52 protein-coding genes (2 of these 52 only partly in view) are annotated in these 57,671 nt (G+C 62.7%); 4 read left to right on the forward strand and 48 right to left on the reverse strand.

Going from position 1 to position 57,671, the window contains the following annotated elements:
- The 6 genes in view from APH30_RS00265 to ccmA are tightly spaced (at most 46 nt apart) and all read right to left on the reverse strand, a layout consistent with a single transcriptional unit that may run on beyond the window.
- Positions 1 to 1,563: the 5' portion of a heme lyase CcmF/NrfE family subunit gene (locus APH30_RS00265; RefSeq protein ID WP_177333700.1), read on the reverse strand. 411 nt of this gene lie to the left of the window's left edge; only the first 1,563 of its 1,974 coding nucleotides appear in the window; the start codon lies at positions 1,561 to 1,563; its stop codon lies beyond the left edge, outside the window.
- A gap of 11 nt (positions 1,564 to 1,574) precedes the next feature.
- The gene (gene ccmE, locus APH30_RS00270) at positions 1,575 to 2,030 is read right to left on the reverse strand and encodes a cytochrome c maturation protein CcmE (RefSeq protein ID WP_009681934.1); all 456 of its coding nucleotides are present in this window, start codon (positions 2,028 to 2,030) and stop codon (positions 1,575 to 1,577) included.
- On the reverse strand, positions 2,027 to 2,203 hold the full coding sequence (gene ccmD, locus APH30_RS00275; protein WP_009681933.1) for a heme exporter protein CcmD: 177 nt from the start codon (positions 2,201 to 2,203) through the stop codon (positions 2,027 to 2,029). Before ccmD ends, ccmE begins: the two co-directional genes overlap by 4 nt.
- Positions 2,200 to 2,967 carry a heme ABC transporter permease gene (locus APH30_RS00280; RefSeq protein WP_054890110.1) on the reverse strand — a complete coding sequence of 256 codons (768 nt, stop codon included), beginning with the start codon at positions 2,965 to 2,967 and terminating at the stop codon, positions 2,200 to 2,202. The genes ccmD and APH30_RS00280 overlap by 4 nt, the downstream gene beginning before the upstream one ends.
- Before the next feature lie 46 nt (positions 2,968 to 3,013).
- Positions 3,014 to 3,691 carry a heme exporter protein CcmB gene (gene ccmB, locus APH30_RS00285; RefSeq protein WP_009681931.1) on the reverse strand — a complete coding sequence of 226 codons (678 nt, stop codon included), beginning with the start codon at positions 3,689 to 3,691 and terminating at the stop codon, positions 3,014 to 3,016.
- On the reverse strand, positions 3,679 to 4,311 hold the full coding sequence (gene ccmA / locus APH30_RS00290) for a cytochrome c biogenesis heme-transporting ATPase CcmA (protein ID WP_054904662.1): 633 nt from the start codon (positions 4,309 to 4,311) through the stop codon (positions 3,679 to 3,681). Before ccmA ends, ccmB begins: the two co-directional genes overlap by 13 nt.
- A gap of 183 nt (positions 4,312 to 4,494) precedes the next feature.
- Here ccmA and APH30_RS00295 point away from each other — a divergent pair, with 183 nt between their 5' ends.
- The 4 genes from APH30_RS00295 to APH30_RS00310 all read left to right on the forward strand — a co-directional run bounded on the left by APH30_RS00295 (position 4,495) and on the right by APH30_RS00310 (position 12,047).
- A complete protein-coding gene (locus APH30_RS00295; RefSeq protein WP_054911367.1) occupies positions 4,495 to 6,051 on the forward strand; it encodes a flagellar hook-length control protein FliK in 1,557 nt (518 codons plus the stop codon).
- A complete protein-coding gene (locus APH30_RS00300) occupies positions 6,048 to 6,401 on the forward strand; it encodes an EscU/YscU/HrcU family type III secretion system export apparatus switch protein (RefSeq protein ID WP_054911368.1) in 354 nt (117 codons plus the stop codon). Before APH30_RS00295 ends, APH30_RS00300 begins: the two co-directional genes overlap by 4 nt.
- A gap of 60 nt (positions 6,402 to 6,461) precedes the next feature.
- On the forward strand, positions 6,462 to 9,197 hold the full coding sequence (locus tag APH30_RS00305) for a dermonecrotic toxin domain-containing protein (protein ID WP_054911369.1): 2,736 nt from the start codon (positions 6,462 to 6,464) through the stop codon (positions 9,195 to 9,197).
- Positions 9,198 to 9,287: 90 nt separating this feature from the next.
- Entirely contained in the window at positions 9,288 to 12,047 is a 2,760-nt protein-coding gene (locus tag APH30_RS00310) for a dermonecrotic toxin domain-containing protein (protein WP_054911370.1), read from the forward strand.
- 44 nt (positions 12,048 to 12,091) lie between these two features.
- Here APH30_RS00310 and APH30_RS00315 read toward each other — a convergent pair whose 3' ends face one another.
- From APH30_RS00315 to APH30_RS00520, 42 genes are all read right to left on the reverse strand, one after another.
- Positions 12,092 to 12,487: a DUF2802 domain-containing protein gene (locus APH30_RS00315; protein WP_054911371.1), complete on the reverse strand. Its 396-nt coding sequence runs from the start codon at positions 12,485 to 12,487 to the stop codon at positions 12,092 to 12,094.
- A 1-nt stretch (position 12,488) separates the two neighbouring features.
- The gene (locus tag APH30_RS00320; protein WP_003254393.1) at positions 12,489 to 12,968 is read right to left on the reverse strand and encodes a chemotaxis protein CheW; all 480 of its coding nucleotides are present in this window, start codon (positions 12,966 to 12,968) and stop codon (positions 12,489 to 12,491) included.
- 12 nt (positions 12,969 to 12,980) lie between these two features.
- Positions 12,981 to 13,907, reverse strand: a complete 927-nt coding sequence (locus tag APH30_RS00325; protein ID WP_054911372.1) for a CheW domain-containing protein — start codon at positions 13,905 to 13,907, stop codon at positions 12,981 to 12,983.
- On the reverse strand, positions 13,907 to 14,695 hold the full coding sequence (locus tag APH30_RS00330) for a ParA family protein (protein WP_009681922.1): 789 nt from the start codon (positions 14,693 to 14,695) through the stop codon (positions 13,907 to 13,909). Before APH30_RS00330 ends, APH30_RS00325 begins: the two co-directional genes overlap by 1 nt.
- 182 nt (positions 14,696 to 14,877) lie before the next feature.
- Positions 14,878 to 15,735, reverse strand: coding sequence for a flagellar motor protein MotD (gene motD, locus APH30_RS00335; protein ID WP_009681921.1), 858 nt, complete (start codon positions 15,733 to 15,735; stop codon positions 14,878 to 14,880).
- A 3-nt stretch (positions 15,736 to 15,738) separates the two neighbouring features.
- The gene (locus APH30_RS00340) at positions 15,739 to 16,479 is read right to left on the reverse strand and encodes a flagellar motor protein (RefSeq protein WP_009681920.1); all 741 of its coding nucleotides are present in this window, start codon (positions 16,477 to 16,479) and stop codon (positions 15,739 to 15,741) included.
- Positions 16,479 to 17,603: a chemotaxis response regulator protein-glutamate methylesterase gene (locus APH30_RS00345; RefSeq protein WP_054911373.1), complete on the reverse strand. Its 1,125-nt coding sequence runs from the start codon at positions 17,601 to 17,603 to the stop codon at positions 16,479 to 16,481. The genes APH30_RS00340 and APH30_RS00345 overlap by 1 nt, the downstream gene beginning before the upstream one ends.
- 46 nt (positions 17,604 to 17,649) lie before the next feature.
- Positions 17,650 to 19,917, reverse strand: a complete 2,268-nt coding sequence (locus APH30_RS00350) for a chemotaxis protein CheA (RefSeq protein WP_054911374.1) — start codon at positions 19,915 to 19,917, stop codon at positions 17,650 to 17,652.
- 12 nt (positions 19,918 to 19,929) lie between these two features.
- Positions 19,930 to 20,718, reverse strand: coding sequence for a protein phosphatase CheZ (locus tag APH30_RS00355; protein ID WP_009683229.1), 789 nt, complete (start codon positions 20,716 to 20,718; stop codon positions 19,930 to 19,932).
- A 20-nt stretch (positions 20,719 to 20,738) separates the two neighbouring features.
- Positions 20,739 to 21,113, reverse strand: a complete 375-nt coding sequence (locus APH30_RS00360; RefSeq protein ID WP_166524971.1) for a chemotaxis response regulator CheY — start codon at positions 21,111 to 21,113, stop codon at positions 20,739 to 20,741.
- Positions 21,114 to 21,229: 116 nt separating this feature from the next.
- Complete coding sequence (fliA, locus tag APH30_RS00365) at positions 21,230 to 21,970, reverse strand: RNA polymerase sigma factor FliA (RefSeq protein ID WP_009683227.1); 741 nt, start codon at positions 21,968 to 21,970, stop codon at positions 21,230 to 21,232.
- Complete coding sequence (fleN, locus tag APH30_RS00370) at positions 21,967 to 22,809, reverse strand: flagellar synthesis regulator FleN (protein ID WP_172828404.1); 843 nt, start codon at positions 22,807 to 22,809, stop codon at positions 21,967 to 21,969. Before fleN ends, fliA begins: the two co-directional genes overlap by 4 nt.
- An 84-nt stretch (positions 22,810 to 22,893) precedes the next feature.
- Positions 22,894 to 24,201 (reverse strand): flagellar biosynthesis protein FlhF, encoded by a 1,308-nt coding sequence (gene flhF, locus APH30_RS00375; protein ID WP_054911375.1) that lies wholly within the window; start codon positions 24,199 to 24,201, stop codon positions 22,894 to 22,896.
- Between the two features lie 11 nt (positions 24,202 to 24,212).
- A complete protein-coding gene (flhA, locus tag APH30_RS00380) occupies positions 24,213 to 26,342 on the reverse strand; it encodes a flagellar biosynthesis protein FlhA (RefSeq protein ID WP_054881281.1) in 2,130 nt (709 codons plus the stop codon).
- A gap of 327 nt (positions 26,343 to 26,669) precedes the next feature.
- Positions 26,670 to 27,812, reverse strand: coding sequence for a flagellar biosynthesis protein FlhB (gene flhB / locus APH30_RS00385; RefSeq protein ID WP_054911376.1), 1,143 nt, complete (start codon positions 27,810 to 27,812; stop codon positions 26,670 to 26,672).
- A gap of 2 nt (positions 27,813 to 27,814) precedes the next feature.
- Complete coding sequence (gene fliR, locus APH30_RS00390) at positions 27,815 to 28,591, reverse strand: flagellar biosynthetic protein FliR (protein WP_054881280.1); 777 nt, start codon at positions 28,589 to 28,591, stop codon at positions 27,815 to 27,817.
- A gap of 7 nt (positions 28,592 to 28,598) precedes the next feature.
- Positions 28,599 to 28,868, reverse strand: a complete 270-nt coding sequence (gene fliQ, locus APH30_RS00395) for a flagellar biosynthesis protein FliQ (RefSeq protein WP_012273497.1) — start codon at positions 28,866 to 28,868, stop codon at positions 28,599 to 28,601.
- 21 nt (positions 28,869 to 28,889) lie between these two features.
- Positions 28,890 to 29,657 (reverse strand): flagellar type III secretion system pore protein FliP, encoded by a 768-nt coding sequence (gene fliP, locus APH30_RS00400; RefSeq protein WP_054881279.1) that lies wholly within the window; start codon positions 29,655 to 29,657, stop codon positions 28,890 to 28,892.
- Positions 29,657 to 30,103 carry a flagellar biosynthetic protein FliO gene (gene fliO, locus APH30_RS00405; protein WP_054911377.1) on the reverse strand — a complete coding sequence of 149 codons (447 nt, stop codon included), beginning with the start codon at positions 30,101 to 30,103 and terminating at the stop codon, positions 29,657 to 29,659. The genes fliP and fliO overlap by 1 nt, the downstream gene beginning before the upstream one ends.
- Positions 30,104 to 30,571: a flagellar motor switch protein FliN gene (gene fliN / locus APH30_RS00410; protein ID WP_029885654.1), complete on the reverse strand. Its 468-nt coding sequence runs from the start codon at positions 30,569 to 30,571 to the stop codon at positions 30,104 to 30,106. It abuts the gene before it with no gap.
- Between the two features lie 47 nt (positions 30,572 to 30,618).
- Positions 30,619 to 31,587: a flagellar motor switch protein FliM gene (gene fliM / locus APH30_RS00415; protein WP_009683214.1), complete on the reverse strand. Its 969-nt coding sequence runs from the start codon at positions 31,585 to 31,587 to the stop codon at positions 30,619 to 30,621.
- A gap of 9 nt (positions 31,588 to 31,596) precedes the next feature.
- Entirely contained in the window at positions 31,597 to 32,094 is a 498-nt protein-coding gene (fliL, locus tag APH30_RS00420) for a flagellar basal body-associated protein FliL (protein WP_054911378.1), read from the reverse strand.
- A 218-nt stretch (positions 32,095 to 32,312) separates the two neighbouring features.
- Positions 32,313 to 33,575 (reverse strand): flagellar hook-length control protein FliK, encoded by a 1,263-nt coding sequence (locus tag APH30_RS00425; protein WP_054911379.1) that lies wholly within the window; start codon positions 33,573 to 33,575, stop codon positions 32,313 to 32,315.
- A 70-nt stretch (positions 33,576 to 33,645) separates the two neighbouring features.
- On the reverse strand, positions 33,646 to 33,993 hold the full coding sequence (locus APH30_RS00430; RefSeq protein WP_054911380.1) for an Hpt domain-containing protein: 348 nt from the start codon (positions 33,991 to 33,993) through the stop codon (positions 33,646 to 33,648).
- Positions 33,994 to 34,040: 47 nt separating this feature from the next.
- The gene (locus tag APH30_RS00435; RefSeq protein WP_054911381.1) at positions 34,041 to 35,732 is read right to left on the reverse strand and encodes a fused response regulator/phosphatase; all 1,692 of its coding nucleotides are present in this window, start codon (positions 35,730 to 35,732) and stop codon (positions 34,041 to 34,043) included.
- Between the two features lie 8 nt (positions 35,733 to 35,740).
- The gene (locus APH30_RS00440) at positions 35,741 to 36,043 is read right to left on the reverse strand and encodes an STAS domain-containing protein (protein ID WP_054911382.1); all 303 of its coding nucleotides are present in this window, start codon (positions 36,041 to 36,043) and stop codon (positions 35,741 to 35,743) included.
- Positions 36,044 to 36,156: 113 nt separating this feature from the next.
- Positions 36,157 to 36,609, reverse strand: coding sequence for a flagellar export protein FliJ (gene fliJ / locus APH30_RS00445; RefSeq protein WP_054911383.1), 453 nt, complete (start codon positions 36,607 to 36,609; stop codon positions 36,157 to 36,159).
- Positions 36,610 to 36,615: 6 nt separating this feature from the next.
- Complete coding sequence (gene fliI / locus APH30_RS00450; protein ID WP_054904676.1) at positions 36,616 to 37,971, reverse strand: flagellar protein export ATPase FliI; 1,356 nt, start codon at positions 37,969 to 37,971, stop codon at positions 36,616 to 36,618.
- Positions 37,961 to 38,749, reverse strand: coding sequence for a flagellar assembly protein FliH (gene fliH / locus APH30_RS00455; RefSeq protein ID WP_054911384.1), 789 nt, complete (start codon positions 38,747 to 38,749; stop codon positions 37,961 to 37,963). Before fliH ends, fliI begins: the two co-directional genes overlap by 11 nt.
- Positions 38,750 to 38,858: 109 nt before the next feature.
- Positions 38,859 to 39,878, reverse strand: coding sequence for a flagellar motor switch protein FliG (fliG, locus tag APH30_RS00460; protein WP_003254434.1), 1,020 nt, complete (start codon positions 39,876 to 39,878; stop codon positions 38,859 to 38,861).
- Positions 39,871 to 41,649, reverse strand: a complete 1,779-nt coding sequence (fliF, locus tag APH30_RS00465) for a flagellar basal-body MS-ring/collar protein FliF (protein WP_054904678.1) — start codon at positions 41,647 to 41,649, stop codon at positions 39,871 to 39,873. The genes fliG and fliF overlap by 8 nt, the downstream gene beginning before the upstream one ends.
- A gap of 15 nt (positions 41,650 to 41,664) precedes the next feature.
- Complete coding sequence (gene fliE / locus APH30_RS00470; RefSeq protein ID WP_003254438.1) at positions 41,665 to 41,997, reverse strand: flagellar hook-basal body complex protein FliE; 333 nt, start codon at positions 41,995 to 41,997, stop codon at positions 41,665 to 41,667.
- Between the two features lie 223 nt (positions 41,998 to 42,220).
- Positions 42,221 to 43,576: a sigma-54 dependent transcriptional regulator gene (locus tag APH30_RS00475; protein WP_054911385.1), complete on the reverse strand. Its 1,356-nt coding sequence runs from the start codon at positions 43,574 to 43,576 to the stop codon at positions 42,221 to 42,223.
- Entirely contained in the window at positions 43,576 to 44,793 is a 1,218-nt protein-coding gene (locus tag APH30_RS00480; protein WP_054911386.1) for a PAS domain-containing sensor histidine kinase, read from the reverse strand. The genes APH30_RS00475 and APH30_RS00480 overlap by 1 nt, the downstream gene beginning before the upstream one ends.
- Positions 44,794 to 45,005: 212 nt before the next feature.
- Positions 45,006 to 46,481 (reverse strand): transcriptional regulator FleQ, encoded by a 1,476-nt coding sequence (gene fleQ / locus APH30_RS00485; protein ID WP_054911387.1) that lies wholly within the window; start codon positions 46,479 to 46,481, stop codon positions 45,006 to 45,008.
- Positions 46,482 to 46,652: 171 nt separating this feature from the next.
- Positions 46,653 to 46,949: a flagellar protein FliT gene (fliT, locus tag APH30_RS00490; RefSeq protein ID WP_054911388.1), complete on the reverse strand. Its 297-nt coding sequence runs from the start codon at positions 46,947 to 46,949 to the stop codon at positions 46,653 to 46,655.
- A gap of 14 nt (positions 46,950 to 46,963) precedes the next feature.
- On the reverse strand, positions 46,964 to 47,359 hold the full coding sequence (gene fliS, locus APH30_RS00495; protein WP_054911389.1) for a flagellar export chaperone FliS: 396 nt from the start codon (positions 47,357 to 47,359) through the stop codon (positions 46,964 to 46,966).
- A 132-nt stretch (positions 47,360 to 47,491) separates the two neighbouring features.
- Positions 47,492 to 48,889: a flagellar filament capping protein FliD gene (gene fliD, locus APH30_RS00500; protein ID WP_054911390.1), complete on the reverse strand. Its 1,398-nt coding sequence runs from the start codon at positions 48,887 to 48,889 to the stop codon at positions 47,492 to 47,494.
- 74 nt (positions 48,890 to 48,963) lie between these two features.
- Positions 48,964 to 49,329 (reverse strand): flagellar protein FlaG, encoded by a 366-nt coding sequence (locus APH30_RS00505; RefSeq protein ID WP_054911391.1) that lies wholly within the window; start codon positions 49,327 to 49,329, stop codon positions 48,964 to 48,966.
- Between the two features lie 72 nt (positions 49,330 to 49,401).
- Positions 49,402 to 50,250: a flagellin domain-containing protein gene (locus tag APH30_RS00510; protein WP_054911392.1), complete on the reverse strand. Its 849-nt coding sequence runs from the start codon at positions 50,248 to 50,250 to the stop codon at positions 49,402 to 49,404.
- 308 nt (positions 50,251 to 50,558) lie between these two features.
- Positions 50,559 to 51,494: a ketoacyl-ACP synthase III gene (locus tag APH30_RS00515; protein WP_054911393.1), complete on the reverse strand. Its 936-nt coding sequence runs from the start codon at positions 51,492 to 51,494 to the stop codon at positions 50,559 to 50,561.
- Between the two features lie 232 nt (positions 51,495 to 51,726).
- A protein-coding gene (locus tag APH30_RS00520) for a glycosyltransferase (RefSeq protein ID WP_082416088.1) crosses the window boundary here: on the reverse strand, positions 51,727 to 57,671 show its 3' portion. The gene runs 55 nt beyond the window's last position; 5,945 of the gene's 6,000 nt are visible here — the last part of the coding sequence; its start codon lies beyond the right edge, outside the window; it ends in the stop codon at positions 51,727 to 51,729.

Consider the following 57,671-nt stretch of genomic DNA (forward strand, 5'->3'; position numbering starts at 1 on the left):
CGCCATGCGCAGGTCGCGTTCGGCGCTGTTGTTGCTCGACAACACCACGCCCAGCGCGCACACCGCCAGGCCCAGGTGCGCCAGCTGCATGCCCCAGTAACTGCGGCCCAGCCCCGGCAGGCCCTTGACCAGCCCCTTGTGGCGCGTCTTGTCGAGGATGTCACGCAGCCCGCCGAGCACCACCCAGGCAGCCAGGGCGAAGGCAGTCAGCGTCGGCCAGTCGAAGTCATCGACGATCAGGCCGGCCAGCGGTGCAAGGATGGCGCTGCCCACCAGCACCGGGCTCATCATGCTCACCAGCCATTTGCCCGGGGTGTCCTTCCAGCGCACCACCACGCCAATGCTCAACACCACCATCAGCAGCGCCATCAACGGCAGGAACAACGCATTGAAATACGGTGGGCCCACCGACAACTTGGCCCCGGTAAGGGCATCGAGCACCAGGGGGTAAAGGGTGCCGAGCAGGATCATGGATGCCGCCACCACCAGCACCAGGTTGTTGGCCAGCAGCAGTGTTTCCCGCGACCACAGGGCAAAGCCTACCTGGCTTTTGACCACCGGCGCGCGCAGGGCGAACAAGGTCAGCGACCCCCCGACCACGAACAGCAGGAAGATCAGGATGAAAATGCCCCGCGACGGGTCTGCGGCAAACGCGTGCACCGAGGTCAGCACGCCGGAACGCACCAGGAAGGTGCCCAGCAGGCTCAGCGAGAACGCGGCAATCGCCAGGAGCACGGTCCAGCTCTTGAACACCCCGCGCTTTTCGGTCACCGCCAGCGAGTGGATCAGCGCAGTGCCCACCAGCCAGGGCATGAACGAGGCGTTTTCCACCGGGTCCCAGAACCACCAGCCACCCCAGCCCAGTTCATAGTAGGCCCACCATGAGCCCAGGGTAATGCCCACCCCCAGAAACGCCCAGGCGACGATGGTCCATGGCCGCGACCAGCGCGCCCAGGCGGCATCCAGGCGGCCACCGAGCAAGGCGGCGATGGCGAAGGCAAAGGCCACCGAGAAGCCCACGTAGCCCATGTACAGCATGGGCGGGTGCACGATCAGGCCGAAGTCCTGCAGCAGCGGGTTGAGGTCGCGGCCGTCGGTCGGCACCTGCGGCAGCATGCGCTGGAACGGGTTGGAGGTGATGATCAGAAAGCTCAGGAAACCTACGCTGATCATGCCCATCACTGCCAGCACGCGGGCCAGCATCACCTGCGGCAACTGCCGCGAGAACACCGACACGGCAAAGGTCCAGCCACCGAGAATCAGCGCCCACAACAGCAAAGAGCCTTCGTGGGCGCCCCACACGGCGCTGAATTTGTAGTACCACGGCAAGGCGCTGTTGGAGTTGCTGGCCACGTAGGCCACCGAAAAGTTGTCGGTCATGAAGGCGTGGGTCAGGCAGGCGAAGGCGAACGCCAGGAACGCGAACTGCCCCCAGGCCGCAGGCCGTGCCAGGCTCATCCACAGGCTGTCGCCGCGCCAGGCGCCAAGCAGCGGCACGCTGGCCTGCACAGCTGCAAAGCAGATGGCCAGGATCATCGCCAGCTGGCCCAGTTCAGGTATCACCAGTGCGGCGTTCATGGCTTGCTCCCCCCGCCAGCGGCTGCCTGGCCGCTTTCCTTGAGGGCCTTGGTAACCTCGGGCGGCATGTATTTCTCGTCATGCTTGGCCAGCACTTCATCGGCTACCACCACGCCCTGATCATTGAGCTTGCCCAGGGCGACGATGCCCTGCCCTTCGCGGAACAGGTCGGGCAGAATGCCGCGGTAGGTGATTGGCACCGATTTGTTGAAATCGGTGACCACGAAGCGTACGTCCAGCGAGTCGGACGAGCGTTGCACCGAGCCTTTCTCGACCATGCCGCCCGCGCGGATACGGGTGTCCAGCGGCGCTTCGCCATTGGCAATTTGAGTGGGGGTATAGAACAGGTTGATGTTCTGCTGCAGTGCGCTCAAGGCAAAGCCGACGGCAACCCCGACGCCGACCAACAGGCCGGCGATGAGCAACAGGCGTTTCTTGCGCTGCGGATTCACTGGTTGTTCTCCCGGCGCAAACGGCGCGCCTCTTCTTGCAGGTAGCGACGGCGAGCCAGCAGCGGCGCGGCGACATTCAGCGCCAGCACCACTAGGCAGATGCCATAGGCCGACCACACGTACAGGCCGTGGTGGCCCATGGCAAGGAATTCGCCGAAGGTGGCAAAGCTCATGGTGCGGCCCTCCGCCCAAGGCTGTTCAAGACTTCGTCCTTGACCCAACTGGCGCGCGCCTCGCGCTTTAGCACTTCCAGGCGCATGCGCAGCAGCAGCACAGCGCCGAAGAAGCAGTAGAAACCCAGCGCCGTGCACAGCAGCGGCAGCCACATTTCTGCCGGCATCGCCGGTTTTTCGGTGAGGGTGAAGGTGGCGCCCTGGTGCAGCGTGTTCCACCACTCCACCGAGTACTTGATGATCGGGATGTTCACCACGCCGACGATCGCCAGCACCGCACAGGCTTTGGCTGCGCTGTCACGATTACTGATCGCCTGGCCCAGCGCAATAATGCCGAAGTACAGGAACAGCAGGATAAGCATGGACGTAAGTCGGGCATCCCACACCCACCAACTGCCCCAGGTCGGCTTGCCCCAGATGGCACCGGTGACCAGCGCCACCGCGGTCATCCAGGCGCCGATCGGGGCGGCACATTGCAGGGCGACATCGGCCAGCTTCATCTTCCACACCAGCCCCACCACCCCGGCCACGGCCAGCAGCACATAGCAGGACTGCGCCAGCATCGCCGCCGGCACGTGGATATAGATGATGCGGAAGCTGTTGCCTTGCTGGTAGTCCTGGGGGGCGAAGGCCAGGCCCCAGGTGATGCCGACCAGCAGCAGAAGCACGGCGGCAGTGGCCAGCCATGGCAGCATGCGGCCGCTGATGGCATAGAACCATTTCGGGGAGCCCAGCTTGTGGAACCACGTCCAGCTTATTTTCATCAGGGTACATCCAGGGTATTTGCCGGGCTTGAGAGCCCGGGACTCGTTATTCGCCGACGCTGATCTTCAGCCCGGCCGCTATCGCAAAGGGTGCCAGGGTCACGGCCAGGGCGGTGAGGCTGGCGAGCCAGAGCAAATGGCCGGTTGCCGGCATATTCTGCAACGCCGCTTGCAACGCACCACTGCCCAGGATCAATACAGGGATATACAACGGCAAAATCAGCAACGCCAGTAACAAACCACCGCGCTTGAGGCCAACGGTCAGCGCCGCGCCTACCGCACCCAGCAAGCTCAGCACTGGCGTACCCAGCAGCAGTGAAGCAAGCAGCACCGGCAGGCAGTGGCCGGGCAAGCCCAGCATCAAGGCCAGCAGCGGCGCCAACAATACCAGCGCCAGCCCGGAAAAGATCCAGTGCGCCAGCACCTTGGCCAGCACCAGCAGCGCCAGCGGGTGCGGCGACAGCACCCACTGCTCCAGCGAGCCGTCCTCGAAATCACTGCGGAACAGGCCGTCCAGGGACAGCAGCACCGCCAGCAACGCGGCCACCCACACCAGGCCCGGCGACAAGGTTTGCAACAATTGGCTCTCGGGGCCAACCGCCAGCGGGAACAGGGCCACGACGATGGCGAAGAACACCAGCGGGTTGGCCAATTCGGCCGGGCGCCGGAACAACAGGCGCGCTTCACGGCGCAGCAACAGGATGAATACGCTCATGCCGCCCATTGCCCCAGGTTCAGTTCACGGTAACCGCCTGGCTTGCGCGTCAGCGTATGGTGGGTGGTCAGCACGACGGTGCCGCCTTGCTCGCAGTGCGCCGCCAGGTGTGCTTCCAGTTGCGCCACGCCTTGCTTGTCGAGGGCGGTGAACGGCTCATCGAGAATCCACAGCGGCGGCCCGGCCAGGTGCAAGCGGGCCAGGGCCACGCGGCGCTGCTGGCCGGCCGACAGGGTGTGGCAAGGCACGTCTTCGAACCCGCGCAGGCCCACCGCCGCCAGCGCTGCCCAGATAGCGTCGCGGCTGGCCGGTTGATGCAGGGCGCACAGCCAGGTGAGGTTTTCCTCGGCGGTCAGCAGGTCCTTGATGCCGGCGGCATGGCCAATCCATAGCAGGAGGCTGGCCATGGCATGACGCTGCTCAGCCAACGGCTTGCCCCCCAGCAGGATCTGCCCGGCGGTTGGCTGCATCAGCCCGGCCAACAGGCGCAGCAGGCTGGTCTTGCCACTGCCGTTGGGCCCACTGATCTGCAGCATGTCGCCCGCGCCCAGCTCGAAATCGAGTTGCTCGAACAGCAGGCGCCAGTCGCGCTCGCAGGCCAGGCCTGCGGCTTGGAGGTGGAAGGTCACGGTTTCGCCTTATGTGTAGAGGGCCTCAGGTCGGTGTTGCCTGTTTGGCAGGCGAGCCAACCTGAAGCCCGTGTCTCAAGTCGCCCGGTGCGCTGCCGTTATACTGGCAACCACGGGCGGTCGGCATTATTGCACGCGCCGCTGCGCTGCCAAGAGGCCGGGTCCGACAGGTTGTATACAATCATGACTGAAATCAATAGTCTCGGCGCACAAACTGCGCTTGGCAACCAAGCCACCAAGGCGGCCATGACCGGCGAGGTCCTGCGCCTGGTCCAGCCCCAGCCCGGTTTGCTGGCGCCCGGCGAAACCGCGCAAGCCCAAGTGCTGGCGTTGCGTCAGAGCGGCCAGGAGTTCCGGCTGCTCCTGCGGCTGGTCCAGGCCAACGGCGCACAGACCCAGCTGCAGGCCAGCGCCGGCCAACCCCTGGCCCCAGGTAGCCAGGTTACCGTCAGCCAGACCGAAGGCAATCGCCTGGCCATTTTATTGCAGCAGGCCACTGCCAGCCAGGTCGCCACCCTGACCCGCCTGGATACCCGCGAGGTACCTGTCGGCACGCTCCTGCAAGGCAAGGTCCTGACCAACCAGGCATTGGCCCAGGCGCCTGGGCAGGCGCCGGTCTATCGGGCACTGATCAGTTTGCTCAACAGCGCCCAGGCCGGCGCCACCCTGAGCGTCGACAGCCCGCGCCCGCTGGCCGTTGGCAGCCTGCTCAGCGCGCTGGTACAAGGTGATCAGTCACTGCGCTTCGTGCCACTGAGTGGCAGGCAGGACCAACTGAGCATCGCTCAGCAGCTAATGACCCAACAGAACCGCCAGGCCTCGCTGCCCAGCCTGCTCGACGCGCTGCAGCAGCTCACCCGCAGCGCCGATGCCCCTGGCGACCTGCGCGCCAGCGCCGAACGCCTGCTGGCCGGCCTGCCGGACGTACGGCAACTGGCGGACGCCAAAGGCGTGGCACAAGCCCTGAGCAACAGCGGCGCCTTCCTTGAAGCAAAATTGCTGGGGGGCTACCCAGCCGCTGTCGCCACCGACCTCAAGGCCCACCTGCTGCGGCTGGTGGCGCAGGCACCGAACCTGCCGCCCGGCACGCCAAGCCTGGCTCCGGACAGCCTAGCCGTGACCATGCCCGCCGTGGCACGCGGAGCCCTGGGCCTGCTCGAACGGGTCAGCCCCAAGCCACAGCCTGGGGCATTCCCGCTGCCGTCGCGGTTGCTGAACGCGCTGGAAGACGAAGGCGACCTGCAACAGCTGCTGCGCCTGGCCGCAGCGGCCATTTCCCGCCTGCAGAGCCACGCCATGAGCAGCCTGCAACAAAGCGGCACACTGGAAAACGGTAACCTGCAGACCACGTGGCAAACCGAAGTGCCGATTCGCCACGGCCAGGAGTTCATTCCCCTGCAGGTCAAACTGCAGCGCGAAGAAACGCCACGCCAGCAGGCCGATCGTGAACATGAAGCAGCAGACTCGCTGCGAGCCCTTTGGCGTATCGACCTGGCTTTCGACCTGCCCCCGCTGGGCCCCATGCAGGTCCAGGCCCAGTTGAATCAAGGGCAGCTGTCGGGCCAGCTGTGGGCCGAGCGCGAGCCGACCGCGCGCCTGATCGACAGCCAGCTGGGCAGCCTGCGCGAACGCTTGCTTGCCCGCGGCCTGGAGGTCGGCGACCTGGAATGCCGCGCGGGCATCCCACCGCAAGGGCCCCGTACCCGAGTAGAACAACGCTGGGTGGACGAAAACGCATGAACGACCGACAACCCCGCCAGGCCATTGCCTTGAGCTACGATGGCCAGCAGGCGCCGAGCCTGACGGCCAAAGGTGACGACAGCGTAGCCGAGGCCATACTGGCCCTGGCCCGCGAGCACGACGTTCCGATCTATGAAAACGCCGAGCTCGTACGCTTGCTGGCGCGCCTGGAACTGGGCGAGCAGATCCCCGAGGCGCTGTACCTGACCATCGCCGAAATCATCGCCTTTGCCTGGCAACTGCGTGGCAAGGTGCCCGTGGGCTTCGACGACGAACCGCCGGGCGAGCGCGACATTACCCCTGCGCCTTCGCCGATGAACGTGCTGCCAGGGGATGACAGCATTAATTAGCACTTGACCGGTGTGCCCGCTGGCTACCCTGCAACGCCCGATAGCCACGGACACCCAACGATGAACTTCCCACAACCCATGAAGCAGCGCCTGTTGCACAGTGCGCTGGCCCAGATGCCGCGCCCCGATACATTGGCCGACAAGCTATTGCGCGACTGGCTTGCGCCACGCGGTGTGTCCCTGTCACCCGCTGACATAGACGTCGTCACCTTCCACTACCAGGACGCGGAGCGCGAAGAGGGCCAACCTTGGCGACCTCCGCAGGCCAAGGTGATTCAACGCACCAGCCTGACCGATGCCCTGCTGGCCAACTGGCAAGGTGAACCGAGTACAGGCAGCGGGGGGCTTCACATTGGCGATTGGGCGGGTATTGCCCCGCTGCATGCGGTGACATTTGTCGACCGTATGCGGCCACCTCCCCTGCTTTCCAACGCGATGTCCTACCTGGTCTTCAACGGCCTGTACCGACGTACCGCGAATCAGGAGCTCAGCCCGGCGACACTGCTGCCCATCCGTGCCGAAGTTTTTCAGGACTATGTGTGGGGCTTGCACCTGCACGAACGGCTGAAGGCCCAACTGGACAGCTACTGGCAGCAAAGTCGGAAAGAATACGCACGCGCACTGGAAATGGCCTTCATCACCGCCTGCAACAAGCAGGTCAACGAGGGCAGCCTCAGTGTCCCTGCCTGGCGCCTTGCCTGGCAGGCCGCCGGCCTGTTGCCCCTGGATACACGGGCGATAACCACCCGCCTGCTGAATGTGTACGGTTATCACAGTACATCGATCATCTACATCAAGGCCGACGACAGCAGCACCGTCGTCCTTTATATGCCGGGCAACGCGTCGCCCCTGCACGAATTCCCGGACCTGTCTGCGCTCAAGCACTGGTTTGCCGAGCAATGCAAAGACCCAGAACGCCGCGAGTGGCTACAACAATGTTTCTCACCCGCGGACTGGAAGGACGGGCTGGAATTCAGCGGCCTCATCACGGCCTTGAAAGGGCTGGGCTGCTATCCCGCCGCGCATACCCTGCCCGACGATCATCCCGGCTTTGCCACCAGTGGTACATGGGCCCCTGAAGATACCATCGAGTTTGGCTCGCCAACCACCAGCTTACCTATCACAGGTAACCTGTTCGATCACTTGGCCAATCGCCAGAAGCAGCGCAGCTACGACGACCTGGATTACCGCGTCATCACCAACCGCCAGGTCGTCAAGACGCATTGGGGCAGCTACCTGAACGTTGCCCAGTGCTTGCTGGCACCTTTATGCGTGGTGGTGCCCGAGCTCCTTGCGGTGATGGTGCTGGGCGGCGTGGCACAGTTCAGCCTGGGCATGGACCAGGTGATCAACGGCCACTCGCTGGACGAGAAAGTCGAAGGGGTCGAGAACCAGGTCTTCGGCCTGTTCAATGCCTTGCCCTTGCCTATCGGCATCGCCCGCGCCAGCCAGGCGTTTCACTACCGTTTGCCAGGTTTGCTACGGCCGTCCCAGTTGGCGGATGTGCTGGGCGAAGCGGCCAATGTAACCGTGCCGACGGATGCGTTGCAGTTGATACCGGCACAAGCAGCGTTTCGTGAAACGGTACAGATTCCGACAGGCTCACAAAGGGTGTTAGTGACGCACGTCGGGGATGATATGGGCCACTATTTCGAGGGTGCATTCCAGTCGTCTCAAGGGATCAAAATGCAGCCTGTGGTGTACGATTTGCACACCAACAGTTTTATCAAACTCTCTGAATACAAGCAGGCAACGCCTGAGCGCTGGAAGATTGACACCGGCGAACCAGCGGGGCTAGTGCGCGTTGCCAATGCCCAGCGGGTCGTCACCGACGCACAGCGCATGTTCACCCTCCGGCAGTTGGGCATCGAACTGGATCTACCCATCGACTACACGTACTTCAACACCCTGGAACGTACGCCGATTCCGCGCATCGTTTCCAGCATTTGGGTGGGTGACAAGGCCATTTCCCCTGTTTTCCTGGAGGCGCTCGTACACAATGCCCAAGCGCTGGAAAACAGTGATTACCAGTACCAACTGTTCCTCTCGCGGCAAAGCCCCAGGGCCTATGACGCCAACCTTACGCTGCTCAGGAGCAGGACACTTCACATGAGCGTCCTGACGCTCGAGGATCAACCGTTCTACCAAGAGTTCACGCGGTCGCCCTATTTCGCCCAGTACCAGGCAGCACTTGGAATTACCAACCCAGGCATCACCAATTACAGCTCGGCCAGCGACATTCTGCGCTACCGCATGCTCAAGCACATCGGTGGTTTCTATCTGGATGCCGACGACCGCGTGCTCAACGCCGCTTCGGGGCCAGGCACCTCGCCGCTGACCAACCAGACCTTGCGAACGACCACCAATGGCTTGCTCCTGTACCCCCCGGTTTCCAATGATCAACTGGGTTTCTACGTCAAGTACAACAACAGCATGATCGGCAGCCACCCCGGCAACCCCACACTGGACGCCATTTCCGAGGCAATCCTGCAACGGTTCCAGCTAGACCCCACGTTTTACACTGAACGGCCCGATCGGGTATTCAACCCTGTAGGCTTCAACGCTTATGCTCGCCGCCTCTGCCGCCTGACCGGGCCTGGGGTGCTCAATGATGTGATCGACGCGCAGCTGCCCTGGCTTAGGCAGTTACGCGGCATGTGCAGACTGCTGATTTCGCCTCTCTACGACCTGCACGGCACCCTCGACACGAGCCAGTTGACCCAACTGATTCGTGAGCATGTGCCGCTGGACCGGTTCTTCGAGGCAGGTCGGGCGCATAGCTGGGAACACAACTGAAGGGCCATAGCAGGCGTATGTAGTTATCTACCACTGGCGTGCAGCAGCATCCTGCAACCTTGCAGCTCCCACTCACGCAAGGTAACCACGATGCGCACTACCGGGATCAACGCCACTGGCGTGCACTATGTCCGCGATCATTTGAACCATGTCCCTCGGCCCGATCGCCAGGCCAGCCAGGCCGTGAAGCAATGGTTCGCCGAGCAGGGCCATGACCTCGACCCCGACCGGGTCGATGTGGTGACCCTGCACTACCGTTCCGACCGCAAAGGCGGCAGCCTGGCAGAGGTCAGGCAATGCATCAGCCTAAGCCAGGCCGTGCTCAGCAACTGGCAGGGCGAAAGCAATAACGACCTGTTCGGCGCCTTGTTCCGTGCGCCCTGGGCCGGCACTTTGCCAGAAGGCCCGGTGCGGATCGTCAACGCCCTGCCCGCCCGGGGTTTCAACCACTATGGCGCCGAATTTTCGGTCTTCAATGGGCTGTTCCTGCGTACCGAACCACCGCGCTATGACGCCACTACCCATGTGCCGGTAGCCGCCGAAAGTTTCCAGCAATTCATCGAGAACCTGGACTTCCAGGCACCCTTCGAGAACACCCTGCACACCTACTGGCGCGAGCACATGAGCGCACACCGCCTGGCGTGCAAGCTCAATTTCATTGCCGCCTGCAACAAGCAGGTCAGCGAAGGCAGCCTCAGCGAAGCCGCACGGAAGTTGCTGTGGCAAGCCGCCGAGTTGATGCCGCGGGTCGACAAGCTGCGCATGAGCACCCTGAGCATCTATGGCTACGCCGCCACCGACCTGCTTTACCTGTGCAACCCAAGCACGGACCTGACAGTGCTCTACATACCCGGCAACAGCTCACCCTTGCTGGAGTTCGCCAGCGAAAATGCGCTGAAGGACTGGGTCGGCGAGCAGTGCAAAGACCCACTCAAGCGTGAAGCCCTGAAACAGCATTTCCGGCTAGCGGACAGGCCACAGGGCGTGGATTTCAGCGGGCTGGATACCGCACTCGACGGGCTGGCCGAGTACCCCCGGCGCCACGTGTTGCCGCCGGAACACGGCATGTTCAACGATGATGGCATCTGGCCGCCGCGCACCTACGTCAACTACCGGCCAAGCCGCTACAACCCGAGGATCACCGGCGACTTGTTCCAGGCGCTGGCCGAGCGCCAACGCCAACGCAGCTTCGATGACGCCGACTTCATCATCACCAGCGACAGCCAGGTCAGCAAAGCCAAGTGGCGGGGCTACCTGCTCACCACCCTCAACTTGCTGGCACCGCTGTGCCTGGTGGTGCCCGGCCTGGCGCCGGTGTTGGCGCTCGGCGGCATTGCGCAGTTGGGCCTTGGCCTGGATGAGGCGATCAATGGCAAGACCCTGCAGGCACGGCAGGACGGTGTCGCCAACATCACCTGGGGGCTGTTCAATGCTGTGCCATTGCTGTTGACTGGGGCGTCCAAAGCCTCGGCACTGTTCGCGTTCAAAAGCGAAGGCTTCGTGCCGCCGATTCGGCTCAACGACCAGATCGGTTACCCAATGAGCCCGGTGCGCGCCCCCGTACTGCTGGCCCCGGCGCCCGAAGGTGCGCCCTACTTCCATATCTGCGAACCGATCCCGCCGCTGCCGCAAGCAGACCCGCTCACCGCCGAGGCCGTGATCCGCAGGCCGAGGTACAACGGCATGCCGGACACCCTGGAATCGGTGATCGACGACTACATCAAGGAGGTGGTGTATGACCTTGAACGGGATGCCTTCATCCTGGACGAGGACATCAACGACGTTGAGCCCGTTGGCTACGTGGCAAGCCCTGATGCTCGCGGCCTGGTACCCGAGCCCCGCGAGCGCGTAGTCACCGATGCGATGCGCACTGCCACCCTGCGCGCGCTGGGTATCGACCTGGTGCTGCCAAGCGAAATACCACGCGCACCCGCCAACAGCATGCCCATCCCCAAGCGGATTTCCTGTCTCTGGGTAGGTGACAAGACCTTGCGCCCGGCCTTGCTGAGCAACCTTGCCCACAATGTCGCGGCGCTGGAAAACAGTGATTACAGCCTGCGCCTGTTCCTGTCCACGGCCAACCCTGGCGCCTACGAAGAAAACCTGCGCCTGCTGGCCGAACAGACGCCGGGGCTGCAGGTGCTACCCCTGGAAGAACAGGCGTTCTTCAGGGCATTCCAGCAGACCAAGTACTATGCCCAGTACGACGCGGCGCTGGACGGCAATGGTGGCGTGGCCACCAACTATGCGTCGGCGAGCGATGTGCTGCGCTACCCGCTGCTGCACCATGAAGGGGGGTTGTACATGGACGTCGACGACACGCTACGGGTGCCAGGCAAGGCCAGGCAACCAGAGCACGGCGAACCACCTGCAACGCCCACCGAAGCGATCAATGAGGTGGACCTGTGCATCCCGCCCAACGGCTTGCTGCTGGCGCCGCCGATGGCCAACGAGAAACTGAGCATGAACTGCCTGTACAACACCAGCCAGATCGGTAGCCACCCTGGCAACCCGACCCTGGAGGCGATCAGCGAGGAAATGCACGCACGCTTCCGCATCCATTCGGACTTCTATGACCACAGACCTAGCCTGGCCGAAGACCCACTGAACTTCTACCGGTATGCCAGCCGCCTGAGCTACCTGACCGGCCCCCGCCTGCTCAGCGACGTGATCGACCAGCAATTGCCCAACCTGGCGACTTTGCGCCAGATGGTCAACCTGTACAACATCCCGCGTATCAATACCGCCACCTTCATCAACGGCAGCGCGTTGAGGGAGGCCGTGCACCAGCAATTGCCGCTCAACCGCATTGCCACGGTCGGCGGCAATCACTCCTGGGTCCAGACCTGAGCCTGGGCGCAGGCCTGAGCGGGCCTTGAAGCGGCCCGCCAGGCTCAGTGGCTACGGTGCAGCTTGCTCATCAGCTCTGCCTCGGCCTGGGTCAGGCCGCAGCTCTCGGTCAGCTCGGCGATGCTGGCGCCCATGCCGACCAGCTTGGCTGCCTGGGAGAACGTCACGTTATGAGGGTCGCGTTGCTCCAGTTGCTGGATCCGGTCCGGCAAGGGGGCAACCGCCACTTTCAGCTCGTGCAGCGCGTCCCCCATGCGCACCGTGACGTTCTGGTAGTCATCCAGGCGTTTGGCGAGGTCCTTGATGCGCTGGTCGCGCAAGGCATCGCCCACGGCCTGCTGCGCGGCCACTTCACGCTGGCGTTTGCTGTAGTTGAGGAAGAACCAGAGGCTCAAGGCCCACAGCAACGCCAGAAAGATTACCGCAACCTCGAAGATCAACTCAGATGTTCTCCAGCTCGGACCACTCTTCCTCAGTCATCATCTTGTCCAGTTCGACCAGGATCAGCAGCTCGCCGTTCTTGTTGCACACGCCCTGGATGAACTTGGCCGACTCCTCGTTACCCACGTTCGGCGCGGTTTCGATTTCCGACTGGCGCAGGTAGACCACCTCGGCCACGCTGTCGACCAGGATACCGACCACTTGCTTGTCGGCCTCGATGATGACGATACGGGTGTTGTCGGTGACTTCGGTCGGCATCAGGCCAAAGCGCTGGCGGGTATCGATCACCGTTACCACGTTGCCTCGCAGGTTGATGATGCCCAGCACATAGCTTGGCGCACCCGGTACCGGCGCGATCTCGGTGTAACGCAGCACTTCCTGCACCTGCATCACGTTGATGCCGTAGGACTCGTTGTCCAGCCGGAAGGTAACCCACTGCAGGATTGGATCTTCAGAACCTTGTGCAGACGACTTTTTCATTCCCCTAGCCCTCTAAATCCGCTTACTGGCGGTTGTGTTCGGTGTCATTTGTTTGTCGTGCAGCTGCTTGACCGCGCCGCTGGCGATCAGCTCGGCCAGTGCGGCAACGTCGAGCAATGCACACATGTGTTCAATAACCGTGCCGGCCAACCACGGGCGCTGGCCACGCTGGCTGCGCCACTTGATTTCCGACGGGTCCAGGCGCAACGAACGGCTGACCTGGTGCACGGCCAGCCCCCATTCGTAGCCCTGCACCGAAATCACGTACTGCAGGCCCTGGCGGAAATCGTCGCGGTAGCGGTCGGGCATCACCCAGCGCGCCGTATCCAGGACCTTGAGGTTGCCCGCCTGGCAGGTGAGGATGCCAAGGAACCATTCGGGCTGACCGAACAGCGGTGTCAGCTCCTGGCCGGCCAGGGTGTAGATCGAGCCCAGGCACACCAGCGGTACCGCCAGGGTCAGGCCGGCGACATCGAACAACAGGCACTCGAAGGGTTCGGCGGCCCAGGCCGGGCGGCCGTCGACAGTGGCCGGTGGCACGGGCGGCGCTGGCAGGTGCACGTCGACCAGTGGCAGCGCCGGTTCCAGCGCAGGCGCTTCGACCAGCACTGGAATGGCCGCCTCGGCCACCACCTCCTGCTCCACCACCGTCACCACCGGCGGGTCGACCGGCATCACGCTGGGCAACACCGCCAGGCGGGGTTCGGCGAAAGGCCGAGGCGCAGGGCGGGCAACGGCCACGAGCGGTTCGGCAGGTTGCGGCTGGCGGGCATCGCGGGCCTGCTCCTCGCGCACGGCTTCAGCGAACTCATCGGCTGCAGCGGGCTCCACCGGGGGCTGCAACAGCGCCTCGTCTTCGGTGGCCTCCTGCAGCAGGCCATCCAGATACGATTGCAAGGCCATCTGTGGCCGGGTGCCGGTGTACCGGGTCTGGGTCATCAGGCCACCTGCGCTGCGGGTTTGTAGGTCAACAGGTGCTTGAGCAGTGCCCGGTAGGCGACCAGCCCACGGCTCTTGGCGTCGAACTGCGAGGGCGTCACGCCCTTGCGGCTGGCGTCGCGTAGGCGCGTATCGACCGGGATGTAGCCCTGCCATACATGCTGGCCGTAGGTGTCACGCAGCAGCTTGAGGGTGCCCAGCGAGGCCTGGGTGCGGCGGTCGAACAGCGTCGGCACGATCTGGTACGGCAGCGCCTGCTTGCGTGACCGGTTGACCATGGCCAGGGTCGCGACCATGCGCTCAAGCCCCTTCACCGCAAGAAACTCGGTTTGCACCGGGATCACCAACTGCTGGCTGGCGGCCAGGGCATTGACCATCAGCACGCCGAGCAAGGGTGGGCTGTCGATCAAGGCAAAGTCGAAATCCTGCCACAACTGCGCCAGACTCTTGGCGATCACCAGGCCCAGGCCATTCTGCCCCGGCGACTGGCGCTCCAGCACGGCCAGCGCGGTGCTCGACGGCAACAGCGAAATCCGCTCGTCGCTGGTGGGCAGCAGCAGTTGCCCCGGCAAGCCCTCAGGCACGCTGCCTTTGTGCAGGAACAGGTCGTAGCAACTGTGCTCGAGGGCATCAGGGTTGTGGCCGAAGTAACTGGTCATCGAACCGTGCGGGTCCAGGTCGACGACGACCACGCGCTTGCCGGCCTCGGCCAGCAGGCCGGCCAAAGCGATGGTCGTGGTGGTCTTGCCGACGCCACCTTTTTGATTGGCTACTGCCCAGACTCTCATCAAGCAAACTCTATGTATTGATTTGAAAGCGCGTGCGATCGATGTGGCAGCGGGCGAGCCCGCGAACACCGGCGAAGCCGGTGCCAATCACCGCGTCGCCTGCTTCGCGGGCTCGCCCGCTCCCACAGGGAACGGCGTCACAGTCAAAATTGTGCTTGTAGCAGTGCCAGAGAATTGACGAATCACTGCCCCGCCACCGTTGCTGGCGTAGCCGGTGCACTTTGTGTGCCAGCCCGGCGCAGGGCAGCATCCGGTGTTGCATTGGCGCTACCCGAGCCCGTCAGGCTGCGGCGCACTTCCAGGTTACGGGAAATCACCAACACCACCCGCCGGTTGCGCGCGCGGCCATCGGCGGTGTCATTGCTGGCCACCGGCTGGTACTCGCCATAGCCGACCGAAGCCATGCGGGCCGGGTTTACCCCCTCCATGGCCAGCAGGCGCACAATGCTCGCCGCCCGCGCCGACGACAGCTCCCAGTTGGTCGGGTACTGCGCGGTGCGGATCGGCAGGTTGTCGGTGAAACCCTCGACATGCACCGGGTTGGCGAACGGCTTGAGAATATCGGCCACCTTCTCGATGATGGCGAACGCCTTGTCGCTGGGCATGGCATCGCCACTGCCGAACAACAGCGATGAATTGAGCTCGATCTCGATCCACAGTTCGTTGCCGCGCACGGTCATCTGGTTGCTTTTGATCAGGTCGCCAAAGGCATCGCGCACGTCATCGCTGATGGTCTTCAGCGGGTCGGTATTGGTTGCCGCAAGGCCCGCTTCGGTCTGCTCGCTGTCGTTGACCAGCGGCTCGGCCGGGCGCACGGTCAATGGCTTTTCCTCGCCCACGGGGATGGGCTTCATGCTGCGCTCAGGGTCGTTGAACACCCCGAGCAGCGCCTGGGAAATGACCTTGTACTTGCCCTCGTTGATCGACGAAATCGAGTACATCACCACAAAAAATGCGAACAGCAAGGTAATGAAGTCGGCGTATGACACCAGCCAGCGTTCGTGGTTTTCGTGTTCCTCGGTATGACGGCGGCGGCGCATGGGTTACTCCATGAAGCCTTGCAGCTTCAGCTCGATGGAGCGCGGGTTTTCACCCTCGGCAATCGACAGCAGACCTTCGAGCAGCATTTCGCGGTAGCGCGACTGGCGCATGACCACGGCCTTGAGCTTGTTGGCGATCGGCAGCAGCACCAGGTTGGCGCTGGCCACACCGTAGATGGTGGCGACGAAGGCCACGGCGATGCCATTGCCCAGTTGCGACGGGTCGGCCAGGTTGCCCATCACGTGGATCAGGCCCATGACCGCACCGATGATGCCGATGGTAGGCGCGTAACCGCCCATGCTCTCGAACACCTTGGCCGCCTGGATATCGCGGCTTTCCTGGGTCAGGAAATCGACTTCGAGGATACTGCGAATGGCTTCTGGCTCGGCGCCATCGACCAGCAGCTGCAAGCCTTTGCGCGCATACGGGTCGGGCTCGCTGTCGGCCACCCCTTCCAGGCCCAGCAAGCCTTCCTTGCGCGCGGTCAGGCTCCAGTTCACCACCCGGTCGATGCCACCCGCCAGGTCGACCCTGGGCGGGAACAGGATCCAGCGCAGAATCTGCAGGGCCCGCTTGAACGAGGCCAGCGGTGACTGCAGCAGTGCTGCCGCCAAGGTGCCGCCCAGCACGATCAATGCCGCCGGCCCATTGACCAGGGCACCGACATGGCCACCCTCGAGGAAGTTGCCACCGACAATGGCAACGAAGGCGAGGATCAGGCCGATCAGGCTCAGCACGTCCATCAGACGCAGGCCTCTACCAGGTGCTTGCCGATCTCGTCCAGGCTATACACCGCGTCGGCCAGGTTGGCCTTGACGATGGCCATGGGCATGCCATAGATCACACAGCTGGCTTCATCCTGGGCCCACACCGTACTGCCGCCCTGCTTGAGCAGGCGCGCACCTTCACGGCCATCGGCACCCATGCCGGTCAGCACCACCGACAGCACCTTGTCGCCATATGACTTGGCCGCCGAGCCGAAGGTGATGTCCACACACGGCTTGTAGTTCAGGCGCTCATCGCCCGGCAGGATCTTCACCGTGCCACGGCCATCGACCATCATCTGCTTGCCACCCGGGGCCAGCAGAGCCAGCCCTGGGCGCAGCATGTCACCGTCCTCGGCTTCCTTGACGCTGATGCGGCACAGTTTGTCCAGGCGTTCGGCAAACGCCTTGGTGAACGCAGCCGGCATGTGCTGGATCAGCACGATCGGTGCAGGGAAGTTGGCCGGCAGTTGGGTCAACACCCGCTGCAGGGCCACTGGGCCGCCGGTGGAGGTACCGATGGCCACCAGTTTGTACGGCTTGCGTTTAGGCGCCGCAGCCGCAGCGGGCGCGGCGGCCGGGGCGCGGGCCGGCAGCGCACTGCGCGCCGCTGCCGGGCTGCCCACGCCCGCCGCCGGCACATGGCTGCTGGCAGGTGCCGGCGTTGCGGCCGGCGCAGGGCTGGCGTAACTGCCAAACCGGCGGTTGCTGCGCGCCAGCGTATGCACTTTCTCGCACAGCAGTTGCTTGACCTTGTCGGGGTTGCGCGAAATGTCCTCGAAGTTCTTCGGCAGGTAGTCCACCGCCCCCGCGTCCAGCGCATCGAGGGTGACCCGGGCGCCCTCATGGGTCAGCGAGGAAAACATCAACACCGGCGTCGGGCAGCGCTGCATGATGTGCCGCACCGCAGTGATGCCATCCATCATGGGCATTTCGTAGTCCATGGTGATGACATCGGGCTCGAGCGCCAGCGCCTGGTCAATCGCTTCCTTGCCGTTGGTCGCGGTACCTACTACCTGGATCGTCGGATCCGCCGAGAGGATCTCCGAGACGCGGCGGCGGAAGAAACCGGAATCATCCACCACCAGGACCTTGACTGCCATAAACACTCCATTAGGCGGCGCGACCTGCCAAGGTGCGCCACCGAAATCAAATACGCCGCGCGGCGTAACGCTTGAGCATGCTCGGGACGTCGAGAATCAACGCAATACGACCGTCACCGGTAATGGTGGCCCCGGACATGCCCGGGGTACCTTGCAGCATCTTGCCCAGCGGCTTGATTACCACTTCTTCCTGGCCTACCAGTTGATCGACGACAAAGCCAATGCGCTGGGTGCCGACCGACAGGATTACCACGTGGCCCTCGTGCTGCTCTTCATGCACCTGGCCTTGCACCAGCCAGCGCTTGAGGTAGAACAACGGCAGTGCCTTGTCGCGCACGATCACCACTTCCTGGCCATCGACCACATTGGTACGCGACAGGTCGAGGTGGAAGATCTCGTTGACGTTGACCAGCGGGAAGGCGAATGCCTGGTTGCCCAGCATCACCATCAGGGTGGGCATGATCGCCAGGGTCAGCGGCACCTTGATGACGATCTTCGAGCCCTGGCCCTTGGCCGAGAAGATGTTGATCGAACCGTTGAGCTGGGAGATCTTGGTCTTCACCACGTCCATGCCCACGCCACGCCCGGACACGTCGGAAATCTCGGTCTTGGTCGAGAACCCCGGGGCGAAGATCAGGTTGTAGCAGTCCGACTCGCTCAGACGCTCGGCGGCGTCCTTGTCCATCAGGCCCTTCTCCACCGCCTTGGCCCGCAGGATGTTCGGGTCCATACCCTTACCGTCGTCGGAAATCGACAACAGGATGTGGTCGCCCTCCTGCTCCGCCGACAGCACCACGCGGCCCGTGCGCGGCTTGCCTGCGGCATCGCGCTCATCGGGCATCTCGATACCATGGTCGACGGCGTTGCGCACCAAGTGCACCAACGGGTCGGCCAGGGCCTCGACCAGGTTCTTGTCGAGGTCGGTTTCTTCGCCGACCAGCTCAAGGTTGATCTCTTTCTTCAACTGGCGCGCCAGGTCGCGAACCAGGCGCGGGAAGCGGCCGAAGACTTTCTTGATCGGCTGCATGCGGGTTTTCATCACCGCGGTCTGCAGGTCGGCGGTGACCACGTCGAGGTTGGACACGGCCTTGGACATGGCCTCGTCGCCGCTGTTCAGGCCCAGGCGCACCAGGCGGTTACGCACCAGCACCAGCTCGCCGACCATGTTCATGATCTCGTCCAGGCGCGCCGTGTCGACGCGTACGGTGGTTTCCGCTTCGCTGACCGCATGCTTGTCGGCGACCGGGGCCGGCGTGCGCGCAGCTGCAGCAGGTTTGCTCGCAGCCGCGGGCGCTGGCGCAGGTGCAGGAGCCGCAGCTGGCTTGGCGGCCGCCGGGCTTTGCGGCTTGGCCGCTGCCGGCGCCTTGGCCGCAGGCGGTGCCTGGACTGCAGCGACGTCACCGCCGAATTTGCCCTTGCCATGCAACTGGTCCAGCAGCGCTTCGAATTCATGCTCGCTGATTTCGTCGCTGGTGGCGCTGGCGGTGCTGTCAGGCGCCACCTCGGCAGGTGCCGCCTTGGCGGCAGGCAGGGCATCGGCCTGGAAGGTGCCTTTGCCATGCAGCTGGTCGAGCAGCGACTCGAATTCGGCATCGGTGATTTCGTCACTGGCCGCTTCGTGGCTGACGGCAGCAGCCGGCGCTGCAACTTCGGCAGTGAACTGGCCTTTGCCATGCAACTGGTCGAGCAGCGATTCGAACTCGGCATCGGTGATTTCATCACCGCCACCACTCACGCTCTCGCCTTGCAGCTGTTCCTCGGCCGCAGCTTGTGCCTTGACCGCATCGAGCGAATCGAGCAACTGCTCGAACTCGCTGTCGGTGATGTCCTGGTGCTGCTCCTGGTCCACCACCGGTGCCGCGGCAGGCGCTTGCGCCGCAGTCTCCGGCACCACCGCTTCTTCGCCACCCTGCGGCTGCGCTGCGCCCGGCTCGGCAAGGCGCGCCAAGGCCGCCAGCAGCTCGGGGGTTGCCGGCGTGACTTCAGCGCGCTCGCGCACCTGGCCAAACATGCTGTTGACCGTGTCCAGTGCCTCGAGCACTACGTCCATCAGCTCCGCGTCAACCCGACGCTCACCTTTGCGCAGCACGTCGAACACGTTCTCGGCGATATGGCAGCACTCCACCAGCTCGTTCAGCTGGAGGAAGCCGGCGCCCCCTTTTACAGTGTGGAAACCGCGAAAGATCGCATTGAGCAGGTCAGCATCGTCGGGCCGGCTTTCCAGCTCGACCAATTGCTCGGACAGTTGCTCAAGAATTTCGCCGGCTTCTACCAGGAAATCCTGGAGGATTTCTTCATCGGCGCCGAAGCTCATCAAAGGTGCTCCTTAAAAACCCAGGCTGGACAGCAGATCATCGACGTCGTCCTGGCCGGACACGACGTCTTCACGCTTATCGGCATGAATCTGCGGACCTTCACCCCGAGTCGGATGTTTTTCTCGATCTTTTTCTGCGCGCAATTGATCGTGGTCATGCTGAATGCCCGCAAAGCGGTCGACCTGACTGGCCATCAGCACCAACTTGAGCAGGTTGCTTTCCACTTCGGTCACCAGGTTGGTGACGCGCTTGATCACCTGCCCGGTCAGGTCCTGATAGTCCTGGGCCAGCAGAATGTCATTGAGGTGGCCGGCGACCTTGCGGTTGCCTTCGGCGCTGTGCGTGAGGAAACTGTCGACCCGCTTGACCAGGTCGCGGAATTCTTCCGCCGCCACTTCGCGGCGCATGAAGCGCTGCCAGTCGGTGCTCAGGGCCTTGGCCTCGCTGGCCAGGTCGTTGAGCACCGGGGTGCTTGCCTCGACCAGGTCCATGGTGCGGTTGGCCGCGCCTTCCGTGAGCTTGACCACATAGGACAGGCGCTCGGTGGCATCGGTAATCTGCGACACCTCTTCGGCCTGCGGTATGGTCGGGTCGATCTGGAAACTGACGATGGCACTGTGCAGCTCGCGGGTCAGCTTGCCGACTTCCTGGTACAGGCCGCGGTCGCGGGTCTGGTTCAGCTCGTGAATCAGCTGCACCGCCTCGCCGAAACGGCCCCGCTCCAGGCTTTCGACCAACTCCTGGGCATGTTTCTTCAGGGTCGATTCGAACTCGCCCAAAGAGTTATGTGATGAATCCATGGCGCGCCCCCTGACGTGACTCAGCCGTTGACGCGTTCGAAGATCTTCTCGATCTTTTCTTTGAGCACCTGTGCCGTGAACGGCTTGACCACGTAACCATTGACGCCGGCCTGGGCCGCTTCAATGATCTGGTCGCGCTTGGCTTCGGCAGTCACCATCAGCACGGGCATGGTTTTCAGCCGGTCGTGGGCACGCACCTTGCGCAGCAGGTCGATGCCGGACATGCCAGGCATGTTCCAGTCGGTCACCAGGAAGTCGTAATGGCCGTTTTCCAGCATCGGCAGCGCCGTGGTGCCATCGTCGGCCTCATCGGTGTTGGTGAAGCCCAGGTCACGCAACAGGTTCTTGATGATCCGCCGCATCGTCGAAAAGTCGTCAACGATGAGGATTTTCATGTCTTTGTTCAAGTAGACCTCCAAGCAGTCTCAAACGCGCTCGGCCCCGAGCGCGCATTCAATCAATTCGGTACAACGTGGAAAACCGCGTGGAAACAGCCGCAACCCCGGCAGGCTCAGCGCGCCCGCCATTCCCCCAGGCGGCTACGCAGACGCGCGGCACACTGGCTGTGCAACTGGCTGACCCGCGACTCGCTGACCCCCAGCACCTCACCGATCTCCTTGAGGTTGAGCTCTTCGTCGTAGTACAGCGCCAGCACCAGGCGTTCACGCTCGGGCAGGTTGGCGATGGCCTCGGTCAGGGCTAGCTGGAAGCGCTCCTCCTCGAGGCCCCGGGCAGGTTCGACCTGGCCGCTGGCGCCGTCTTCATGCAGCCCTTCGTGCTCACCGTCCTGCAGCAGGTCATCGAAGCTGAACAAACGGCTGCCCAAGGTATCGTTGAGGATCGCGTAGTAATCGTCGAGGCTCAATTGGAGTTCGGCAGCAACTTCATGATCTTTAGCGTCACGGCCGGTTCTGGCCTCCACGGCGCGCATCGCGTCGCTGACCATACGGGTGTTGCGGTGCACCGAACGGGGTGCCCAGTCGCCTTTGCGCACTTCGTCGAGCATGGCGCCGCGGATACGAATGCCGGCATAGGTTTCGAAGCTGGCGCCCTTGCTGGCGTCGTACTTGTTGGCCACTTCCAGCAAGCCGATCATGCCGGCCTGGATCAGGTCCTCGACCTGCACGTTGGCCGGCAAGCGCGCCAACAGGTGGTAGGCGATGCGCTTGACCAGGGGGGCGTAGCGTTCGATCAACTCGTACTGGGCGTCTTTCGCCGCCCGGCTGTACATCTTGAACCCGCTGGCGTTCATAGCACCGGTCCCGCGCTTGTCGGCTGCACCAGGCGCTCGACGAAGAACTCCAGGTGGCCACGTGGGTTGGCCGGCAGCGGCCAGCTGTCGACCTTCTGGGCAATCGCCTTGAAGGCCAGCGCGCACTTGGAGCGTGGGAAGGCTTCGTAAACGGCACGCTGCTTCTGCACCGCCTTGCGCACGCACTCGTCGTAGGGCACGGCGCCTACGTACTGCAGGGCGACATCCAGGAAACGGTCGGTAACCTTGGTCAGCTTGGCAAACAGGTTGCGCCCTTCCTGAGGGCTCTGGGCCATGTTGGCCAGCACGCGGAAGCGGTTCATGCCGTAGTCACGGTTGAGCAGCTTGATCAGCGCGTAGGCATCGGTGATCGAGGTCGGCTCGTCGCACACCACCAGCAGCACTTCCTGGGCGGCACGGACAAAGCTGACGACCGACTCACCGATACCCGCAGCGGTATCGATGACCAGTACATCGAGGTTGTCGCCGACTTCGCTGAACGCCTGGATCAGCCCGGCATGCTGTGCAGGCGCCAGGTGGACCATGCTCTGCGTACCGGAGGCAGCCGGTACGATGCGCACACCACCAGGGCCCTGCAGTATCACGTCACGCAGCTCGCAGCGCCCTTCGATGACATCGGCCAGGGTCCGTTTGGGCGTCAGGCCCAGCAACACGTCGACATTGGCCAGGCCCAAGTCGGCATCCAGCAACATGACCCTGCGGCCGAGTTCGGCCAACGCCAGGGACAGGTTCACTGAAACGTTAGTCTTGCCGACGCCACCTTTGCCACCGGTCACGGCGATCACCTGTACGGGATGCATGCTACCCATGTTTGTAATTTACCTTGTATCGCTGGGACCCAGGCCACACGTAGGGCAATTCTGCGTACCCCTTGGCATAGCTACTTTGCACACGTTTCATACTCAACCCGCTCGCCGTGGGTTGTGGTAGAGATCAGCGAACATGTCGGCCATTGCCTCTTCGCTGGGCTCCTCCTGCTGCTGCACATTGACCGCGCGGGACACCAGCTGGTGCCCCCGCGGCAGGTGCAGGTCGTCAGGAATGCGCGGGCCGTCGGTAAGATAGGCCACAGGCAAATCATGACTGATGGCAAGGCTCAGCACATCGCCAAGGCTTGCCGTTTCATCGAGCTTGGTCAGGATGCAGCCGGCCAGGCCACAGCGCTTGTAGCTGTGGTAGGCGGCGGTCAGCACCTGCTTCTGGCTGGTGGTGGCCAGTACCAGGTAATTCTTGGCGGCGATGCCACGGCCGGCCAGGGTTTCCAGCTGCATGCGCAGGGCCGGGTCGCTGGCCTGCAGGCCGGCGGTGTCGATCAGCACCACACGCTTGCGCAGCAGCGGCTCCAGCGCTGCCGCCAGCGACTGGCCTGGGTCGACATAGGTGACCGGGACATTGAGGATGCGGCCAAGGGTCTTGAGCTGCTCCTGGGCACCGATGCGGAAGCTGTCCATGCTCACCAGCGCCATGTTCTGCGCGCCGTACTTGAGCACGTAGCGCGCCGCCAGCTTGGCCAGGGTGGTGGTCTTGCCCATGCCGGCCGGGCCGACCATGGCGATCACACCGCCTTCTTCGATCGGCTCTACCTCGGGAATTTCGATCATGCGCGCCAAGTGCGCCAGCAACATGCGCCAGGCATGGCGTGGCTCTTCGATTTCGGCGGTCAGCTCCAGCAACTCGCGGGCAATCGGCCCGGACAGGCCAATGCGCTGCAGGCGCCGCCAGATGTTGGCCTGTTGTGGCTTGCTGCCCTGCAGCTGGGTCCAGGCCAGCGAGCCGAGCTGCACTTCCAGCAGTTCGCGCAGGCCCGACAGTTCGGAGCGCATGGCATCGAACAGGCGCGGGTCAACGGGCGCCGGCGCCGTGGCGGCCGCCGCCTGTGGGGCCTCGACATGGGGCTCGACCAGAGGCTCGGCAGCGGTCAGCGACTGCCCGGCGAACAATTGGCGGTTGTTATCGCTGCTGTCCTGGCGGTGGCCCAGCTCGGCCTGGGCGGTGGCAATGCGCGTGTGGGTCTTGCGCAGCTCTTCTTCCAGCTCGGCATTGGGCACACGCGGGGCCAGGGCGGACAGCTTGTAGTCCAGCGCGGCCGTCAGCTCGACACCACCGGCAATGCGACGGTTGCCAATGATCGCGGCATCGGCGCCCAGCTCATCACGGACCAGTTTCATGGCCTGACGCATATCGGCGGCGAAAAATCGCTTAACTTGCATTATCCACTACCTCAGCCGTTAGGGCCCACGGTGGCAACGATGGTGACTTGCTTGTTGTCCGGTATTTCCTGATACGCCAGCACATGCAAATTCGGTACAGCCAGGCGACCGAAACGCGACAGCATGGCGCGGATCGGGCCGGCGACCAGCAGAATGGCCGGCTGGCCCTGCATTTCCTGGCGCTGGGCCGCTTCGATCAGCGAACGTTGCAGCTTTTCGGCCATGCTCGGTTCCAGAAGAACACCGTCTTCCTGGCCTTGCCCGGCGCGTTGCAGACTATTCAGCAAAATCTGTTCCAACCTTGGCTCCAGGGTGATCACCGGGAGCTCCGACTCAACGCCGACAATGCTTTGCACGATGGCGCGACACAATCCGACGCGCACCGCCGCAACCAGCGCGGCGGTATCTTGACTCTTGCCAGCGTTGTTCGCGATTGCTTCGGCAATACTGCGAATATCGCGCACGGGTACCTGTTCCGACAACAGGGCCTGCAAGACCTTGAGCAGCCCCGACAAGGAAATGACACCCGGCACCAGTTCTTCTGCAAGTTTAGGCGAAGCCTTGGCCAACACCTGCAACAGTTGCTGGACCTCTTCGTGGCCAATCAGTTCATGGCAGTGCTTCTGCAGGATCTGGTTGAGGTGGGTGGCCACTACCGTACTGGCATCGACCACGGTGTAGCCCAGCGACTGCGCCTGCGAGCGCTGGCCCACGTCGATCCACACCGCCTCCAGGCCAAACGCCGGGTCACGTGCGGCAATGCCGTTGAGAGTGCCGAACACCTGCCCCGGGTTGATCGCCAGCTCGCGGTCCGGGTAGATCTCGGCCTCCGCCAGGATCACCCCCATCAGCGTCAGGCGATAGGCGCTGGGTTGCAGGTCGAGGTTGTCGCGGATATGCACCGTGGGCATGAGGAAGCCCAGGTCCTGCGACAGCTTCTTGCGCACGCCCTTGATTCGCGCCAGCAACTGACCACCCTGGTTGCGGTCCACCAAGGGGATCAGCCGGTAGCCGACTTCCAGGCCGATCATGTCGATCGGTGTCACATCGTCCCAGCCCAGCTCCTTGGTTTCCAGCGCCCGCTGCGGCGAAGGCAGCAGGTCTTGCTGGCGCTGCGCCTCCTGCAAGGCCTGGGCCTTGGCCTTCTGTTGTTTCTTCCATACGAGATAAGCCCCGCCACCGGCCAGCAGACCCAGGCCGATGAAGGCGACGTGCGGCATGCCCGGCACCAGCCCCATGACAATCATCAACCCCGCCGACACCGCCAACGCCTTGGGCGAGTCGAACATCTGCCGGTTGATCAGTTTGCCCATGTCCTCCGAGCCCGAGGCGCGGGTGACCATGATCGCCGCAGCGGTCGACAACAGCAGTGATGGCAATTGCGCCACCAAACCGTCACCGATGGTCAGCAGGGCGTACACCTTGCCGGCATCGCCGAAGCTCATGCCATGCTGCAGCATGCCGATCAGCATGCCACCGATCAGGTTGATGAACAGGATCAGCAAGCCGGCGATGGCGTCACCGCGCACGAACTTGCTGGCACCGTCCATCGAACCGTAGAACTCGGCCTCCTGGGCCACCTCGGCACGACGGTGCTTGGCCTGGGCCTGGTCGATGAGGCCGGCATTGAGGTCGGCGTCGATCGCCATCTGCTTGCCGGGCATGGCGTCGAGGGTGAAGCGCGCGCTCACTTCCGAGATACGCCCGGCGCCCTTGGTCACCACCACGAAGTTGATGATCATGAGGATGGCGAAGACCACCGCACCGACCACGTAGTTACCGCCGATCACCACCTCGCCGAAGGCCTGGATCACCTTGCCGGCGGCGCCGTGGCCTTCCTGGCCGTGCAGCATGACCACCCGCGTGGAGGCCACGTTCAGCGCCAGGCGCAGCAGCGTGGCCACCAGCAGGATGGTGGGGAATGCAGCGAAGTCGAGCGGGCGCAGGGCGTAGACGCAGACCAGCAGCACCACGATCGACAAGGCGATGTTGAAGGTGAAGAACACGTCGAGCAGGAACGGTGGTATCGGCAACATCATCATTGCCAACATCACCAGCAGCAGCAGCGGTACACCCAGGTTGCCCCGACCGAGCCCGGCCAGGTTATGACGGGCGTTGCTGATTAACTGAGTGCGATCCACCGCGAGTCCTCTTGATGCAAAACTTTGACGCCCAAGGGGCATCTGCGGCTGGCATTGCAAGAACCCTTCCAACTTTGCGCGACAGGAGATTTATGTTGTGGGTCGGCCTGTGGGAGCGGGGGGCCCGCGAAAGGGCCAGAAGCCCTCGCACAAGCAACTGTCTTTCTCAAAATTTGAAAAGCCTGCGCGATTCATTGTGGGAGCGGGCGTGCCCGCGAAGCAGGCGACGCGGTGCCTGGCACCGGCTGCGCCGGTGTTCGCGGGCACGCCCGCTCCCACAGGTGGAACAGTGAATGACAGCTTCTAATCCCCTCTCAAGACACAAGGTCAACTGTCGCGGCGCAGGTCTGGCGGAATCGGCAGGTCATCCTTCAACGGCTCAGGGCGCCTGCCCTTGCCCGCACGGTACTGGCGGATCTGGAACACATAGGCCAGCACCTGCGCCACAGCCAGGTACAGGCCGGCGGGGATTTCCTGCTCGATCTCGGTCGAGTAGTAGATCGCCCGCGCCAGCGCCGGCGATTCCAGGATCTGAACCTTGTGCTCCACGCCAATTTCGCGAATCTTCAAGGCAATGAAATCCGTGCCCTTGGCCAACAGCAACGGCGCCACCCCACCCTTCTCCGGGTCATACTGCAAGGCCACCGCATAGTGGGTCGGGTTGGTGATGATCACGTCGGCCTGCGGCACCGCCGCCATCATGCGCCGCTGCGATACTTCGCGCTGCAGCTGGCGAATACGCTGCTTGACCTCGGGTTTGCCCTCGCTGTCCTTGTACTCGTCACGCACTTCCTGCTTGGTCATCTTCAGTTTCTTGTGCGTCTGGTACAGCTGGAACGGCACATCCGCAGCCGCGATCAGCAACAACCCGGCCGACATCCACAAGGCACTCCAGCCCACCACCTGCAGGCTGTGAATGATCGCCTGCTCCAGCGGCTCGTTGGCAATCGACAGCAGCGCCTGGCGGTCGTTGATCAGTACCACCACCGCCACTACCAGGATCACGAAAAACTTGGCCAGCGCCTTCAGCAATTCGGTCAAGGCATGCATCGAGAACATGCGCTTGATGCCCGACAACGGATTCATGCGACTGAATTTCGGCTGCAGCAAACTGCCCGAGAACAGGAAGCCGCTCAGCGCGATGGGCGCCACGAAGGAGATCACGAACAGCAGGATCAGCACCGGCTGCACGGCCCAGATGGCCATCTTGCCCGAGGCCAGCAGAAACGCGCCCATCGCCCGCTCGTCCACGATGATGTCGCGGGTCAGGCTGAAATTCATGCGCATCAACGCCAGCAGGGTTTCGGCCAAATGCCCGCCAAACGCCAGCAGCCCACCCGCGCCGGCCAGGGTCACCGCCACCGTGTTCAACTCCTTGGAGCGGGCGACCTCGCCTTTTTCCCGTGAGTCGCGCTTGCGTTTCTCGGTGGGGTCTTCCGTTTTGTCCTGGCCGCTTTCGCTCTCAGCCATGCTCAGCCCGCCCTTGCCAGTTCACGCAGCCACTGCAGCGTTTCGCTGGCCAATGCCTGGTAGTGCGACAGCACATCGGCCAGGCCGACCCAGAAGATGAACATGCCCATGACCAGTGTCAACGGGAAACCGATGGAGAAAATGTTCAGCTGCGGCGCCGCACGGGTCATCACCCCAAAGGCAATGTTCACCACCAGCAACGCCGCAATCACCGGCAGGATCAACAGCAAGCCGGCACCGAACACCCAACCCATGCGCCCGGCCAGCTCCCAGAAGTGGTTGACCACCAGCGCATTGCCCACCGGCAACGTGGTGAAGCTTTCGGTCAGCACCTCGAACACCACCAGGTGGCCGTTCATCAACAGGAACAGCACACTCACCAGCATCGTCATGAACTGGCTGATCACCGTAACGTTGACCCCGTTCCCCGGGTCGACCATGGAGGCGAAGGCCATGCCCATCTGCACCGCAACGATCTGCCCGGCAATCACGAACGCCTGGAACAGCAACTGCAACGCCAGGCCGAACAACGTCCCGACGATGATCTGTTCGGCGCACAGCAGCAGGCCGCGCAGGCTCAGCGGGTCGAATTCAGGCAGCGGTGGCAACGCCGGCACGATGACCACGGTAATGGCCACGGCCACGTACAGGCGCACCCGCGCCGGCAGCATGCGGGTACCGAAGATCGGCATGGTCATCAACACCGCCGTCACCCTGAACAACGGCAGGATGAAGGTGGCGACCCAGGTGCCGATCTGCGTATCGGTCAGCTCCAGCATCCGCGCATCAACCTATGAGCTGCGGAATGTTGGTGTAGAGCGTGGTGATGTACTCCATGAACTTCTGCACCAGCCACGGCCCGGCAACGATCAGCGTGATCAGCATCACCAGCAGGCGCGGCAGAAAGCTCAGGGTCTGTTCGTTGATCTGCGTGGCGGCCTGGAACATCGCCACCACCAGGCCCACCAACAGGCTTGGCACCACCAGCACGGCCACCATCAGGGTGGTCAGCCACAGGGCATCACGGAACAGGTCGACAGCGACTTCAGGTGTCATCGGCGGCTCTCCTTGACGGCGTCAGACGCCGCCGAAACTGCTGGCCAGGGTGCCCATGATCAGCGCCCAGCCATCGACCAGCACGAACAGCATGATCTTGAACGGCAGCGAAATGATCAGCGGCGACAGCATCATCATACCCATCGCCATCAGCACACTGGCCACCACCATGTCGATGATCAGGAACGGGATGAAAATCATGAAGCCGATCTGGAACGCCGTTTTCAGCTCGGAGGTGACGAACGCAGGCACCAGGATGGTCAGCGGCACTTGATCGGGCCCGGCAATGTCGGTGCGCTTGGACAAGCGCATGAACAGGTCCAGGTCGCTTTGCCGGGTTTGCGCGAGCATGAAGTCCTTGAGCGGGCCCTGGGCCTTGTCGATGGCCTGCTGAGCGGTCATCTGTTCTTTCAGGTAAGGCTGCAGGGCATCCTGGTTCACCCGGTCGAACACCGGGGCCATGATGAACATCGTCAGGAACAGCGCCATGCCGGTCAGCAGCTGGTTCGACGGTGTCTGCTGCAAGCCCAGGGCCTGGCGCAGGATCGAGAACACGATGATGATACGGGTGAAGCTGGTCATGAGGATGACGAACGCCGGAATGAAGCTCAGCGCCGTCATGATCAGCAGGATTTGCAGGCTGACCGAATATTCCTGCTGCCCGTCCGCGGTATTGGACAGGGTAATGGCCGGAATCGACAACGGGTCGGCGGCCAACGCCAACGGCGCGGCCAGCAACAGCGCCACTGTCAACAACGGCCCCAACAACCTACGCAGCGCGCCGCTCATCACCTGTTGTCCTTAGGGTTCTTGCCCATCAACTCCATCAACCGCTGGGCAAACTCCGGCGTCGCCTGGCGAGCGTTTTCCGGCACCTGCACCGGCTCTGCCAGCACATGCAACGCCTCGATGCTGCCCGGGGTGTGGCCTATCAAAATCTGCTCCTTGCCCACCTGCACCAGCAACAGGCGGTCGCGCGGGCCGATGGCGCGGCTGCCGACGATCTCGATCACCTGCCCACCCTTCACCGCCGTGCTCTGCAAACGCCGCAGCAGCCAGGCCAGAAAGAAAATCAGGCCAACCACCAGCAGCAGGCCGAAGACCATTTGCGCCAGTTGCCCGCCCAGGCTGCCAGGCGCCGCTGCCGGCGTGGCCGTGGGCGTGGCCGCAGCCAGACAGACGTGGCTGCCCAACAACGCCGCAAGGGCCGCGATGGCACGTATCGTGGCCTTCACTCAGCGCAGCTTCTTGATGCGTTCGCTGGGGCTGATCACGTCGGTCAGGCGAATGCCGAACTTCTCGTTGACCACCACCACTTCGCCATGGGCGATCAGCGTACCGTTGACCAGCACGTCCAGTGGCTCGCCGGCCAGGCGGTCAAGCTCGATGACCGAACCCTGGTTGAGCTGCAGCAGGTTGCGGATGTTGATCTCGGTGCTGCCCACTTCCATGGAAATGTTCACCGGGATATCCAGGATCACATCCAGGTTCGGGCCTTCGAGGCTGACATTTTCGTTCGGCTTGGGCGAGCTGGCGAACTCTTCCATTGGCAGGCGGCCCGGGCCGCTGTGGCTGCCGGTGTCACCGCCCAGCAGCGCATCGATGTCCGCCTGGCCGGCAGCACCGGTCTCTTCCAGCGCGGCGGCCCACTCATCGGCCAAGGCCTGATCTTCTGGGGAGGTGATCTCGTTTTCGTTAGCCATGGTTTCCTCGACAGGCATTCAATTCGTTAGGGGCGACCGGCACGCCGTCAACGGCGTTCGATCGGGTCGATGATCTGCAGCGCCAGGTTGCCCTTGTGCGAGCCCAGCCGCGCCTTGAACGCCGGCACGCCATTGGCGCGCAACACCAGGTGCTCGGGCAATTCCACCGGTATCACATCGCCAGGCTGCATGTGCAGGATGTCGCGCAGCTTCAACTGGCGCCGGGCCACGGTGGCAGTCATCGGCACGGCGACATCCAGCACGTCTTCGCGCAGGGCCTTGACCCAACGCTCGTCCTGGTCGTCCAGGTCGGACTGGAAACCGGCATCGAGCATTTCGCGCACCGGCTCGATCATCGAATACGGCATAGTCACGTGCAGGTCACCGCCACCACCGTCCAGCTCGATATGGAAGGTTGACACCACCACTGCCTCGCTCGGGCCGACGATGTTGGCCATGGCCGGGTTGACCTCGGAGTTCATGTACTCGAAAGACACCGGCATGATGGCCTGCCAGGCTTCCTTCAGGTCGACGAAGCACTGGTCCAGCACCATGCGTACCACGCGCAGCTCGGTGGGGGTGAACTCACGGCCCTCGATCTTGGCGTGGCGGCCATCGCCGCCGAAGAAATTGTCCACCAGCTTGAACACCAGCTTGGCGTCGAGAATGAACAGCGAAGTGCCGCGCAATGGCTTGATCTTGACCAGGTTCAGGCTGGTCGGCACATACAGCGAGTGCACGTACTCGCCGAACTTCATCACCTGCACGCCACCCACGGCCACGTCGGCCGAGCGGCGCAGCAGGTTGAACATGCTGATGCGGGTGTAACGGGCGAAACGCTCGTTGATCATTTCCAGGGTCGGCATGCGACCGCGCACGATACGGTCCTGACTGGTCAGGTCGTAGCTTTTGATACTGCCGGGCTCCGCGGCGGTCTCGGTCTGCACCAGCCCGTCGTCGACGCCGTGCAACAGGGCATCGATTTCATCCTGGGACAGCAGGTCCTGTACGGCCATGGCGGACTCCTACTGCAATACGAAATTGGTGAACAGCAGCTGGTCGATGACCGGCTTGCCAAGTTCCTTCTGCGCCACTTCCTGGACCACGGCAGTGGCTTTCTGGCGCAGCATTTCCTGGCCGACCGGGCTGCCGGCGAGGGCGTCGAAGCCCTGCCCGGAGAACATCATCACCAGGTTGTTGCGGATGACCGGCATGTGCACCTTGAGCGCATCCAGGTCTGCCTGGTTGCGCGCCTGCATGGTGATGCTCACCTGCATGTAGCGCTGGCGCCCGTTCTGGTTGAAGTTGACCACGAAGGCCGGGGTCAGCGCCTGGTAGATCGCTGCTGGCTTGACGTTGCTGGCTGCCGCCTCGGCGGCCGGCGCCGGTTCGCTCTTGTGCATGATGAACCAGGTAGCGCCCACCGAAAGGCCGATCGCCAGCAACAAGCCGACGACAGCCATGATGATCAGCTTGAGTTTGCCTTTTGTGGCGGGGTCTTTGACTGCTTCGCTCTTCGCCATGCCAATAATCCGTCGTCCATCGGGGGTTCAAAGGAGGATGGCTTGGCCTGAGCAAGTGTTATGCCAGCTTACTCAGAAGCTTGGTTTCAGCAGGATTTGCGGTGCTCTCTTCTTCGCGGGCATGCCCGCTCCCACAGGTACTGCACAGGTTTCAAAATCGATGAAATTCCTGTGGGAGCGGGCGAGCCCGCGAACAGGTCGGAACAGGCTACCCGGCATCAGGCGTAGTAATCGACCGCACTGTCGCCGACAACCACCTGCTGCTCCACAGGCCGGGCGCTATCGACAACCTCGCTCCCACCCTGCCCGGCCCGCCGCGCGGCCACCCCGGACAGGTTGCTGTCCTGTGCCTGGCCCTGTTGCTGCTGCTGCCCCCGCGACTGATCGGCGACGTTGACGTCGGGCTGCGCCAGCCCCTGCTGGGCGAACAGCTCGCGCAGGCGGTGCACCTGGCTGTCCAGGGCATCACGCACGCCCGCGTGGCCGCTGATGAACGTGATCTGGGTAGCCTGGTCCGCCGCCACATTGACGCGAATGTCCAGGCGGCCCAGCTCGGCCGGCTCCAGCTGGATATCCGCCGACTTGAGATTCTGGCTGGACAAGTACATGACCCGGTTGACCAGGCCCTCGGCCCACGCATTCTGGTTCATCGGCAAGGGCTGGTGCAGCGGGCTGGCACTGGCCGGCAGCGCGTTGGCGGTCTTGGCCGTGGCTGCCTGGGTCAGGCTGGCCAGGCGATTGGCGAAGTCGTCGATACGGGTGTCGCTGGCAGCGCTCTTGGTGTCTTTCAGGCCATCTTCGAGCAAGGCACCGAACGCCCCGTCACCGGACTCGGTAGCGTCGCCCTCGCTTTGCTCGACCAGAGTCGTCAAGCTATTGACGGCAGCGCGGCCGTCATCGCCCTGGGCCTGAGCCGGATCAAGGGCATGTGCGGAAGTACTGCCTTTGGCCTGGGCGCTGTGCTCCAGCGCCAGGCGCAGGGTTGGCAGGTTGGCCAAGGGGTCGGCGTCAGGGTCGAAGGCTTCTTCGGTGGGTTCTGCCGGCACTGCGGTGGCCAGTTGAACTTGCGCCGTGGCGGCTTGCAACACGGGCGTCACCGCCTCGGCCTGGGCCTGGATCAACTGCCCGCCGGGCTGGCCATCGGTGACCTGCCCGGCCACCAGGCTGGCGTCCGTTAGCCCGGTATCGGCCTGGGCGGTATCGTCATCTGGCAATTTGTTGCCGTCATCGGCAACCGCTGCCTTGCTGCCCGGGTCTTTCTTGCCGCCAACAGCCGCTTCCGGCTTGTCCTTGGGCCTGGCCTGGGCAACCTTGTCATCGGGCCCAGCCGGCGGGTTGCGCCGCTGCCGGGCCATGACCTGGTCGAAGCCGTCGCCCTTGTCGCCCAACGCCTGCACGGGTTTGTCTGCCTGCAGGGCAGTCGAACGCGCGCTACTGGCGGGGGCATTGGCTTGCAACAAAGGGTTGGGTGCGACAGGCATCGAGCGGTCTCCGCGCCAGAACGTGAGTATCTTCCTGGCAGGGAAAAGCAAGACTCGCGCCAACTAGCCGTCAGCCTGCAGAGATGCGAGCTTTCTCTGCGCGATAAAAGCGCTCTACCTCCTTGTACTCCAGGTCAATGCGGCTGATCAGGTCCTCGATGCCGTACAGCGGCGGCCGCTGCGCTCGCTCTTCAAGCTGCTGGCACAGGCTGGCCAAAACCATCGCGCCCATATTGCTGCTGCTGCCTTTGAAGCTGTGCGCAGCCGCCCTGAGTTCGGGGGCACTTTTGGCCGCATGCAGTTGCCCCACGCGGCACTCCGAGTCCTCGAGAAACGTCTCCACCAACTTGAGATAGCCATCCTCCATGACCTCACGCAGGTCGTTGAGGACCCGGTGATCGATATGCATGTCCGTCACTTGCTCACTCCCTGATCAAGCAGATTATGCCCAAGCCCGCACGGGGCTCACCATTCGAATTCCACCTGCGCACACCGCCCACCCTCTGCCCAGCGCGCATCACCGGCCAGCTGCCGCACCAGGTTCAGGCCACGCCCACTCAGGCCGTGGTCCGGCACAGCCCGTGCCAGTACGCTCGGCACATCGAAACCAGCGCCGCTGTCGCTGACTTCGATCCTCAGACGCCCACCCTGGCCACGCGGTTCAACCCTGAAACGGATGCTTACACAACCTTCAGCCAGCGATGCCAGGCGCCGCGCCCGTTCTTGATAATAGTCGGCAAAGCCCTGCACATCGCATTTGAGCTGCGAGTCCAGACCGAGCACGCCATGCTCCAGCGCATTGGAATACAACTCGCTGAGCACGCTGTGCAAGTGGCCAGTGCGCGCCCGCAAGCCGGGTATTTCCTGCAACAACTGCACCATGTAGGGCACCGGATTGAAACTTTTAAGGCTGGCACCCCGCACCTCGAACGCCAACGACCAGTCCTGCGGGCTTGACCGGCCGCTGTCAGCGTAGACCACCGGCATCGGTGGCCGCTCTTTGGCACCGAACATGCGGATATCGCACAGGCTGATATCGTCGCGCGGGTGCCCTCCAAAACGCTCCAGGGCCAGCAGCAGCTCGTCGAACAAGCAGGCCGGGTCACGATTGGCGTTCAGCACCTCGCGCAGGCGCCGCTCGCCGAACAGGCGCTCCTGCTCGTCGGCAGTTTCCAGCACCCCGTCCGACAGCAGGAACAGGCGCTCCCCTGGCACCAGCGGCAACATCTCTGTGCTGGCATCGAAGCGTTCGGCCGCCAGAATACCCAGCGGCAGGTGCCGAGACTGCAGCACCGACAACACCTGGCCATCCAGCGAGAGGTGGTAGACGTCAGGCATGCCGCCATTCCATACCTCTACTGCGCCACACTGCATGCTCAGATTCAGCAGCACCGCACAGCAGAACATGTCGACCGGCAGAATACGCTTGAGCTTGGCGTTCATCTCGCGCAGGACCTCGGCCATGCCGTAGCCCTTGGCGGTCATGCCGTAGAACACCTCCGCCAGCGGCATGGCACCCACCGCAGCCGGCAAGCCGTGGCCGGTAAAATCACCCAGCAGTACACGCATGTCGCCGGCCGGCGTGAAGGCCGCCAGCATCAGGTCACCATTGAACAAGGCGTAGGGTGATTGCAGGTAGCGGATGTTCGGCGCCGCCAGGCAGCCGGCATGTGCCACCTTGTCGAACACGGCCTTGGCCACCCGCTGTTCGTTGAGCAAGTGGTGGTGGTGCTGGGCGATTTGGTCGCGCTGCGCCAGCACGGTACCCTGCAACCGACGCAGGCGGTCCATGGCGCGGATCTTGGCTGCCAGTATCACCGCGCTGTAGGGCTTGGCCATGAAGTCATCGCCGCCCGCTTCCAGGCAACGCACCAGGGCCTCCTCCTCGTTCAGCGAGGTGAGGAAAATGATCGGCACCAGCGCCTCGCCGGCCAGGGCCTTGATCTGCCGCGCCGCCTCGAAGCCGTCCATGACCGGCATCAGCGCATCCAGCAGCACCAACTGTGGGCGCCGCTCGGCGAACAGCGCCACGGCCTGCTCACCATTTTCCGCAGTGACAACCTCGTGCCCCTGGCGGCGCACGATCTGCGCCAGCAACAGACGGTCGGCGGCACCATCCTCGGCAACCAGTACGGTCAATGCCTGTTCGGCCGGCATGTCGGCGCTCAGCTGATCTTGAAGAGTTTTTCGAAATTGGAGATGGCGAGAATCTTGCGCACATCGGAGCTGGGATTCATCACTTCCACCTCGACCGTTTCGCCCGCATGGTCGCGCAGCAGCAACAGCATGCCCAGGGCCGAACTGTCGAGGTGGGTCGTGTCTTTCAGATCGACAACCACGCGATCGTGCCCACCTGGTTGGCGCTCATAAGCGCCGCGAAATGCCTGAAGCATGCTGAAATCGAAGCGTCCTTTGATCTTGATCGTCAGCGTTTTCCCGGCCTGCGTGAAATCAGTTTCTACTGCCATGCGAGCGTTCCTTCGATGATGGCGGGTACAGCTTGTTGAAGGTTTAGCAGGCGATGGCACGGGCGGCAAGAACACGGCGCCCACAGGCCGCTCCACAACGCGACGCTACGGATTCAGAACTGATCTTGCCGCGGCAGGCGCTGGGACAACTCGTCCAGCAGGCGCTGCTCACGCTTGTCCTCGGCGCGGCGGGCCTCGTCCAGGTAACGCTGCACCAGCTTGCGCAGCCCCTCCACCCGGGCGTAGGCCTGCTGCCACGTGCCACGGGCATTGTCGAGGTTGTTCTGGTGCCAGACCAGGCTCTGCCGCTGCTGGGTCATCGCCGTTTCCAACTGGCCAAGGAAGCGCTGGTAGTTCACCAGCCAGTTGCCATTGACCCCCTGCCCACCGCGGTTGATCCACTGCTGCTGGTAGTCTTCGCGAAACCGCTCCAGTTCGGCCAGCTTGGCCTGGGCGACGGCAACTTGCTGCTGGAAATGGCCCAGCCGCTGGGCGGCCTTGCGCTCGGCCTCTTCGGCCATGTCCACCACCGGCGCCAGGCGCGCGGCGCGCCCAGGGAGGGCCATGGCCTATCAGCCGGCCGGGGGCGTGAAGATCGCCCCCAGCTCTTCACGGCTCTGCGCCATACCCACGTTTTCACGCAGGCCCTGGCGCAAGAAGCCCACCAGCTTCGACTGCAGGGCAATCGCCAGGTCAGTCTCCGGATCGCCGCCCGCCACATAGGCACCCACGCTGATCAGGTCGCGGCTTTGCGACAAGCGCGACCACAGCTGCTTGAATTTCTGCGCCTGGCGCAAGTGGTCGGCATCCACCACCTGCGGCATCACCCGGCTGATCGAGGCTTCGATATCGATGGCCGGGTAATGGCCTTCCTCCGCAAGGCGCCGCGACAGCACGAAGTGCCCGTCAAGCACACCACGCGCCGAATCCGCGATGGGGTCTTGCTGATCGTCACCTTCGGACAGCACGGTATAGAACGCGGTGATCGACCCTCCGCCCGGCAAGCCATTACCCGCCCGCTCCACCAGCTTGGGCAGCTTGGCAAACACCGACGGCGGATAACCCCGCGTGGCCGGCGGCTCGCCAATGGCCAGGGCAATTTCCCGCTGGGCCTGGGCAAAACGGGTCAGCGAATCCATCAGCAACAGCACATTCTTGCCTTTATCGCGGAAGTACTCGGCAATGCGCGTGCAGTACATGGCGGCGCGCAGGCGCATCAGGGGGGCATCGTCGGCCGGCGAGGCGACCACCACGGAGCGCTTGAGGCCCTCCTCACCGAGAATGTGCTCGATGAATTCCTTGACCTCGCGGCCCCGCTCGCCAATCAGGCCGACCACGATGATTTCCGCTTCGGTGAAGCGGGTCATCATGCCCAGCAATACCGATTTACCCACGCCAGTACCGGCAAACAGGCCCAGGCGCTGACCCCGGCCGACGGTCAGCAGGCCGTTGATGCTGCGAATACCCACATCCAGCGGTTTGCTGATCGGGTCGCGGTTGAGCGGGTTGATCACCGGGCCGTCCATCGGCACCCAATCCTCGGCTTTCATTCCGCCCTTGCCATCCAGCGCGCGGCCCGCACCGTCCAGCACCCGGCCGAGCATGCTCATGCCCATGGGCAAGCGGCCGCCATCATCCAGCGGCACCACGCGTGCGCCCGGGGCAATGCCGACTATGCTGCCCACCGGCATGAGGAACACCTTGGACCCGGCAAAGCCCATGACCTCGGCCTCGACCTGCACCGGGTGATAACTGTCGTCGTTGATCACCAGGCAGCGGCTACCAACGGCGGCACGCAGACCTTCGGCCTCCAGGGTAAGGCCGACCATGCGCAGCAGGCGGCCTTCGACGATGGGCTGGGCGGGCAGCGCAATGGCCTCGGCGTAACTGCCCAGGCGCTTGCTGAAACTGGTGCGTTCAAGGCGCATCAGGGTTGTCCACGGCAGGCTCGACCCGCGCATCCAGGTCTATCGCCAGGTCGGGTTGAGCCGGGTGCAGGGAATGGTCGTGCAACTGGTCGAACAACTGCGCCACGGCCTTTTCGGTACGCGTTTCCATGCTCGCGTCGATGCGGCTGTGCGCGGTTTCGATGCGGCACCCCCCCGGTAACAAGGCGCTGTCTTCGAATAGCCGCCAGTTTTCCTCGTGCCGTTCGCGCAGGGCCTTGGCCAGCTCGAAATCCTGCGGGTTGAGGTGAATACGAATGTTGTCCGCGCCCATGGGCAGCAGCTTGAGTGCCTCGCGCAACACCTGGGTGATCTGGCTGGAGTCGGTGCGCAGCTCACGGCCGATCACCTGGCGGGTCATGTGCGCGACCAGATGCACCAGCTGCTTTTCGATCTGCGTGTCTTGCTCGGCAATCGGCGCCATCAGGTTGCTCATCAGCCGCTCAAGGCTGTCGAGCTTGGCCTTGAGCGCCTCTTCGGCCTCCTGGCGCACCTTCAGCTGGGTGCTATGGAAGCCCTCGCGCTCACCGGTGGCGAAGCCCTCGTTGTAGGCTTCCTGGCGTATGGCTTCGAGCTCTTCCAGGGTCAGTGGCTGGACTTCTTCCAGCGGCACTTCCTCGATTTCGTCCTCGACCACCTCGGGTTCTGGCTCAGGTTGGGGCTCGGGTTGCGGGTCGAAACTGGGCAACGCCCATACATCCACGCCCTCGAGGTCGCGGGCACGGATCAGGTCGCTGGGGTGGTGTTCTTTGGTGGACATTGGTAATGCCTGTGGGTCATAGCGGCAAGCTTCAAGCGGCAAGTTTGAAGAAAAAGCAGGCTGCGCAAGGGCTGCTGTTTCTTCAAACTTGCCGCTTGTAGCTTGCCGCTTAAATCATTTCCTCGGCGCCTTTGCCGCCAAGCACGATCTCGCCGGCTTCGGCCATGCGCCGGGCAATGGTGAGGATTTCCTTTTGCGCCGTTTCCACATCGCTGACCCGCACCGGGCCCTTGGCCTCCAGGTCGTCGCGTAGCAGCTCCGAGGCACGCTTGGACATGTTCTTGAAGATCTTGTCCTTGACGCGCTCGTCGGCACCCTTGAGCGATACCACCAGCACGTCCGACGACACCTCGCGCAGCAGCGCCTGGATACCGCGGTCGTCGACATCGGCCAGGTTGTTGAAGACGAACATCAGGTCTTCGATCTGCTCCGACAGGTCGCTGTCGATCTCGCGGATCGCATCCATCAACGCGCCTTCCACGGAGCTGTCGAGGAAGTTCATGATGTCGGCGGCGCGCTTGATGCCACCCAGGGTGGTGCGCGCGGCGTTGGAGTTGCCCGAGAACTGCTTCTCCAGAATCTGGTTCAATTCCTTCAAGGCCGCTGGCTGCACAGTGTTGAGCGACGACACGCGCAGCACGATGTCCAGGCGCACCTTGTGGTCGAAGTTGCTCAGTACCTCGCCGGCCTGGTCGGGGTCGAGGTAGGCGACCACGATGGCCTGGATCTGCGGGTGCTCGTAGCGGATCACATCGGCCACGGCGCGCGGCTCCATCCACTTCAGGCTGTCCAGGCCACTGGTGTTGCCACCCAGCAGGATGCGGTCGACCAGGCCGTTGGCCTTGTCCTCGCCCAGCGCCTGGTTGAGCATCTTGCGGATATAGGCATCGGAGCCCACGCCCAGGCTGGTCTGGTCGCCGACAATGTCGACGAACTCGCTCATCACCTGCTCGACCTGGTCACGGTGCACATTGCCCATCTGCGCCATGGCCACACCTACCCGCTGTACCTCCTTGGGGCCCATGTGCCGGAGCACCTGCGCCGCATCGGTTTCACCCAGCGAGAGCAACAGGATCGCCGCCTTGTCCACGCGGCTCAGCTTGGCGGTAACGGCTCGGTTATCACTCATCGGCGTTGATCCACTCTTTCACGACCTGGGCAACACGGCCCGGGTCTTCGGCCACCAGGCCTTTGATTGCGTTGAGCTGTGCCTCGTAACCCTCGCTTGGGCTAGGCAGCAGAATGCTTGTCGGGCCACCCAGGCTGACGCGGTCGTTGGCCAGTTCGCCATCCAGACCCATCATGCCGCCCAGCTCCATGTCGCTATCCGGGGCAGCTTGCTTGCCGCCCCCTGTAATGTTGTTCAACACCGGCCGCAGTACACCGAATACCAGCACCAGGATGAACACTACGCCCAACACCTGCTTGACGATATCCCAGAACCACGGCTGCTGGTAAAAGGCGATGTCGGCAATTTCCTCGCCACGGTCGGCCGCGAACGGCACGTTGATCACCGTCACGCTGTCGCCACGGCTGGCATCGAAACCAACGGCGTCCTGCACCAGGCGGGTGAAGCGCGCCAGGTCTTCGCTGCCCCACGGGGCACGGGTGGTGTCACCGGTCGCCGGGTCGATCTTGACCTGGTCGTCGACCACCACGGCCACCGACAGACGGGTCATGCGCCCTTGTTGCTGGCGGGTGTGGCTGATCGAGCGGTCCAGCTCGAAGTTCTTCGTGCTTTGCTGCCGCTTGTCCGACGGGTACGGCGCGAGCATCGGCTGGCCGGTGGCCGGGTCCATGATCTGCTGGCCATTGGCATCGACCAGCGGTTGCCCAGGCTGAATGGCCGCTGCCGGGGTGGCGGCGCCACCGGTGGTCTGCGGTGCCGTGGCCGCACCGGGCGGCTGGTTGCTCAGTGCCCCAGGCACGCCCTGCGGGCCTTGGCTGCTGGCACGTTGCTCATCAACCGACTGCTCGCTGCGCAGCGCTGGCTGGTCGGGGTTGAACTGCTCGGAAGTGGACTCGACCGCGCTGAAGTCCAGGTCGGCGGACACTTCGGCCTTGTAACGGTCGTTGCCCAGCACCGGCTGCAAAATGTTGTGCACACGCTGGGTGAGCATGCTTTCCACCCGGCGGCTGTAGTCGAACTGCTTGCCAGCCTGGGTCAGCGCAGAATCCTGGATCTGCTCGGACAGCAGGTTGCCCTTCTGGTCCACCACGGTGACCTGTGACTTGTCCAGCTCCGGCACGCTGGTGGCGACCAGGTTGACGATAGCCATCACCTGCCCGGGCTCCAGGGCGCGGCCTGGGTACAACTCGACCAGTACCGAAGCGCTGGGTTTGCGTTCGTCGCGCACGAACACCGAGCTTTTCGGAATGGCCAGGTGAACGCGGGCGGCCTTGACGTTGTTCAGGCTCGACACGGTGCGCGCCAGCTCGCCTTCCAGGCTGCGGCGGTAGCGGGTAGCCTCCATGAACTGGCTGGTGCCCAGGCCCTGCTCCTTGTCGAGCAGTTCGAAGCCCACGTTGCCGTCACTTGGCGCCACGCCCGCCGCGGCCAGCTTCAGGCGTGCACGGGCGAGGTCATCGGACTTGACCAGCAAGGCGCCAGAATTGGGTTCGACGTTGTACGGAATGTCGGCCGCAGCCAGGGTGTCCATGACCTGCTTGGTGTCCATGCCCGACAAGCTGCCGTACAGCGGACGGTAATCGGGTTGCTGCGACCACAGCACCACGGCAAAGCCGATCGCCACGCTGGCCGCCAGGCCGACCATGAGGCCGACCTGCCGCAGCATGGGCATCTGCGCGATGTTTTCCAGAAACGCCATGCCGAACAGCGGCGGCTTGGCCGCTGGCGAACCAGCCTTGGCGGGGGCGTTATCGACGACTGCTTCAGCCATGGGTTACATCCGTCCTCAAACCGGCATCTGCATGATGTCCTGGTACGCCTGGACCAGCTTGTTGCGTACCTGGGTCATGGCCTGCATCGACACGCTGGCCTTTTGCGAAGCGATCATCACGTCGGTGAGGTCGACGCCGCTCTTGCCGATTTCGAAGGCGTTGGCCAACTGGGTCGAGGCTTGCTGGGTTTCATGCACCTTGCCAATGGCCTGGCCGAGCATGTCGGCAAAGGTGCTTTGACCGGGCGCCAGCTCGGGGGCAGCGGTGACCTTGGGCAGCGACATGGCGTCGGCCTGCATGGCGCGCATATCCAGCATCAGACGATTGAATTCAACACCTTGGCTCATGACCCTTCTCTCTCCTGCGGCCGCATTTTTTTGACACCCATGCAGCGAATAGCCTACGTAAAGCAACAAAGGTGCCAGCCTCTATCGTTCAGGCAACATCACACCCCTGTGGGAGCGGGCGAGCCCGCGAACACCGGCGCAGCCGGTGCCATGCAGCGCGTTGGATTCTTCGCGGGCGCGCCCGCTCCCACACAGGCCGCGTCGCGCGTTGGAACTGGGCCTGTCAGCCGAACAAGCTGGCCTCGACGTCAAACCCGGCATCGCGCATCTGCGCCAGTTTGTAGCGCAGGGTGCGCGGGCTGATGCCGAGCCGTTCGGCGGCTTCCTTGCGGCGGCCACGCTCGGCGCGCAGGGTATCGATGATCATCTGGTACTCGTGGCGGCGCATGTCATCCCCCAGGCCGCTGGCTTCAGCGGCGACCGCGGGTAATGGCTCATTGCCAGCTGACAAGGGAATGGCGCCTGCCAGACAGAAATCCGCCACTTCGATCACCCCGCCCTGCTGCAGAATCAGCGCCCGCTGCAGGGCGTTGTCCAGTTCACGGACATTGCCCGGCCAGGCGTAACCTTGCAAACAGGCCTGTGCCTGCGCCGACAAGCGCACCGGGGCATGCTTCATCTTCGCCACATGCCGCGCCAGCAGGCGCTCGGCCAGTTGCAGAATGTCGCCAGGGCGCTCGCGCAGCGGGCGCCAGGCCAGGGGGAAGACCGAAAGCCGGTAATACAGGTCTTCACGGAAACGCCCCGCGGCCACCTCGCCAGCCAGGTCGCGGTTGGTGGTGGCCAATACCCGAATGTCGAGACTGACCGGCTTGCGCCCGCCTACCCGCTCTACCTCGCGCTCCTGCAGCACCCGCAACAGCTTGGCCTGCAGTGCCATGGGCATTTCCGAAATTTCGTCGAGCAGCAAGGTGCCGCCCTCGGCCTGCTCGAACTTGCCGGGCTGGGAAGCAATGGCACCGGTAAAGGCGCCCTTTTCGTGCCCGAACAAGGTGGCTTCGAGCATGTTGTCAGGGATCGCCGCACAGTTGATCGCCACAAAGGGCTGGGCCGCCCGCGGGGATTGCTGGTGAATGTAGCGCGCCAGCACTTCCTTGCCGGTACCAGACTCGCCGGAAATCAGCACGGTGGAATCGCTGCGCGCCACGCGCGCCGCCAGCTCCAGAAGCTGGCGGCTAGCCGGCTCGCAGGCCACCGGCCCCTCTTCGCCCGTGACCCGGCCGGCCGCATGCCGCTCGACCAGGCTGAGCAGCGCCTTGGGCTCGAACGGTTTGACCAGGTAATCGGCAGCCCCTTGGCGCATGGCCTCCACCGCACGCTCGACCGCTGCATGCGCGGTCATCAACAACACCGGCAACTGTGGTTGCTGGCGGCGCAACTGCGCGAGCAACTGGTGGCCATCCATGCCGGGCATGTTCACATCGCTCACCACCAGGCTGAAGGCGTCATGGTGCACGGCCTCCAGCGCTTCCTCGGCACTGCCCACCGCGCGGTAGGCAAAGCCGCCGATTGCCAGCGTGTCACCCAGGGCCTGGCGCAATACGCGGTCATCCTCGACCAGCAGCACCTTGATCGCCATTACACGCCCTCCGCCGACTGCCCGTCGATCAACGGCAGCTCGACCCGCACACAGGTGCCGCGACCGACCTTGGAGCGCAGGCTCAGGCTACCCTGGTGCGCCCGCACCACCGCCTTGACCACCGCCAGCCCCAGGCCGGTGCCGGTGGCCTTGGTGGTCAGAAACGGCTCACCCAGGCGCGCCAACAAGCTGGCGTCGATACCGCTGCCGGCATCACTCACGCACAGGTGCAGGGTGCGCTGGCGGCGGTACAGGTGCACTTTCAACTGCGCCGGGCCTTCGCTGGCCTGCAAGGCATTCTCGATCAGGTTGAGCAACGCCCCCACCAGGGTGTCCCGATTGCAGAGCAGCTCACCCAGGTGGCTGTCGCACTGCCAGCGCACGGCGTGCCCCTGCACATGGGCCTGGGCGGCCTGCTGCAAGGCCTGGAACAGGGCCTTGGGGGTGAGCCGATCGCCCAGCGGCAGCTCGCCACGGGCGAATACCAGCATGTCGCGCACCTGGTGTTCCAGTTCGTGCAGGCGCTCTTTCAGGGTTGCGGCAAAGCGCTGGCGGGTTTCGGCATCAAGCTCGTGCGCGCTGTCGGCCAGATGGCTGGCGTAGAGCATGGCTGCCGACAAGGGGGTACGGATCTGATGTGCCAGCGAGGCGACCATGCGCCCCAGCGCCGACAGGCGCTCATGGCGCGCCAACTGGTCCTGCAAGCGTCGGGTTTCAGTCAGGTCGTTGAGCAGCACCAACTGGCCAGGCTCGGCGTCCAGGGAACGGGTGGCGATGGACAGACGGCGGCCGTCGCGTAGCGAGACTTCATGGCCGTCATCCTTGCGCGGTGCAAAGCTGCGGGCAATCACCTGGCGCCACAGCTGGCCGAGCAACGGCTCGCCGAGCAGTTGGCAGGCGGCCGGGTTGGCTTCACGCACAAGGCCTTGGCCATCGATCACGATCACCCCGCCAGGCAGCAGGTCCAGCAGGTTCTGCAGGCGGTTGGCCAGGCGTTCCTTTTCACTCAGTTCGTCGATGCGCTGGGCGCTGACCACCGCCAGTTCGCCCTTCAGCTCGCTCACCCGGGCTTCGAGCAGGCTGTAGGACTGGCTCAGCTGGCTGGACACCTGATTGAACAGGGCGAAGGTGTGCTCGATACCCTGGCGGCTGTCCTGCTCGACCGGGGTATGCCCCTGCTGACCGGGGGCTCGGGATAGTTTGGCGGCCTGGGGCATCGTGCTCTCTCGCGTGGCTGACCGTCATAAAAACGGTGTGGTGCCAGCGGTGTAGCAATAGCCGTGCCGGGGATAGGGTTTTGCTGCAACCTGTACCGGCCTCTTCGCGGGCTTGCCCGCTCCCACAGGTTCAGTGCATGGCTCGAATTCAGCGCTGGCCCTGTGGGAGCGGGCAAGCCCGCGAAGAGGCCAGTGCAGGCGACCGCCAGGCTTCAATCCTCTGCCTGCTCCTCACCGCCCTGGCGGCTCATTCCATACTTGCGCATTTTCTCGACCAAGGTGGTCCGGCGAATACGCAGCCGTTCAGCCGCCCGCGCCACTATCCCGTTGGCATCGTCCAGCGCCTGCTGGATCAACCCCTGTTCCAGGCTCCCCAGGTAATCCTTGAGGTCCAGGCCTTCAGGGGGCAGCATCGCCGGGTTGCTGAAGTTAGGCGTATGGCCATTGATCGCCACACGCTCTTCCAGGTCGGTGCGCAGGCTATCGACCATCTGCTCGTCTTCATCATCGACATAGCGGAATTTCTTCGGCAGCTCGGAAACGCCGATCACCCCGTAAGGGTGCATGATGGCCATGCGCTCAACGAGGTTGGCCAGCTCCCGAACGTTGCCCGGCCAGCCATGGCGGCACAACGACATGATCGAGGCGGAATTGAAGCGGATGGAACCGCGTTTCTCGTGCTCCATGCGCGAGATCAGCTCGTTCATCAGCAGCGGAATGTCTTCCACCCGCTCGCGCAGCGGCGCCATCTCGATGGGGAACACGTTCAGCCGGTAGTACAGGTCTTCGCGGAAGGTGCCGTCCTCGATCATGTTCTCGAGGTTCTTGTGCGTAGCGGCAATGATGCGCACATCAATGCTCTGGGTCTTGTTGCTGCCCACGCGCTCGAAGGTGCGCTCCTGCAGCACGCGCAGCAGCTTGACCTGCATCGGCAACGGCATGTCGCCGATTTCGTCGAGGAACAGGGTGCCGCCGTTGGCCAGCTCGAAACGCCCGGCACGGCTGGTGATCGCCCCGGTGAAGGCGCCCTTCTCGTGGCCGAACAGTTCGCTTTCCAGCAACTCGGCGGGGATCGCGCCGCAGTTGACCGGTACGAACGGCGCTTCGCGGCGCTTGGAGTGGTAGTGCAGGTTGCGTGCGACCACCTCTTTGCCGGTACCCGACTCACCCAGGATCAGCACACTGGCGTCGGTATCGGCCACCTGCTGCATCATCTGCCGCACATGCTGGATGGCCCGGCTGGTGCCCACCAGGCTGCGGAATAGGTTGGGCTCACGCTGGCGGCCGCGCTCACGCGCCTGGTCATACATTTCGCGGTAGACCTGGGCACGGTGCAGCGAATCCAGCAACTGGCTGTAGCTGGGCGGCATTTCCAGGTTGGAAAGCACGCGGCGGCGAAGGTCTTCCGGGAACTCCGCGGAAGAAATTTCACCTAAAAGCAAAACTGGAAGGAACTCATCCCATGCAGCCACTGTCTTAAGCAACCCAAGCACATTGCCGGGGGCGTTTACAGCGCCGATAAGCACGCACAGCACTTCACGGCTCGAGGCCAAAGGCTCCACCGCCTGCTGCCAGTCGTGGCTGGCGCACGCGAGGTTCTCTTCGCCGAGAAAGTTCAGCACCACCGCGAGGTCGCGGCGGCGCGCGCTGTCGTCATCGATCAGCAGGATCTTGGTTTCACGCCACATGCAATAGCAACTTCCCTAGTCATATCGGCACCCTGCAAGGGGCATGCTCGACATCATTCCGACTGAATGGTCAGTGTTCGGACGTCTGGAATTCGAAAACAGCCACTAGTTAAGTCAAAAAACCTGTGCCAGTCAAATTAATGGCGCTCGGTTTGTTTGCAACGTCCGTGGTTACGAGAAGAGATGGTATACCTTCGCGGCGTTTTTCGCCTGACGGATTTTCGTCATTTCTTCAACCAAGGATTGACGTTCGCCACTTGCAACCTCGATTAGCTGCCGGTAAACGGCCAGTAGCTGCTCCAGGCTCCCCCGTATCTGGGCCTCGTTTTCACGAGCCTCGGCAAGCACATCATCAACACACAACCGGCACTCGAGGTCCAGTTCGCCGACCGCACTCCAGTCCCGATCCGCCAACGCCGCCAGCAAGGCGTCCCGGGTGTGTTCGATACGTTCGATCACCTCGCTCATGTCTTTCTCCTGATTCAGGAAGCTGTCGACTCGTCGCCGATCGCGTCCCAGCCTTCCTTGACGGTAATCAGCAGACGCGCCACTTCATCGATGATCGCCGGATCACTTTTCACGTTCGCCTCGATCAAGCGACGGCTCATGTAGGTGTAGAGGTTATCCAGGTCAGCCAGGGTGTCAGCATGGTTTTCAAGATCCAGCCCTTCACGCAGGCCGCCGATGATGTCGATAGCCTTGCCAATGAGGATGCCTTTTTGGGCTACATCCTTGCGCGCTATGGCGCCCTTGGCTTGCGCTAGGCGATCGAGCCCACCTTGCATCAGCATTTGTACCAATCGATGTGGGCTGGCGACGGAAGTCTGCGCCACGCCATTGACTTTCTGGTATTGCCGAAGGGCCAACATCGGGTTCATGGATCTACCTCGTTGCAGCGAAAAAGATTGCTTGTATCCTGTGTATCGCCGGGCCGTCAAAAAACTTTAGCGGAAAAGCGAAAAGCCCGGGCATCCACAGGACGCCGCCGGGCTTTTGGCAGACTCAGGCGGTCAGGACTTCTTGGCCTGGGCGTTGATCGCCTCGAAGATCGAGGTGATCTGGTCGGCCTGGGCTTTCATCTTGCCCAGGGCGGTGTCGAGGGCGACGTATTTCTTGGTCAGCGATTCAGTCAAGGACTCTGTGCGACGGTCCAAGGCGGCTTGTTGGTCGCCTAGGTTTTTGGCAATCTTGTCCAGGCTGGATTTACGACTGGCTAGGCTACCATCCGTGGCATTATAGGGATCGATAGCTTTCTTCATCCGCTCGAAGACACCATCGGTACCGGTGAACAACTCCTGGATCTCAGGGCCAAGCTTCTTATCGTTCAGAGCAGCAGTAAACTTGGTGCTGTTGAACTCCAGGGTACCGTCTTTTTGAGTGTTGATACCCAACTGCCCCAGCGTGGTCAAACGGTCGCCGCTACCAACCTCAGACAGCACACCCCGGATGTCCGCCAGCAGGGAGCGAGTGGTCGGGTCATTGGTCAAAGACCCCAGAATGGTATTGCCATCCTCATCTTGACTGGTGCTGGTGAGCGAAGTGATGGCTTTCTGCAGGGTGTTATAAGCGTCAACGAAGCTTTGAACAGAGGTCTTCAGGCCGTCATTGTTGCCGGCAACCGTCACGCGAGTGGTCACGTTCTCAGCACTTTTGCCGGTCAGCTCGAGCGTAAGGCCACTGACGGCATCCTTGACTGTATTCGATGCACTGGAAACCTCCAGGCCATCGATCTTGATCAACGCGTCTTTGGCGACCGAGTCGATGTAACCCGCGCCATTGTCCGCCATCGATTGGGTGCCATCAATTTCCAACTCAGCAATACCGCTGACAGAAATATCACTCCCCGCCCCGGTTGTTGTCGAGCCAAGTACCAGACGCGCACCATCCTTGCCAGAGACAATGTTCGCCGACAGGCCGTCGCCCCCGAACTCTTTGTTGATCTGGTCACGCACCGTCTGCAGTGTCGCACCATCACCTACTGTAAGCTTGTAGGTCTTGCCGTTCTGGCTGATGCTCAATTCACCAGCGGGAATGGCGGTGCTCGCTCCTCCGCTAAATGACTGGCTTGCCACCTTTGAACTGGTGGCGAGGTTCTTCACCTCTACGTTATAAGTACCGGCTACTGCTGTGTTGCTGGCGGTAGCCTTGACCACGGTTTCACTGGCTGAGGTAGCCGCGTAAGCGTTAAAGGACGGCGCGGTCTTGTCATTGAGCTTGCTCATGGCCGTGGTGAAGGCAGTGAGGGCACTACGCAGCGCGCCAACCCCAGAGATGTAAGCAGTGTTGTTGCTCGTCTGCCGAGTAATCTGCGCCTGCTTGGCGGCTGTGTCTGCCTGCACAAGGGCGGTTACGATCTCGGTGATGTTCAGACCAGAACCTAGGCCCGTACTAGGCGTAATCGTTGCCATGCTCTTTTCCCTCTTCTTTACGTCAGAGCCACTCCTGCGGATCCGACCCTCACCACTTCGACGCCAGTGGCCAGTCAGACCTTGGCATCGAACAGAAGACTATTGACATCACTCAGGCTGCTGGCAATTCGCAAGGCCTCCTCGGAAGGCAATTGACGAATGACTTCACCTGTTTCACTTGCAATGACCTTGACCACGATTTTGCCGGATTCCTCATCCATGGAGAACTCCAGATTACGTCGGGTCGACGTCATGAATTTTTCAATTTCAGAAACTGCGCTTTTGACCTTTTCGACATCAGTCGCAGGCTTGATTCCGTCAGGTTCGATATCGTCGCCCTTCAGAGTCGCTTCGACGGACCGGAACGCCGACCGATCTGCAACCTGCTCCACCGGGCGAACGGCCGGGTACGACAGATTCAACTTGACGCTCATATCCATTGCCAGCACCTCGTAACGAAAAAGCGGAGAAGCACGTGAATCGCGCCGCTCCGCCGAACACTACCGGAAAGATTAACCCAGCAGTTTCAGTACTGCCGATGGCAGCTGGTTGGCCTGGGCCAGAACCGAAGTGGAGGCCTGCTGCAGAGTTTGCTGCTTGGTCAACTGGGCGGTTTCTGCGGCGAAGTCGGTATCCTGTACACGGCCACGAGCAGCTTCGGCGTTTTCGTTGATGTTCTGCAGGTTGTTGATGGTGCTGGTCAGACGGTTCTGAGCGGCACCCAGGTCGGCACGCGAGCTGTTGATGCTCTGCAGGGCGGCGTCAATGGCGGTCACCGCAGCGCTGAAGTTAGCTTCGATGTTAGCCGAAGTACCGCTGATGGCGATGGTACCCGAACCTACGCTCAGGGTGGCAGCATCGAAGCCCGAAGCCAGAGTGATGGTGATCTGGTTCGAAGTACCAGTGTTGGAGCCTACCTGGAAGGTCATGGTGCCAGCGGTACCGTCCAGCAGGTTTTTGCCGTTGAGCTGGGTGCTGTTGGCGATACGGGTCAGTTCGTCGGACATGGCCGCGAACTCTTTGTTCAGCGCATTACGGTCTTCCTCGCTGTTCGAGTCGTTTCGAGACTGAACGGCCAGTTCACGCATACGCTGCAGGATGTTGGTCTGCTCTTGCATCGCGCCTTCAGCGGTCTGGGCGATGGAGATACCGTCGTTGGCATTTTTGATCGCCATGGTCTGGCCACGGATCTGCGAGGTCATGCGGGTAGCGATCTGCAGGCCGGCGGCGTCGTCTTTGGCACTGTTGATTTTCAGACCGGAGGACAGACGGGTCATCGAGGTGCTCAGCGCGTCGGAAGCACGATTCAGGTTTTTCTGAATGCCCAGAGAGGTGGTGTTGGTGTTAACAGTCAAAGCCATGACGAATTCCTCGTTGGATTGGGTACTACGGCTTCCGGCCTTGGCAATTCGCCGGGTGTGGCACAGAGAACCTTCGTAATAGTTATCTTCGTCAGAGCGCGTTTCTTTAGCGGTTTTTCAAAAAAAATTGCTGGCATCCTGCCAGCCCATTGAAATCAATGATTTGGCGCCATTATTCAAGCGCCGCCAGGCAGGCCTGAATCCAGGCCACGCCGAGGGCAACTGAGTCGCACTGGACGCACCCCGTCTCGCCTGGCGCACACAAAAACGCCGCCGGAATGCGGCGGCGTTTCCTTAAGCACATAGGCTCAGCCACGACGTTCAAGAATGGCCGAACCCCAGGACAACCCCACACCAAAACCGCTCAACGCCACACGTTTGTGCTGTGAGCCGATCACATGCTTTTCAAGTAGAAGTGGGATACTCGACGATACCGTATTGCCCGTCTCGACCATGTCCTTGACGAAACATTCGCGCTGCGCACCCTCGTTGAACCGGTGCGACACGGCGTCGACAATCGCCGCACTACCCTGATGCAAGCAATACAGATCGATATCGCCGGCCTGCAGGTGATTGGCCTCGAGCAATTGGTGCAGGTGGGCAGGCACCTTGATCAGTGCAAAGTTGTAGACTTGTCGGCCGTTCATGAAAAACTTGCCATCAGTGGTACGCAGGTGCTCGGCACCCGCGCCATCACTGCCGAACAGCGCTTTGCCCAGTTGCCAGTAGGCATCTTCGCCCATCCAGGTTGCCGTGGCGGCATCGCCGAACAGCATGGTGGTATTGCGATCCTCGGGATCGACGATTTTGGAGTACGGATCGGCAGTAATGAGCAAGCCGTTCTTCAGACCAGCAGCCTCCATGAAGCCTTTCAGTGCATAAATGCCATAGACGTAACCCGAGCATCCGAGAGAGATATCGAAGGCCGCGACATGTGTCGGCAAGCCAAGCTTGTGCTGGACGATTGCAGCGGTGTGCGGCAAGCCCTCAGCGTCACCGTTCTGGGTCACCACGATCACGGCATCGATCGAAGCTGGGTCAAGCGCTGGGTTGATGGCGAACAAATTTTTTGCAGCCTCGACGCACAGGTCTGAAGTTTCCTGGCCGTCGGCCTTGCGCGGCAAGAAGGTCGAACCAATCTTACCGAAGATGAAATCCTGGTCTTTGCCGAATTTCGCGCCCTGAGCGTAGTTGTCGACACCTTCGACAGGTACGTAACTGGCGATGCTTTTAATGCCAATCATTGTGGCTTCCCGATGGAAATGGCAAAAATGTGCGGCATAGAAGCTACCGCCCAGGGACAAGCACTGGACGCTGTTGCAGCTTCTCGCTGGCTCAATAGATTAGAGATGCACGTTTCGACTGCCAAGTCACCGTTGGAATAAATGAGTCAACGCGACACCGCCCAGCGGCTGGTCAGGCCCACCCCCTTGCAGGGCGGGCCAACTCATTCCCCAGCGCGCTAAAGCCCGTGGATCAATCGGGCAACCAGGCCTCACGCCAGCGCTGCAGGCTCTCGCCGTCCAGCATCCAGTCGCGCTGAACAGTGGCTCGCAGCAAATCCCCCACTTGCGCAGAGGCTACAGGGTCGGCCAGGTACGCGCCGACAGCCTCACGCCAGGCCGCTTCACTGTTCTTCACCCGCGTCACGGGTAGCCCAGCGCTGTCGAGCAGCACATCGCTGCAGACGACTGGGATACCACAAGCGCCATACTGCAGCAGCAGCAAATTGCTCTTACAGGCGTTGACACGGTTATCCAGCAGCGGCAACAACGCAAGATCCAGGCTCAACCCGGCCAACTGCGCAGGGTAGTCCGCCCCCGGCGAGACGGCATGGTATTCATGCACGTAGGGGCGGAGTGCTTGCGGGCATGCACCGATGAAGATCCAGTGCACATCACCCGCCAATGCCTGAACCATTGGGGCTATCAATTGCAGGTCTTCGACAGTGCTGCCAACAACAGACCAGCCGACCCTTGGCTTTTCAGCGGCACCGCGATGGCTGGCCACACCCCCCCAGGCCAATGGGTCGAGCCGGTTAGGCAGCATGACGATACGCTCATGCAGCGACCCAAATGCCTGCGCCAGAGCTTCGCTGGAAACAACTAGGCGGTCGGCGTGAGACAGTGCGCACTGCCAGTTGGTCTCGCTTGGACGCAGACAGTCATCCAGGTCGATGATCTTGAATGCTCTCGACAACAGCCGGAGGCGACGCATGCGGTCTGCCTGCTCCTGATTGACCGGAGCGTGAAGCACGATACTGTCCGGCGCCAAGCGTTCCAGTTCTGCGAGTGACAACGGCGTGTCCACTGGGACGCTCCGGATCAGCCCAGCACGGCCTAGCACCGCCAGAGACTCCGCGCAGCGAGGCTGAGCAGCGTGCTGATCATGGTGCACTTCGGCCAGGACGGTCGGAATGGGCGACCAGGACGACAGCGGGTTCCAGTTCAGGTTGGCCGGGGCGATGGAAAAGTCCTCGCCAGCGCTCAGGGAGAAATTGGTGTTGTACCCCGGGTCGCGGGCCAGCACTGGCAGCCAGCGGTCGTACATGGCCTCCTCCTGCTCTGCAGTGGCCACCGGCTCATCTGCATCGCTGATGAGCAAAGCAACGCTGGGCGCCCACACATTGAGGTATCCCGAGGCCTGGAGGCGCAGGCACAGGTCGACATCGGCCCAAGGAGCCAACTCGGCGCGCGCATCGAACCCACCTTCGTCGAGGAATCTGCTTTTGCGGATCATCAGGCATTTACCACTGACCGCAGCGGCGTTCTGGTCCACCTGCAACCGCTGCATATAGCCACCGGCATGCAACGGCTGACCCATGAAAATCTGGCCCACCGGGCCGTTGAGACCAAGAATCAGCCCGCCTTGGCGAACGGTGAAGTCTGCACCGACCAGCTTGGCCCCCACAGCCCCCACTTCTTGGCGGAACGCGTGGTTGACCAACCGACGCAGCCAATCGTCTTCCAGCACCGCGACCCCGGCATCCAGCCAGAGCAAATATTCGCCACGCGCGCTCAATGCAGCCTGGTTGCGCGCCTGGGCCAACGACAGCCCATGGGGCAGCCGCAGCACCCGAACGGTCTGCGTTCCAAGGCCTTCGACACCCGCCAGCCAGGTCTGCAAACTTGGCTCGTCGTTACCGTGATCCAGTAACAGCACTTCGAAGGCCGGGTAAAGCGTTTTTTCGAGTATGCTTTCCATGCAGCGTCGCGCCCGGGCAAAACCACCCTGGGTGGACAGTAGAATACTGACCAGCGCTTGTTCGGCGCCGTAATGCACATCCAGTTGGCCAGGCAGCCGCGAGTCAACCCGCGCTTGCGTATAACCCCGCGCCTGCAGATGCCGGCCGACAGCCCGCTGGGTATCCGCACAGTTCTGCAGCAAAGGTGGCCGACGCACCAGCAGAGGCTCGCTGATATGCCCCAAGCCCTCCAAACCTTTGTCTTCGATCAGTCGCAGGATGTAATCCAGCTCATAAGCCTCGCCTGCATCGCTACGGAAACCACCGGCTGCCAGCCATGCGTCGCTGTTGTACAGCCAGTGGCTCGCAAACACCGCCGGCAGGCTCAAGAGCATGTCCAAATTCAGGTCCGGGCGCAGCGCGAGACCAAGCTCGTCGCCGTCCCCTTGCACCACCTCATCGCCATATACAGCGCGAAGCCCTTGTGTGTCGAGCAGATCGAGGGCAGCGATCAACAAGCCACTGGCAGTAAAGGTGGTACCGGCCTCAACCAGCATGAACCAGTTGCAGCCGGCCTCGGCTACTGCCCGCTGGATGACAGGCAATTGATCATCCTCAAGCTGCATGAAGCGCAGTTTTCCCTCGGCCGCAGTCGGCTCCTGGGGCTCACCCGGGCGTAACACGACGATCTTCACACCAGCATAAAGATGACGATCGGGCGTGAAGCTCTCCAACGTTGCCGCCAGTGCATCAGCATCTCCGGCACGATCAATCACCACTACACCGATAAGGGGGGCGACTTTATCCTCAAGGCGCGCCTTTATCAGGCGTTGTTGGGCGGAACTGGGAACACGCTCGGCTAGCCATGTGCTGACATCGGTCGGCACTGGCAGACGCGGGTATTGCGCCATGGCGATGCGAATCGTCTCTGCAACTGGCCTTACCAGGCCTGCACCCTCCGGGTTCTTCTCAAGAGCCTTCTGCCGCAGGATCTGGTCGCGCATTTGTACATAGGCCGCACGCAGCTCTGGGCTGTCAGCGCTGCGCATCCGCACTTTCAGCTCGTTGAGTTCAATGAAGTCGGCATTGATTGGGTGGCGCATCACCGGCAATTTCAAATGATCATAGGCGTGTACCTTCCACTGGCCCTGCGTGGCCAGAATCAACGGCAACAAGCGCTCCATTACGAAGACCTTGCTCTCGTAGCCAGCAGTGCCGCGATGATAGGTTGGCGCATTCAAGGCAGCGCCGTAGGGCGACGGCGACCGGGCGTCGCGTGCCTGCTCGGCGGCCTGGAAAATGCTTTCGGCCTGGCTTAGCCAGTGGCGCCAGAAGCGCGGCTTAGCAATGAAATAGTTGCAGAACTGGGAGTGCCGGGCATCCATTACCAGAGTTTCGATATCGACGCCTGGTGCAAGCCTACGGGCCATCTCGACAAATGCTGGCCAGATATTCGGGTGATAGATGAGCCCCTGAATGAAGACATTCTCGTACAGGGCACTTTCATCGAAGAACATCGGAAACAGCAGCACATCGGCTTCTGCAGGTGCCGAGCTACAAAACTCAAGCACCTGCTGGGCATTGAGGCCGGTTTTCTGCTTGAACCTGGGCGACAACACGCCGTAGAACGCGTTCTCGTCCAGCTGCTTATCGAGCAGCAGTGTACGCATCGGCCAGTATTCGGCCCAATCGGGACGCTGCCCGGTATTGTCGAAAGGAGTAAACCCAGGCTCGAGCATCGCTCGAGTTTCTTCGGAATAGAAAATCTGATGGATATGGGCTTGCGATGGGCCTGTGACAGGCTGCGGATCGACGAATGCCAGATACAATGACAAAGGGCCAGCAAGCCCGGGCATGCCCGGGAATGAACCAGCGCTGCGCAGCTCAACCGTGGTGGTACCCTGCTCGTCTGGCCGGTATGGCAAGAGCACTCGCTGGGCACGCGTATCGCTGAAATGCAGTTCACACTGCAGGTGGCCGTTGATCCAAAGCTCGGTGGTAAAAGGGAAGACATCGTACTGTTGCCCGGCCGCACAACACAGGAGCACCTCCACGCCGGTTGGCTGACGTGCGTGCCCGAGCACGGCAGGCTGAAGCTGCAGCGAAGCCTGCGGGCCTGCCAAATACTGCGCTTGCCGCGCACCCACCACGCGAATAAGCGAAGGCCCCAGCACCACATTGAGCTGTTCACTTTGCCACGCACGGTGGACACCATGTGCCCCCAATGTCTGCCAGAGGACCGAGAACACCTCGTCATCCACGCACTGGGGCAATTGCCCAAGCGCTCTGTGCATGACATGCGCCGGCAGCAACTGCCATGCCTGACGACCTTGGCGCTGTGCCAACGCCGCTTGCAAGCGCTGCTTGATCCATTGTTGCTTGTCTGCACTGGCCATCGGCGCCGGCAAAGCCTGCGGTTCGCTCAACACCAGCGCCTCGCATTCACCACTGGCCAATGCCGCAAGGCCATCACTGACCTGATGGGCGCTACCAGGAATGTAAGCGGCCTCCCCGTCCACGAGCATGAAGCCCAGATCCTGCTGGGCATCCGCCCAGCGCTGCGCCAACCATGCAGTTGCAGCCCCCTTGTCGTCCCCCTGGAGCACGGAGATACGTTTGAACGCCAAGCGGTCATCCAGCGCTCCTACAACCTCGGGACGTAGGCCGAGCCGACCGTCCACAATCACATGCAACCGCGGGACCGTGGCAATGGCAGCCGCAACCCGCTCTACCGAGCGGCCGTCCTGGAAGTCGCCGTACAAATACCGGACCCGCTCGCGCTGAGCGGCGCGGCAATTCTCTGCATGGCAATGATGGGCATCGCTGAGCAACTCGAGAAACGCTGTATCGTCTGCGAACTCCATGCCGATATCACGCCAGGCGTTGCCAGGCGCGTCAGGGTTGTACTGCCAATGGCCCACTCGCTTTTCGCTGGAATACAACAGGATCGGGCGGTCCAACACCATGAATTCGAACAGCAGGGACGACCTGTCGGCGACAAGAATGTCGGCCTCGGCAAAGCTGTCAGCGATACTGGCTTCGGGATCATCTACCAGGCTCACCAAGGGGTCGGCTGCGGCCTGTTCACGCCAGGTACCCATGAGGTTGCGGAACAGCGCCTTGTCGACGACAAAGCTGTGCTCGTGCTGAACAATAGCGGGGTGAGGCTTGATAATGATCTTCGCGCGCGGGTACACCGAACGGATCAAAGGCACCACGCGGTCGCCAAAGTAGACCGCAGCGCTGATCTCCGGGTTATAAGTCGGTGCGAAAAGGATGGTGGGCTCACCTTGGGCATGCGCCCTTGGGGCCAGGCGGAAGACCTGGTCGACCCAGGCGTTGCCCGTCAGCAGGAAACCATGACGGGGGCGAACATTGGACAGCAGCGTGTCTTCGATATCCCAGACGCTGCCACACATGTAGTCGGCACAGCGATACTGCGGTTCGGCAAAACCGTAACGGGTAACCGAGCCATGGCGCATGCCAACCAACAACACCCCGTGCGCATCGCAGTAATCACGCCAGAATTCCACCGACCAACCATCGGCAACCACGATGACTTGAGGCTTCCAAGCCATGACATCATCGATAGAAAGGCTCAGTAAACTGGTTTCAAAGCAGGCTGCCAGTGGTCGCAACGAGCGGAAGTGGAAAGGCATGCTGCCGTAGCACGCCACCCGCAGGCCTGCAATGGGCAGTGCCTGCAGCTTCCCAAGGATCGGCGCGAACCCATACAGCACAGCCCCCTGCAAGGGATGGCAGAACACCTCTCGCAACCCAAGCGACCGTACGAGCGCAACACAGCGGGGCGCAGAGCGCTCGGCAGCATCGCCCACAGCCTTCACGCCCGCCGGATCATGCTGCAGGATGATCCGGCCGTCGGGTTTGAGCATGGACAGCGCATGCAACACCAGGCGAGCCACGTCATTGTCATCATCGATCGTAGCCAGCACGCCCATCAGGCAGATCGCATCGAAGCGCTCTGCCGATGTAAATGCCAGGGCGTCCGCCTGATGAAACCGCACATGCTCGATACCGGCCTGGCTGACAAGGGCACGCGCCTTTGTGAGTACTTCATCTCGCCATTCGCATACCACCACCTGTGCGGCATGCTGTGCCAGCAGCAACGTCAGCTCTGGGTCCGCGCAGCCGATCTGCAACAGATGCCCGGCAACTGGCAAAGCTGGCAATACCTGTGACTCAAGGCATTGCAGCAGATCCGTCACAGTCGGGGTGG

The sequence above is a fragment of the Pseudomonas sp. NBRC 111127 genome (assembly GCF_001320345.1).
Taxonomy (GTDB): Bacteria; Pseudomonadota; Gammaproteobacteria; order Pseudomonadales; family Pseudomonadaceae; genus Aquipseudomonas; species Aquipseudomonas juntendi.

Bases quoted from the DNA above. Each gene is read 5' to 3' on its own strand.
- APH30_RS00325 (WP_054911372.1), bottom strand. From the start codon at position 13,907: ATGACCCAGACCCGGTACACCGGCACCCGGCCACAGATGGCCTTGCAA.
- motD (WP_009681921.1), bottom strand. From the start codon at position 15,735: ATGCGCCGCCGCCGTCATACCGAGGAACACGAAAACCACGAACGCTGG.
- ccmD (WP_009681933.1), bottom strand. From the start codon at position 2,203: ATGAGCTTTGCCACCTTCGGCGAATTCCTTGCCATGGGCCACCACGGC.
- APH30_RS00330 (WP_009681922.1), bottom strand. From the start codon at position 14,695: ATGAGAGTCTGGGCAGTAGCCAATCAAAAAGGTGGCGTCGGCAAGACC.
- fliD (WP_054911390.1), bottom strand. From the start codon at position 48,889: ATGGCAACGATTACGCCTAGTACGGGCCTAGGTTCTGGTCTGAACATC.
- fliF (WP_054904678.1), bottom strand. From the start codon at position 41,649: ATGGCTGAAGCAGTCGTCGATAACGCCCCCGCCAAGGCTGGTTCGCCA.
- fliJ (WP_054911383.1), bottom strand. From the start codon at position 36,609: ATGGCCCTCCCTGGGCGCGCCGCGCGCCTGGCGCCGGTGGTGGACATG.
- APH30_RS00360 (WP_166524971.1), bottom strand. From the start codon at position 21,113: ATGAAAATCCTCATCGTTGACGACTTTTCGACGATGCGGCGGATCATC.
- fliR (WP_054881280.1), bottom strand. From the start codon at position 28,591: ATGCTGGAGCTGACCGATACGCAGATCGGCACCTGGGTCGCCACCTTC.
- APH30_RS00320 (WP_003254393.1), bottom strand. From the start codon at position 12,968: ATGAAAAAGTCGTCTGCACAAGGTTCTGAAGATCCAATCCTGCAGTGG.
- APH30_RS00440 (WP_054911382.1), bottom strand. From the start codon at position 36,043: ATGGCAGTAGAAACTGATTTCACGCAGGCCGGGAAAACGCTGACGATC.
- APH30_RS00350 (WP_054911374.1), bottom strand. From the start codon at position 19,917: ATGAGCTTCGGCGCCGATGAAGAAATCCTCCAGGATTTCCTGGTAGAA.
- APH30_RS00305 (WP_054911369.1), top strand. From the start codon at position 6,462: ATGAACTTCCCACAACCCATGAAGCAGCGCCTGTTGCACAGTGCGCTG.
- APH30_RS00480 (WP_054911386.1), bottom strand. From the start codon at position 44,793: ATGCCCCAGGCCGCCAAACTATCCCGAGCCCCCGGTCAGCAGGGGCAT.
- APH30_RS00355 (WP_009683229.1), bottom strand. From the start codon at position 20,718: ATGGATTCATCACATAACTCTTTGGGCGAGTTCGAATCGACCCTGAAG.
- fliN (WP_029885654.1), bottom strand. From the start codon at position 30,571: ATGGCTAACGAAAACGAGATCACCTCCCCAGAAGATCAGGCCTTGGCC.
- flhB (WP_054911376.1), bottom strand. From the start codon at position 27,812: ATGGCTGAGAGCGAAAGCGGCCAGGACAAAACGGAAGACCCCACCGAG.
- fliT (WP_054911388.1), bottom strand. From the start codon at position 46,949: ATGAGCGAGGTGATCGAACGTATCGAACACACCCGGGACGCCTTGCTG.
- fliH (WP_054911384.1), bottom strand. From the start codon at position 38,749: ATGTCCACCAAAGAACACCACCCCAGCGACCTGATCCGTGCCCGCGAC.
- APH30_RS00345 (WP_054911373.1), bottom strand. From the start codon at position 17,603: ATGGCAGTCAAGGTCCTGGTGGTGGATGATTCCGGTTTCTTCCGCCGC.
- fleQ (WP_054911387.1), bottom strand. From the start codon at position 46,481: ATGTGGCGTGAAACCAAGATCCTGCTGATCGATGACGACAGCGCGCGC.
- APH30_RS00300 (WP_054911368.1), top strand. From the start codon at position 6,048: ATGAACGACCGACAACCCCGCCAGGCCATTGCCTTGAGCTACGATGGC.
- APH30_RS00510 (WP_054911392.1), bottom strand. From the start codon at position 50,250: ATGGCTTTGACTGTTAACACCAACACCACCTCTCTGGGCATTCAGAAA.
- fliS (WP_054911389.1), bottom strand. From the start codon at position 47,359: ATGAACCCGATGTTGGCCCTTCGGCAATACCAGAAAGTCAATGGCGTG.
- APH30_RS00515 (WP_054911393.1), bottom strand. From the start codon at position 51,494: ATGATTGGCATTAAAAGCATCGCCAGTTACGTACCTGTCGAAGGTGTC.
- fliA (WP_009683227.1), bottom strand. From the start codon at position 21,970: ATGAACGCCAGCGGGTTCAAGATGTACAGCCGGGCGGCGAAAGACGCC.
- APH30_RS00295 (WP_054911367.1), top strand. From the start codon at position 4,495: ATGACTGAAATCAATAGTCTCGGCGCACAAACTGCGCTTGGCAACCAA.
- APH30_RS00475 (WP_054911385.1), bottom strand. From the start codon at position 43,576: ATGGCGATCAAGGTGCTGCTGGTCGAGGATGACCGCGTATTGCGCCAG.
- APH30_RS00280 (WP_054890110.1), bottom strand. From the start codon at position 2,967: ATGAAAATAAGCTGGACGTGGTTCCACAAGCTGGGCTCCCCGAAATGG.
- fliG (WP_003254434.1), bottom strand. From the start codon at position 39,878: ATGAGTGATAACCGAGCCGTTACCGCCAAGCTGAGCCGCGTGGACAAG.
- APH30_RS00505 (WP_054911391.1), bottom strand. From the start codon at position 49,329: ATGGATATGAGCGTCAAGTTGAATCTGTCGTACCCGGCCGTTCGCCCG.
- flhF (WP_054911375.1), bottom strand. From the start codon at position 24,201: ATGCAAGTTAAGCGATTTTTCGCCGCCGATATGCGTCAGGCCATGAAA.
- fliL (WP_054911378.1), bottom strand. From the start codon at position 32,094: ATGGCGAAGAGCGAAGCAGTCAAAGACCCCGCCACAAAAGGCAAACTC.
- fliQ (WP_012273497.1), bottom strand. From the start codon at position 28,868: ATGACACCTGAAGTCGCTGTCGACCTGTTCCGTGATGCCCTGTGGCTG.
- APH30_RS00435 (WP_054911381.1), bottom strand. From the start codon at position 35,732: ATGCCGGCCGAACAGGCATTGACCGTACTGGTTGCCGAGGATGGTGCC.
- fliE (WP_003254438.1), bottom strand. From the start codon at position 41,997: ATGAGCCAAGGTGTTGAATTCAATCGTCTGATGCTGGATATGCGCGCC.
- APH30_RS00340 (WP_009681920.1), bottom strand. From the start codon at position 16,479: ATGGACGTGCTGAGCCTGATCGGCCTGATCCTCGCCTTCGTTGCCATT.
- APH30_RS00425 (WP_054911379.1), bottom strand. From the start codon at position 33,575: ATGCCTGTCGCACCCAACCCTTTGTTGCAAGCCAATGCCCCCGCCAGT.
- fliI (WP_054904676.1), bottom strand. From the start codon at position 37,971: ATGCGCCTTGAACGCACCAGTTTCAGCAAGCGCCTGGGCAGTTACGCC.
- APH30_RS00310 (WP_054911370.1), top strand. From the start codon at position 9,288: ATGCGCACTACCGGGATCAACGCCACTGGCGTGCACTATGTCCGCGAT.
- ccmB (WP_009681931.1), bottom strand. From the start codon at position 3,691: ATGGGCGGCATGAGCGTATTCATCCTGTTGCTGCGCCGTGAAGCGCGC.
- fliM (WP_009683214.1), bottom strand. From the start codon at position 31,587: ATGGCCGTACAGGACCTGCTGTCCCAGGATGAAATCGATGCCCTGTTG.
- fliP (WP_054881279.1), bottom strand. From the start codon at position 29,657: ATGAGCGGCGCGCTGCGTAGGTTGTTGGGGCCGTTGTTGACAGTGGCG.